We start from the raw sequence: 55,989 nt of genomic DNA on the forward strand, positions 1-55,989 counted from the left end.
TCGCGACCGAGCGTCACCGCCAGTTCGCGGCGGGCCCGGACCATCCGGTTGACCTGCTCGACCATGTGCACCGGGATGCGGATGGTGCGGGCCTGGTCGGCCATGGCACGGGTGATCGCCTGCCGGATCCACCAGGTGGCGTACGTGGAGAACTTGTAGCCCTTGGCGTAGTCGAACTTCTCCACCGCGCGGATGAGGCCGAGGTTGCCCTCCTGGATCAGGTCGAGGAAGGCCATCCCGCGCCCGGTGTAGCGCTTGGCGATGCTGACCACCAGCCGCAGGTTCGCCTCCAGCAGGTGGTCCTTGGCGGCGCGGCCCTCGGCGACGATCAGCTCCAGGTCGGCCCGCAGCTCCTCGGAGACCGGGGTGCAGGTGGCGAGCTTCTCGTCGGCGAACAGGCCGGCCTCGATCCGGCGGGCCAGGTCGACCTCCTGCGCCGCGGTGAGCAGCTTCGTCCGGCCGATCCCGTTCAGGTACGCCCGGACCAGGTCGGTGGAGATGCCGCGCTCGTCGGTGGCGTCCAGGTCGCTGAGGGCCTCGGCGGGCCCGTTGGTCTCGGTGCTGGTGGCCGGCCGCGTCCGGTGTTCCGTCATCTGCAGGACCATCTCTGTCTCTCCCCGTGTCCACGTCTGTGCCGTGTCTCCGGCCCAGTGGTGCCGGTGTGAGACACAGCTTGGCGGGCAGGGCGTGAAACGGGAGTGAGGCGATCGGGCACCCGACAGGAATCCGGCCGGATCGTTGCCGCGGTGTGTCGTCCCGGCGGTTGCGTGCGCCGCCCGACTACGTTGCGGACAGGTCGGCCACCCCGGGTCGGCGTGGTCCGACGAGGGAGGACGATGTGGTCTTCAAGCGGCTCATGAAGGCGATGGGGGTCGGTGGCCCGTCGGTCGAGACGGTGCTCGACAACCCCAACTGCCGCCCCGGCGGGCAGTTGGAGGGCCGCATCCAGGTGCTCGGTGGCGACCATCAGGTCGACATCGAGCACGTCGCGCTCGGCCTGGTCACCCGGGTCGAGGTGGAGAGCGGCGACAACGACTACGACACCACTCAGGAGTTCCACCGCCAGCGGGTCACCGGCGCGTTCCGGTTGGAGCCGGGTCAGCGCCACGATCTCCCGTTCCGCTTCGACGTGCCCTGGGAGACACCCGTCACCGAGCTGTACGGGCAGCACCTGCACGGCATGACGATGGGCCTGCGGACCGAGCTGGAGGTCGCCCGCGCCGTCGACTCGAGCGACCTGGACGCCGTGACGGTGCACCCGCTGCCCGCGCAGGAGCGGCTGCTGGAGGCGTTGCTGCGGCTGGGCTTCCGCTTCGCGCGCGCCGATGTGGAGCGTGGGCACCTCTACGGCGTACGGCAGACGTTGCCGTTCTACCAGGAGATCGAGTTCAGCCCGGCGCCGCAGTACGCCCGGTCGATCAATCAGTTGGAGGTCACCTTCATCGCCGACGCGCGACAGATGCAGGTGGTGCTGGAGGTCGACAAGCGCGGCGGCGTCTTCACCGAGGGCCGGGACGCCTTCGGCCGGTTCACTGTCGAACACGCGACCGCCGACCACACCGACTGGACAGCCGAACTGGACACCTGGCTCCGCCAGTCCCTGTCCCGCCGAGGCCTCTTCTCCTGACCCCCGGGCGCCCCACCCGGCCCTGCGCCCCACCCGGCCCTGCGCCCCACCCGGCCCTGCGCCCCACCCGGCCCCGGGCGCCCCAGGCCTCTACCCGTCGATCATGAGGTTGACCGGCCCTTCGATCTTCAGAATGCCCGCCAACCTCATGATCAACGCGGGAGAGCTGTTCGGGGTGGGGGTGGGGGTGGGGTGGGGGTGGGGTGGGGTTAGAGGTCCAGGAGGATTGTTCGGGGGGCCTATGTTGGTGCTCTCCACAAGCATGTGGGCTCGGAAGCGGCCGGTCTCGACCTTGGCGCCTCGCTCGCGGAGCGCGTCGACCACCGCCGTCACCAGCGGTTCGGCAACCTCGGCGGGGGCGGCTGCGGTCCAGCTCGGGCGGCGGCCCTTGCGGGCGTCGCCGTAGAGGGTGAACTGGCTGACCACCAGAATCGGCGCCCCGGTGTCGGCGGCGGAGCGCTCGTCGTCCAGGATGCGCAGCTCGTGCACCTTGCGGGCCATCGTCCGAGCGGTCTCCGCCGTGTCGGTGTGGGTCACCCCGAGCAGCACCAGCAGGCCGTCGGAGATCGCGCCGACCACCGCACCGTCCACGGTGACGCTGGCCCGCCCGACGGTCTGCACCACCGCCCGCATCAGCAGCCCGCCGCGAGGCTGCTCGCCGCGAGGCCGCCCGCCGCGAGGCCGCCCACCGCGAGGCCGCCCACCGCGAGGCCGCCCACCGCGAGGCCGCCCACCGCGAGGCCGCCCACCGCGAGGCCGCCGGCTGCGAGGCTGCTCGCCGCGAGGCCGCCGGCCGCTGTGCCGCCCAGCGTGTCTGCCCGCGTCACGCGGTCACCGGCTCGATGAAGCCACGCTCCACCAGGTGCGCGACGATCGGGCCGGCGGCCTCGGCCATCTCGGCGGGTTCGACGTCGTGGGCCGCCGCGAGCAGGGCGAGCTGGTCGCGCAGTGGCAGCCGGCCGTCGGCCCCACCGACAAGCGCCAGCACCAGCGGGTCGATCTCCTCGGTCCAACGCAGGCCGTGCGGCATCGCGAGCACCTGGCGGTCCACCGCCCAGCCCTCCTCGCCCATGGTGGCCTCCTGGCGCAGCTGGAGACCGTTTGCGGCCCGGTAGCGCTCGGCGAGCAGCGCCTCGGTGTCGCGTACCCGAAGGAAGTCCTGGCGGTCGAACCAGGCGCCGATCTGGTCGCCCAGCGGCGGCTGGACCTGCTGACGCAGGTCCTCCACGCGGACCACCGGATCGGCGTGCCCACCCCGGCGCAGCGACACGATGCCGAAGCCGACCCCCTCGATCTTGTGCGCGTCGAACCAGTCCAGCCACACGGCCGCCCGCTGCGGGTCGGCGCCCTGGCCGACGTCGGTGAGCCACAGGTCGACGTACGCCATCGGGTCGGCCACCTCGCGCTGGATCACCCAGGCGTCCAGGCCGGTGCCGGCGAACCAGCCGGCCACCCGCTCGTCCCACTCCTCGCCGGCGACGTGCACCCAGTTCGCCAGGTACTGCATGGTGCCGCCCTCGGTGAGCAGGCCGGGGGCGGCGGCGGCCAGTTCGGCGGCGATCGCGTCACCCACCCGCCCCGAGTCGCGGTAGACGTGCGTGGTGGTGCCCGGACCGACCACGAACGGCGGGTTGCTCACCACCAGGTCGAAGCGACGGCCGGCCACCGGTGCGACCATGTCCCCGCGCAGCAGCTCCCAGTCCTGGCCGTTGAGGGCGGCGGTGGTCGCGGCGAAGCGCAGCGCCCGCTCGGAGAGGTCCGTGGCGGTCACCGTGTCGGCGTGGGTGGCCAGGTGCAGGGCCTGGACGCCGGAGCCGGTGCCCAGGTCCAGCGCGCTGCCCACCCGCCGGCGCACTGTCGCGCCGATCAGGGTCTGGGTGGCGCCGCCGATGCCCAGCACGTGCTCGGCGTGCAGCGGGTGACCCGGCCGGGCGCTTGCCGGCACGTCGGCGAGCACCCACCAGTCGTCCCCGTACGGCTCCAGGTCGACACCGGCGCGCAGACCGTCGCCGTACCGCTCGACGAGCCCGCCGGCCAGCGCCTCCTCCAGCGCAAGGGGCGCCAGCGCGGCGGCCACCGCGGCCTCCGGCTCGGTCTGGTCGCAGATGAACACCCGGATCAGGGTGCCGAGCGGGTCGCCGTCCTCGGTGGCGCGCAGCGCGGCCCGGTAGTCGTTGCGGGCGACCGCTGCGGTCGCCTGCGCTCCCAGCCGCTCGGCGATGCCGTGGCCGGTGAACCCGGTCCGGGTGAGCGCGGTGCGCAGCGCGTCGACGCCGGCGGGGGAGAGCAGCATGTCGTGTTCGTCCACGCCCTCATCCTGCCTTTCGTGCCGTCCCGCGTCGGCAGCACCCGCCGGACGACCGCCGGAGCGTCGGTGCCGGCCCGGATCCGCGGGCCAGGCAAGATGACGGGTATGACGCTCGTGCTGCCCATCGATCCAGAGGCCAACCGGCTGCTGGAGCGCAGCCCACTGGCCCTGCTGCTCGGCATGACCCTGGACCAGCAGGTGCCGATGGAGAAGGCGTTCTCCTCGCCGTACGTGCTCACCCAGCGGCTCGGCCACGACCTGGACGCGGCGGAGCTGGCCGGCTACGACCCGGAGGCCCTGGTCGCGCTCTTCGCCCAGCCGCCCGCGCTGCACCGGTTCCCGAAGGCGATGGCGGCCCGGGTGCAGGAGGTCTGCCGGGTGCTCGTGGAGCGCTACGACGGCGACGCGGCGCTGCTCTGGGCCGACGTCGCCGACGGGCCGGAGCTGCTGCGGCGGGTCGCGGGGCTGCCCGGCTTCGGCAAGCAGAAGGCGCAGATCTTCGTGGCCCTGCTCGGCAAGCGGTTCGGGGTGACCCCGCAGGACTGGCGGACGGCGGCCGGCGGGTACGGCGATCCCGGCGCGTACCGGTCGGTGGCGGACGTCACCGACGCCGACTCGCTGCGCCGGGTGCGGGAGTACAAGCAGCAGATGAAGGCGGCAGCCAGGGCCAAGACCGCCGACGGCTGACCCGCGCGCTCAGGCGGCGGTCGGGTGGGCCAGCGAGGCCAGCGCCCGCCGGACGTCGGCGAGGGAGACGGTGGCGGAATCGTCCAGGTCGGCGAGGCCGGCCTCGATCCACTGCCGCATCAGCGTGGTGACCCCGATGCCCCGGGCGTCGGCGGCGGCGCGGACCCGCTCGTAGGTCTCCAGCGGCAGTCGCACCGATCGGCTCACCATCGGCACGTCCGTGTCGGGGGTCGGCAGGTCCACCCCCGGGCTGTCGTCGATCAGGTCGGCGAGCCGGTCGTCGCCGCTGTGGAACTGCTTGGTCGCGTCGTTACGGTGCATCGTCACGGCCTCCTCATCGGCGATCTCTCCGCACGGCCTCGTCGTAGCGCTTCGACTCGACGTCGCTCAGCTCGCGGGCGGAGAGGATGTCCCAGTCGTTGTCGGTGCCGTCGGCCTCGGCGAGCAGCACCGCCAGGCGGCGGCCGCGCCGGCCGGCGGCGTAGACCACCATCACGTCGTCACCCAGGTGGCGGATGACCCGTCGAGCGCTGTGCAGCGCCTCCCAGACTTCCCCGGGTGTGACGTCGTAGACCCTCAGGTTGGCCAACGCCTCGTCGGTGAAGCTGAACCTGCTGCCCACGTCGGGCAGCGTACCACGCCCGTAACACGCACCGGGCTGGGTCAATTTTCGCTGATCACGCCTCCGTGGTGACAGGATGGGGCGTAATCCCCTCGAGGAGGTCCATGGTGAAGCGTCAGGCGTACCAGCCGATTCTGATCACCGATGCCTCGCGCAGCCAGAATGATCAGCTCACCAGCCGTCAGCGCCGCTATGTCCTCATGATGGGCATCCGGGTGGCCTGCATCATCGTCGGCGCGATCCTGGTCGGCGCGAACGCCCCACTGCTCTGGGTCTGGCTGCCGCTGTGCGCCCTCGGCATGGTGCTCATTCCGTGGCTGGCCGTGCTGCTGGCCAACGACCGGCCGCCCAAGGAGGAGCACCGGCTGGCCAATCGGTTCCACAGCCGGCGGCAGGACGACACCCCGCCGATGAGTCTCACCGCAGAGGAGCGCCCACACAAGGTCATCGACATCGAGCCCTGACCCACGAGCGGGTCAGGGCTCGACAGTCACGGCCGCGATGGGGGTCCTGCGCCGGCCGTTACGGCTGTGGCGGTGCTCCGGCCGTTACGGCTGCGGGCGTGCGCCGGCTGTGGAGACTGCCAGCGCGCCCAGGTCGGTGGCGCGGCTCAGCGCCGCGGTCGGGCTGGCGCCGGCGAGCCACGCGGTGAGCAGACCGGCCGCGAAGGCGTCGCCCGCGCCCGTGACGTCCACCACCGCCACCCGGCGGGCCGCGGCCGCGCAGACCGGCGTGGTGCGGTCCACCCAGACCGCTCCCGCCGCGCCACGTTTGACCACCACCCGCCGGGCCGTCGCCGACAGCGCCCGCCCCTGTGCCGCCGGATCCAGCCCGCCGGCCAGCACCGTCGCCTCGTCCGCGTTGACAAGCAGCAGGTCGACGTCGCGTACCCAACCCAGGAAGGTCCGCGCGCCGACCCGCCGCAGCGGCGCCGCGGACGCCGCGTCGACGCTCGTGGTGAGCCCGCGCTCGCGGGCGGCGGCCAGCGCCCGCAACCCCGCGCCGCGCGACCCGGCGTCCAACAGGGTGTACGCGGACAGGTGCAGATGCCCCGCGTCGGGCACCGCCGCGAGGGCCTTCTCCACGTGCTCGGCGCTCAACGCGAGGTTCGCGCCCCGCGACGTGACCATGGTCCGCTCGCCGTCGGAGGCCAGCACGATCACCGTGCCGGTCGCGGCGCCCACCACCCGCTCGACGGCGCAGTCCACGCCCGCGTGGTCCAGCTCGGCCACCCGGTCGCGCCCGGCGTCGTCGTCGCCGACCGCGCCCACGAGCGTGACGGTAACCCCCTGTGCCGCGATCCAGGCGGCGGTGTTGGCCGCCTGCCCGCCGCCGCCGAAACTGATCTCGGCCCCGGTGTCCGAACCGGCCGCGAGCGGCCCGGACAGCACCGCCACCACGTCGGTGATCACGTCCCCGACGACGACCACGCGGGCCGGACGGGTCATGCCGGTACGGCGGAGGTGCGGGCGACCGCGGCGACCGCGATGCGCGCGGCCAGGTCGGCGTTGCGCAGGATGATCCGGACGTTCACCGCCAGGCTCGCGCCCTCGGTGGCCGCGTGGAAGTACGCCAGCAGGTACGGCGTGACGGCCTTGCCGGTCACCCCGTCCCGCTCCAGCCGGGCCAGGCCCTCGGCGAGGGTCCGGTCGTGCAACTCCGGGTCGAGCTGCTCGTCGACCGGCAGCGGGTTGGCGACGAGCAGACCACCGGTGTGCACGGCGTGCTCGTCCCGGGCGGCCAGCACGGCGGCGACCTGCTCCGGGGAGTCCACCGACCAGTCCAGGTCGAAGCCCGCGTCGGTGAGGTAGAAGCCGGGGAAGCGACGGGTGCGGTAGCCGATGACGGCGACCCCGAGGGTCTCCAGGCGCTCAAGCGTCGCGCCCACGTCGAGGATCGACTTGACCCCCGCGCAGACCACGGTGATCGGGGTCTGGGCCAGGGTGACCAGGTCGGCCGACTCGTCGAAGGTGTGCGCCGCCTCCCGGTGCACCCCGCCCAGGCCGCCCGTCGCGAACACCCCGATGCCGGCGGCGGCGGCCACCGCGCTGGTAGCCGCCACGGTGGTGGCGCCGTCCGCGCCGGTCGCGGCCGCCACGGCCAGGTCGCGGACCGAGAGCTTCGTCACGCCATCGACGGTGGCGAGTCGGGTCAGCTGCGCGTCGTCCAGGCCGACCACCAGCTCCCCGCCGATCATGCCGATCGTCGCCGGCACCGCCCCGGCGTCCCGGACCGCCTGCTCGATCTCCCGGGCCACCCGCAGGTTCTGCGGACGGGGCAGGCCGTGCGAGACGATGGTGCTCTCCAGGGCGACGACGGGCCGGCCGTCGCGCAGGGCGACGGCGACCTCGGTGCCGTAGCTGATGCGAAAGTCAGTCACACCGGCACGGTACGGGGTCGGACCCGGACCGGGCTCAAGTGGACCCGGCCGTGATGACCTGCCAAACTTGACGGTCGGAGGTGCAGACGTGAGCACAGAGGTTCTCGAGCGTCCGGAACTGAAGGACGCCGACACCGGTCCCGAGATGTTCCACTACGTCCGCAAGGAGAAGATCGCCGAGAGTGCCGTCATGGGCACCTTCGTCGTCGCGCTCTGCGGGGAGACCTTCCCGGTCACCAAGGCGGCCAAGCCGGGCTCGCCGGTCTGCCCCAAGTGCAAGGAGATCTACGACTCGTACCGCGAGTGAACCCCGGCCGGCGCTCCGGCCGGCGACGTAGCCTGCGGCGGTGACCACCTCCACCGCCCTGCTCCTCGCCGACCTGACCGGGGTGGCGGTCTTCGCCGCCTCCGGCGCCTCGGCGGCGGTGGCCAAACGACTCGACCTGTTCGGCGTCGCGTTCGTCGGCTTCGTGGCCGCGCTCGGCGGCGGGATCCTCCGCGACCTGGTCATCGACGAGGTGCCGCCGCTCGCCTTCGCCGACTGGCGGTACGCCGCCACCGCGGCGGTCACCGCGCTCGCCGTCTTCTGGCTCCACCCGCAGCTCGCCCGACTGCGCACCACGGTGCTGGTGCTCGACGCGGCGGGCCTCGGTCTGTTCACCGTCACCGGCACGCTCAAGGCGCTCGACGCCCGGGTGCCGGCGGTCGGCGCCTGCCTGATCGGCATGCTCACCGCGATCGGCGGCGGGCTCGGCCGGGACCTGCTGACCGCCGAGATCCCGGTGGTGCTGCGCCGGGAGATCTACGCGGTGGCCGCCCTGGCCGGATCGGTCGTGGTGGTCCTGCTGCACGTCACCGACCAGACCGGGCCGGCGCCGCTCACCGCCGCCGCCGTCGGGGTGGTCGGGCTGCGGCTCGTCGCGTTGCGCCGCCGCTGGTCCGCGCCGGTGGCGACGCTGCGGCCACCGCGGGCGAGCGGAGCCGATCCGCGCACCGACCGGGACTGGTGAGGCGGGCCGTGCCGGCGTGGTGAAGGTGGCCGTGCCGGAGTGATGCGGCCCGTTCTGCTGGGGTGGCGGATGTGACGGGCGTGGTGTCGCCTGGGCCGACGGGCCCGCGCTGGTTATGCTGAGTCGGCCTTCGCGGCAGCTTCTGCGCGGAGGCGTTTTCATGGGCGGCGGTACTCGTGGCCCTCGCCCGGTGTCCGCCCTCGTGCGGTCGGAGAGGAGCTTTCGCGTGGCAGCCCGGACGCCGGTGCTCGAGACGTTCCCGGCACTACGTGCCTGGCAGCGCAAGGCCCTGGTGGAGTACCTGCGCCGGCGTACCGAGGACTTCACCGCCGTCGCCACGCCGGGCGCCGGCAAGACCACCTTCGCCCTGCGGATCGCTGCCGAGCTGCTCGGCGACGGCACCGTCGAGGCGGTCACCGTGGTCGCACCCACCGAGCACCTGAAGAACCAGTGGGCCGAAGCCGCGGCCCGGGTGGGCATCCAGCTCGACGCCGCGTTCCGCAACGCCGACGTGCACTCGGCGGCCGACTTCCACGGCGCGGTGGTCACCTACGCCCAGGTGGGGATGGCCCCGCAGGTGCACCGGCGGCGCACCATGACCCGTCGCACCCTGGTCATCCTCGACGAGATCCACCACGCCGGCGACTCCCGCTCCTGGGGCGACGGCGTCAAGAACGCCTTCGAGCCCGCCGTACGCCGGCTGATGCTCACCGGTACGCCGTTCCGCTCCGACGACAACCCCATCCCGTTCGTCACCTACGAGCGGGGCGGTGACGGGCTGCTGCGCTCCCACGCCGACTCGGTGTACGGCTACGCCGACGCGCTGCGCGACGGCGTGGTCCGGCCGGTGCTCTTCCTGGCGTACTCGGGGGAGACCCGCTGGCGCACCAACGCGGGGGACGAGTTGGCGGCCCGCCTCGGCGAGCCGATGACCCAGGACCTGGTGGCGCAGGCGTGGCGTACCGCCCTGGACCCGGCGGGGGACTGGATGCCGCAGGTGCTGCGCGCCGCCGACGCCCGCCTCACCGTGCTGCGCAACGCCGGCATGCCCGACGCCGGTGGTCTGATCATCGCCACCGACCAGCAGACCGCCCGCTCGTACGCCAAGCTCATCGAGCAGGTGACCGGCGAGAGGGCCGCCGTGGTGCTCTCCGATGACCAGGGCGCGTCCGCGCGGATCGCGACGTTCGCGGCGTCCGACCAGCGGTGGCTGGTCGCGGTGCGGATGGTGTCCGAGGGGGTCGACATCCCCCGGCTGGCGGTCGGCGTCTACGCCACCAGCGCCAGCACCCCGCTCTACTTCGCCCAGGCGATCGGCCGGTTCGTGCGGGCCCGCCGCCCCGGCGAGACCGCCTCGGTCTTCCTGCCCAGCGTGCCGCACCTGCTCGGGCTGGCCAGCGAGATGGAGAACGAGCGGGACCACGTCCTCGGCAAACCCAAGGACTCCGACGGCCTCGACGACGACCTGCTGGAACGGGCGCAGCGCGACGACCAGGCCAGCGGGGAGTTGGAGAAGCGGTTCGCGGCGCTCTCGGCGACCGCCGAACTGGACCAGGTGATCTTCGACGGCGCGTCGTTCGGGACCGCCGCCCAGGCCGGCACCCCCGAGGAGGAGGAGTACCTCGGCCTGCCCGGTCTGCTCACCGCCGACCAGGTCTCGCTGCTGCTGACCAAGCGTCAGGCGGCGCAGCTCGCCGCCCAACGCCGTCGGACGGCCGACGGGGCCGCTCAGCCGGCCGCTGCGCCCACGGCGGCACCTCCGGCACCCCTGAGTGCCGCCCAGCGCCGTGTGGCGCTCCGGCGGCAACTGAACGCCCTGGTGGCCGCCCGGCACCATCGCACCGGCCAACCCCACGGCAAGATCCACGCCGAGCTGCGCCGGCTCTGCGGCGGCCCGCCGAGCGCCCAAGCCACCATCGAGCAGCTCGAGGAACGCATCGCGACGGTGCAGACCCTCTAGCCCGGCTGCCGCTTCCGGCAGCCCAGCCTGCGTTGATCCACTCCGCTTCGTGGAAGACGCGGTATCCGCCTCGGGTGGACACCGCGTCTTCCAGGAACCCGAGTGCGGAGACAGGAAAAAGCCCGCCGGAGGCCCCCATGGGGGCCTCCGGCGGGCTATGTCGGTCTACGGACTCAGTTCGCCATCAGATCGGCGCCACGCCAGCTGAAATCGGGCTCCGTCGCGAACCGCTCGGTGATCTTCACGAGATCCTCCGCGTACTTGTTCGCGTGGTGCCCGCAGAACACCAGCTCGCTCCCACCCACCAGAGTGATCCGGAGCTTACCGGCAGCATTGCAGCGGTCGCACCGTTCATCGGCGGCTGGGGGTGCCACCGTTTCGGGCGGCGGCGTGAGGGTCGAGTTCATCGCCTTCCTCCTCTGGTCGTCACCGATGAACAATCTCTTCGGTCGTTGCTCACCTATCGTGCAACACCCTTGCTAGGCGCTGCCTTCCCTGTGTGCCCGCGGGGGACCGAGGTCACACCTGGCAGGGACAGTGTGCCGTGCACCCAGGGTGCCACGTCAACGATCACATTCGTGCATCCGGACGATCTCCATCTGGTGTTGCACACCAGGTGGTCAAAACGACACGTTCGGTTGACGAAACCGGCTCAGTCCAGGTAATCCCGGAGAACCTGCGAGCGGGACGGGTGACGCAGCTTGGACATCGTCTTGGACTCGATCTGCCGGATCCGCTCCCGGGTCACCCCGTAGACCTGACCGATCTCGTCAAGCGTCCGCGGCTGACCGTCGGTCAGACCGAACCGCAGGCGTACCACACCCGCCTCACGCTCGGAGAGCGTCTGCAACACCTGCTGGAGCTGGTCCTGCAAGAGCGAGAACGAGACCGCGTCGACGGCGACCACAGCCTCGGAATCCTCGATGAAGTCACCGAGCTGGCTGTCGCCCTCGTCGCCGATGGTCTGGTCCAGCGAGATGGGCTCCCGGGCGTACTGCTGGATCTCCAGCACCTTCTCCGGTGTGATGTCCATCTCCTTGGCCAGCTCCTCCGGCGTGGGCTCGCGGCCCAGGTCCTGGAGCAGCTCGCGCTGTATGCGGCCGAGCTTGTTGATGACCTCGACCATGTGCACCGGGATGCGGATGGTGCGGGCCTGGTCGGCCATGGCACGGGTGATCGCCTGCCGGATCCACCAGGTGGCGTACGTGGAGAACTTGTAGCCCTTGGTGTAGTCGAACTTCTCCACCGCGCGGATGAGGCCGAGGTTGCCCTCCTGGATCAGGTCCAGGAAGGCCATGCCACGCCCCGTGTACCGCTTGGCCAGGGAGACGACCAGACGGAGGTTCGCCTCGAGGAGGTGGTTCTTGGCGCGCTCGCCGTCGCGGGAGATCCAGCCCAGGTCGCGGACCATCTCCCGGGCGAGCTTCTCCTCGCCCTCGTCGGCCGCGCGCAACTGCTCGGCGGCGTAGAGCCCGGCCTCGATCCGCTTGGCCAGCTCCACCTCCTGCTCGGCGTTGAGCAGCGGGACCTTGCCGATCTGCTTCAGGTACGCACGGACGGAGTCGGCGGAGGCGGTCAGCTCGGCGTCGCGCCGGGCCTGCTTGAGGGCCTCGGACTCCTCGTCGTCCCACTCGAAGTCGTTGTCGGTGGCCGACGCGGCGGCGTCGGTCTCGGCGGCCTGGGCCAGCTCGGCCGGCTCCTCCACCACGACGTCCTCGATGACGGCGGCGAGCTCCTCGGGGTCGATCTCCCCCTCGGCGCCCTCGCCCTTGGCCTTGCCGCCGGCCTTGACCGGCTTGGCGCCGGCGGCCGCGGCCACCGTCGCCTTGGTGGCGCGGGTGGACTTGGTCGCCTTGGCCGGGGTGGCCGCGGCGCCGGCGACGTCGGCGGCCTTGCGAGCGGCCACCTTTCGCGGAGCCGGGGTCGACGGCGCATCGTCGGAGGCGGGCGCCTGCTTCGGGGCGGGGGCGGCGGCCTTCTTGGTCGTCTTGGCGGTGGTGGCCCGGGACGCGGGGGTCGTCGAGCGGGCTGCGGCGACCCGGCGGCGGGTGCTCGCCGAGCCGTCCACCACCACGGTCACTCCCGCCTCGGAGAGCGCCCGCAGGATCTTCTTGGCCTGGGCCGGAGTCACCTCGGCGGTCTCGACGGTGCGCGCGAGCTGGGCCGACGTGAGCTGACCACCGGCGCTCTGCGCGTGGGCGATCAGGGTGTCGGTGAGCGAGCGAACGTCGGCGCCGGGCTGGCGGGGTTCTGTCACGAATGACCTTCCGGAGGCGAAGAGCGGGCACGGCCGGGTCGTCCGGCACAGCGTGGGGCAACCGGCCGGGCGATGTGGTTGAGGGACCCCCGTGTCCCGGGCCGGCCGGTGGTCGGCGGTCCGTGGCGCGTGGGCAGGGGTGAATTGTAACGCCGTCTGCGGCGATCATCCTGCGCCGCACGGCGTAACGGCGGCGGGACCGCCGATTCGGCGCAGATGTGGACTTTGTAAGGATGATACTCGCGCACGGCCCGGAACGCCCCGGTCGTACGGGAAGGGGACCCTGGAATGGACCGTTCGGCGCCGCCACCGCGGGAACTGTTGGCAATCGCGCTCGACGTGGCTCGGGACGCCGCGGCCACCGCGTACCGGATGCGGGTCGAGGGCGTCTCCGTGGCGGCGACCAAGAGCACCGTCACCGACGTGGTCACGGCTGCGGACCGGGCGGTGGAGCGGCAGGTCCTCGACGCGCTGCACGCGCTGCGGCCGGGGGACGCGGTCCTCGGCGAGGAGTACGGCACCCAGGACACCGGCCCCGCCGAGCCGGGTGGCGTGCGGTGGATCGTCGACCCGATCGACGGCACCGTGAACTACCTCTACGGGTTGCCGTACAGCGCCGTGTCGCTGGCCGCCGAGGTGGACGGGGTGGTGGTCGCCGGCGTGGTGCGCAACGTGAACACCGGCGAGGAGTGGACCGCCACCGCCGGTGGTGGCGCGTGGCGCGACGGTGTCCGGCTGCGCTGTTCCGGCGAGTCGGACCTGGGGCAGGCGTTGGTCGGCACCGGCTTCGGCTACGACGCCGGCCGGCGGGCGCACCAGGCGTCGGTGGTGGCCGGGCTGATCGCGTCGGTGCGGGACATCCGCCGCCTCGGCGCCGCCGCCCTGGACCTCTGCCTGGTGGCGGAGGGGCGACTGGACGCGTACTTCGAGAAGGGCCTGGCCGCCTGGGACCTGGCCGCCGGCGGGCTGGTGGCCGCCGAGGCGGGCGCGCGGGTCGCCGGCCTGGCCGGGCGCCCGCCCGGCCCGGACCTGGTGATCGCGGCCCCGCCGACCCTCTTCGCCGACCTGCACGACCGGCTGGCCGCCCTGGACGCCTCCGGCGGCCCCTGACGACGTCCCTGGCGCGTCGGGAGCGCCCGGGCGTGCCGGGGTGACGGAGGGCGGATCCGGGCGGCTACGGCGTCACTTCTTGGCGGCGGGGGACGGGCAGGAGCCCGCGGGCGCCACCGGCGGGCCCAGGTCGCCGAGGGACTGGTTGACCTCGGTGGTGGTGGCGAGCTGCTGGAAGCCGTTGCCCAGCACCACGTCGACGACGTCGTCCGTGCGCTTCTCGTCGTAGACCGGCTCGGCGTTGTTGAGGAAGTACGCCTTGAGCAGGTGGGCGGAGCTGACGCCCTTGGGGCCGAACTTCAGCACGGCGACGTCGTCGATGCCCTTCGGCGCGTTGCCGACCTTCTTGACCTGGAACTTGCGGTTGCGGAAGTCGTCGGCGACGGCGCCGGCGCGGCCCGGCTCGTCGGTCGCGTTCAGGACGTTGATCTTGACGTCCTTGGTCTCGTGCAGGGTGACGTCGGCAAGCGGCCAACCGTCCGGGCAACCGCCCGCCGCGCCGGCGTCGCCCTGGCTGTCCCGGACGATCGCGGTGATCACGAACGCCAGGGCCAGGACCCCCAGCAGGCCGACGACGACGAGTGCTCGCACTCGCGCAAAACTCATCTGGGCGCTCCCGGGACCTCAGGTGGGTGGCGGCGGCCGCCAACGATCGCACTGACCGCCGGCCGTCGAATACGCCGCTGAGGTTAACGGTTGTCCGGCCGTCGCGTGGAAACAGTCCGACATGCCGGCGCGCCGACCGTGAACCGGGTACTACTACCCCTATCTTCGTGTCGCCTGAATCACATTGGGAACAACTTCGCGTGCGGGGGCGTACATCTCAGCCGCAAGGGCGGTATACATGCCTCGCCCAAGGGGGGGTAAGGTTCCGCGCTCGCAGGGGAGTGGCCCCAGCGGTCCCGACCCGTACGGTCCCCGGGTCGGGTGCCCGACACAAGTGGTCGTCGGCCAGCGGAACCGAAACAGCGTCGTCCGGCGTTACAACCGGGAAGCGACAACATCGATATGGGAGAGTGACAACCGATGGCCACCGACTACGACGCCCCGCGTCGCGACGAGGTCGACCTCGGCGAGGACAGCCTGGAAGAGCTCAAGGCACGGCGCGTCGACTCACAGTCGGGCGCGGTGGACGTCGACGAGGCCGAGGTCGCCGAGAGCTTCGAGCTGCCCGGTGCCGACCTGGCCGACGAGGAGCTCACTGTCAAGGTGCTACCGATGCAGCAGGACGAGTTCCGGTGCGCCCGCTGCTTCCTGGTCCACCATCGCAGCCAGCTGGCGGTCGAGCGCAACGGCGAGCTGATCTGCCGAGAGTGCGTCTGACACTCACGACACCGGCGGCGGCCTCCTGATCGGGGCCGCCGCTACCGGTGTAGGCATGCGTCGCCGGTGGGTACCTGCTTGACTCGTAGCGGGTAGCCACAGCACCGGGAGGTCCGACCCATGAGCGATCGAGGCGACACCACCGACGGCGGCGCGGACGACCTCGGCGCCACCGTCGCGGCGTTGACCGCGGACGACATCGCGCCGGCCCGGCGGCGCCAACTGCTCACCCGAATGGTGAGCCAGGCCCGCAGCCGGGGCATTTCCGACCTGTTCAAGCCACGCGCCGCCGTGCGCTGGATGACCGACACGGTGGCCGAGATCGCCCCGCACGTACCGGTGCGGGACCTGGCCACCCTGCGGCGACACTTTCCCGGCCTGGACGACGCGGCCCTGGCCGAACGACTGATCCGCAACGCGTCCCGCGCCACGGCCGGGATCGGCGCGGCCGGCGGGGGAGTCGCCGCCGTCGAGTGGACCGTCGCACCCACGCTGCTGTCCGCGCCCGTGCTGCTCGCCGCCGAGACCGTCGCCGTCGTGGCGGTGGAGCTGAAACTGATCGGTGAGCTGCACGAGATCCACGGCGTGGCGCTGCCCGGCGCCGGCGGTCAACGGGCGGTGGCGCTGGTGCACTCCTGGGCCACCCAGCGCGGGGTCAACCCGATGGTGCCCGGCGTGGGCGTGGGCGCGGTGCTCGGCACGGCCGCCCGCAAGGAGATGCGAGACATGCTGCTGCGCCGCTTCGGGCGCAACCTCACCACGCTCGGGCCGTTCCTGACCGGCGCGGCGGTGGCCAGCTTTCTCAACCGCCGGGCCACGCGCCAGATGGCCGACCAGCTCCAGGTGGACCTGCGCCGTCAGGGCATCGCCCGGTCAGCGCCACCGCAGGCCCTGCCCGGCCCGCCGACGGGCACCTGAGCGGAGCGGCCGGCGTCGGTCAGCCCGGCTCGCCGGCCGTACGGTCGGCGGGCCGGCGGACGTCCCGCGCGGCAAGCACCGCCTCGGCCAGCTCGACCGGCCGCCTGGTGCTCACCACCCAGAACGGGGTCGGGTCGGCCGGGTCGTCGAGGACCACCTGCACGGCGCCGCCGATCCACGGCCGCTGCACCACGAAGGCGAGCGGGTCCGCGCCCACCCCGAGCACCTCGCGACGGCCGGCCACGTCCAACGGGATCACGTCGGCCACGAAACGCACCGGCAGCCGGGCGTCGTCCACCCGCAGCTCGGAGTCGACGACCGCGACGCGGATCCGGCCCAGCCACCACAGCCCGGCGGCGGTGACCGGCAGCAGCACCGCGAAGGGCAGCCAGGCGCGGACGCCGGAGCCGCCCATCCAGATCTCGACGGCCAGCAGCGCGGCGGCCACCAGCCCGGTCAGCCACAGCCACCAGGGCAGGTCCAGCCGTTCGGCGTACGCCGGACGGGCCGGGACCGGCGGCCGATCGGCGGACGGGGAGGGCGACATGCTCACTCCTGCGAGGGTACGGCGCACGGCGGGCCGGCCAACCGGCAGGATGGCAGGGTCACCGGAGACAACCGGACGAAGAGGGGACCCGTGACCGACGTCGTACCCGTGCCCGTACGGCTGCTCGATGCCGAGCTGCCGCTGCCCACGTACGCCCATCCCGGCGACGCCGGGGCCGACCTGGTGGCCGCCGCGGACGTGGAGCTGCCGCCCGGCGGTCGGGCCCTGGTGCCCACCGGCGTGGCCGTCGCCCTGCCGGAGGGGTACGTGGGCCTGGTCCATCCGCGGTCCGGTCTGGCGGCCAGGCTCGGCGTGACGGTGCTCAACGCGCCCGGTACGGTCGACGCCGGCTACCGGGGTGAGATCATGGTCAACCTGATCAACCATGATCGGGACACGCCCGCGAAGATCTCCCGTGGCGACCGGATCGCCCAGCTCGTCATCCAGCGGGTCGCGCGGGCGCGGTTCGAGCCGGTGGCCGAGCTGCCCGGGTCCTCGCGTGGGACCGGCGGGCACGGCTCGACCGGCGGACACGCCGGGCTGGTGCCGGCACCGGTCGGCCAGGAATGGCCCGACCAGCGGCGGGCCGAGCCGGGCCACGGGCAGACGGAAGAGGTGGCAGGGTGATCGTGAACAGCGGAGGGTGGGCGCAGTGATCTTCTCCCGAAAGCGGGCCGATGCCGGGCGGCACACCCGCGACGAGCGGACCACCGAGGTCCTCGACGAAGGCGCCGGGGCGTCGGGGCCGGCGCTCATGCGCGGGCCGTACGACATCTCCGAGGTCGACGACGAGGTGCAGCGACTCGATCTCGGCAGCCTGCACATCCCGGCGGTGGCCGAGGTGGAGGTGCGGGTGCAGGCCGACCCGCAGGGCGTGATCCAGCAGGTGGTGCTGGTGCACGGGGACAACGCGCTGCAGCTCGGCGTCTTCGCCGCCCCCCGGTCCGAGGGGATCTGGGACGAGGTGCGCGAGGAGATCCGGCAGTCGCTGTTGCAGGACGGCGCCGCCGCGCAGGAGGTCGAGGGCGAGTACGGCCCGGAGCTGCACGCCCAGGTGCGCACCCCGGACGGCCCGACGAACCTGCGGTTCGTCGGCGTCGACGGGCCGCGCTGGATGGTCCGCGGCGTCTTCCAGGGCCCGGTGGCCACCGACCCGGCCAGCGCCGGGCCGCTCGCCGAGTGCCTGGACGGCCTGGTCGTCGACCGTGGCCAGGAGGCGAAGCCGGTCCGTGAGCCGCTGCCGCTGCGACTGCCCCGCGAGATCGCCGACCAGGCCGGCGCCGAGGGCGGGGACGAGTCCGCCGCCTCCGAGCCCCGCCAGGTCTGACCGACCGAACACCGGCCCGCCGGAACCGGGCCCGTCGGCGTACGCTGGCGGGACGGTTCCGGCGTCGCCGGAGCCGGGCCGGAGCCGGCCTGCGCCGGCGAGCGTGGAGAGGGTGACGCGGAGGTCATGACGACCGACGAGAGCCGGGTGTCGCTGCGGCGCATCCTGCAACGGTTCACCGCCAGCGAGGCCGAGATCGACGCGCAGGAGCTGCGTCAGGAGAGCGCCGAGTGCGGTGGCGTCCTGGCCCAGCAGTGCTCCCGGGGCCAGGTGGTCTCGGTCGCCGGTCGGCTGCGCACCGTGGTCTACACGCCGCGCACCAACCTGCCCACCCTCGAGGCCGACCTGTACGACGGCAGCGACGTCGTCACCCTGGTCTGGCTGGGTCGGCGGCACATCTCCGGGATCGAGCCGGGGCGGCACCTGACCGCACGCGGCCGGGTGGCCATGCGCGACGAACGCAAGGTCATCTACAACCCGTACTACGAGCTGGACTCGCCGAAGTGACGGCACCGCGGACGGAAGGCCGGGCATGACGACGGGACAGCACCGGGCAGCACAGCCGGAGACCGATCCTCCCGAGGAGGACGAGCCACTGCCCACGATCGCCGAGCAGATGGCCGACCAGCTCGGCGGCTGGCGGGGGCTTGTCGAGTCGAGCATCCCGGTGGTCGTCTTCGTGCTCGCCAACATCATCAGCGACCTGCGGCCCGCCGTGATCGCCTCGATGGGCGTCGCGCTGCTGATCGCCGTGCTGCGGCTGGCTCAGCGCCGGCCGATCCGGCACGCGGTCAACGGGCTGTTCGGTGTGGGCATCGGCGCCGCCATCGCCTGGCGCACCGGCGACGAGCGGGATTTCTACCTACCCGGCATCCTCTACGGCATCGGCTACGGCATCGCCCTGCTGATCTCGGCGGCCGTCCGGCAGCCCCTCGTCGGGTGGATCTGGTCGGTGCTCGTCGCCAAGGGCCGCTCGGAGTGGCGGGCCGACCCGAAGCTGGTCCGCACCTTCACCCGGCTGACGGTGCTCTGGGGCGTGGTGTGGCTCGCCAAGGTGGGCGTGCAGGCCGGGCTCTACCTGGCCCACCAGGACACCGCGCTGGGCGTGGCCCGGCTGGCGCTGGGCTACCCGCCGTACGCGCTGCTGCTGCTCATCACCGTCTGGACGGTGCGCCGGGTCACCCGGGAGCCGCAACCCACCCCGCTGCCCGGCGCCTGAGCGACCCCCCCAGCCGCGCCCGACGCGGTTCAGCGTGAGCCGCGGGTCCGCTCGACGCTGTCCGGGCCGAGGATGACCGCGCGGACCTCGTCCTCCACCTCGGCGGTGCAGACGAAGATCAGCTCGTCGCCGGCCTCGATGGGGTCGTCCGGGCTGGGCACCAGGACGCGCTTGCCGCGCAGGATCGCCACCAGTGCGGAGTCGCGGGGCAGCGGCACCGCGTGGATGGGCTGCCCGACGTAGGGCGCGGTCGGCGGCAGGGTGATCTCGACGAGGTTCGCCTCGCCCTGCCGGAAGGTCATCAGGCGGACCAGGTCGCCGACCGTGACCGCCTCCTCGACCAGCGCGGCCATGACCCGCGGCTTGCTCACCGCGACGTCCACGCCCCACTGCTCGGTGAAGAGCCACTCGTTCTCGGCCCGGTTGACGCGGGCCACCACCCGGGGCACCGCGAACTCGGTCTTGGCCAGCAGCGACAGCACCAGGTTGGTCTTGTCGTCACCGGTGGCCGCGACCACCACGTCGCAGCCGGCGACGTTGGCCTCCTCCAGGCTGGCCACCTCGCACGCGTCGGCGAGCACCCACTCGGCGGCCGGAACCCGGTCCGGTCGGAGCATCTTCGGCTGCCGTTCGATGAGCATCACCTGGTGGCCGTTCTCGATCAGCTCCTGGGCGATCGAGCGGCCCACGTTGCCGGCGCCCGCGATGGCGATCCGCATGGCTCAGTGCCCCCCTTCCGGCGGCGTCGACGCCACCGACGTGACAGTCGTCACGATGTCGTCGCTGACCAGCATGAACACCTGGTCGCCCTCCTGCACGACTGTGGACGCGGTGGGCAGCGTGCCGATGCCGAAGCGGATCAGGTAGGCCACCCGCGCGCCGGCCGCCTCCTCCAGGACGCGTACCGGCCGGCCGATCCACTCCTTGTGCACCGGGACCTCGACGATCGACACGGTGCTCGTCGGGTCGCGGAAGATCTCCACGTTGCCCTCCGGCACGAGGTGCCGCAGCATCCGGTCGGCGGTCCAGCGCACCGTGGCCACCGTGGGGATGCCCAGCCGCTCGTAGACCTGGGCGCGGCGCTGGTCGTAGATGCGGGCCGCGACCCGGGACACGCCGAACGTCTCACGGGCCAACCGCGCCGAGATGATGTTGGAGTTGTCGCCGCTGGAGACGGCCGCGAAGGCGTCCGCGCGCTCGATGCCCGCCTGGCGCAGCACCTCGCCGTCGAAGCCCGCCCCGGTCACCGTGATCCCGGCGAAGTCGGGGCCGAGCCGCCGGAAGGCGTCGGCGTCCTGGTCGATCACCGCCACCGAGTGCCCCCGGGACTCCAGGCTGTGGGCGAGGGTCGACCCGACCCGACCACATCCCATGATCACGACGTGCACGCTGTCCCTCCCAAGGTGCGTACCGCTCCCACTGCCGGGGGTCCTTCGAGTGCGAGCCTGCCACGTCCCGGCGGCCAGCGGGGACCGACCGTACCCCGTCGTGGTGAGCAGCGACGATCGCCCACCCCCGTGCTCCCGCGATGATGGTCGTACCCTTGGCGTTCGTGGCCAGTCCCACCTCGCTGCTGAAGCGACTGCTTCTCGGTCGACCGTTCCGGTCCGACCGCCTGCAGCACACCCTCCTGCCGAAGCGCATCGCGCTGCCCGTGTTCGCCTCCGACGCGCTGTCCAGCGTCGCGTACGCGCCCGACGAGATCCTCCTGACCCTGTCCATCGCCGGCGCCTCGGCGCTCCTGTTCTCCCCGTGGATCGCCCTCGCGGTGGTCGTGGTGATGCTCACGGTGGTGGCCAGCTACCGGCAGAACGTGCACGCCTACCCCTCCGGCGGCGGCGACTACGAGGTGGCCACGGTCAACCTCGGCCCGAAGTTCGGGGTCGGGGTGGCAAGCGCCCTGCTCGTCGACTACGTGCTCACCGTGGCCGTGTCGGTCTCCTCCGGCGTGGCCAACCTCGGCTCGGTGGTGCCGTTCGTGGCCACCCACAAGGTCATGATCGCGGTGATCGCGGTGGTGCTGCTCACGGCGGTCAACCTGCGTGGCCTGCGCGAGTCGGGCACGGCCTTCGCCATCCCCACCTACGGCTTCGTGATCGTGATGGGCGGGATGCTGCTGACCGGGCTGTTCCGCGTCTTCGTACTGGGCGACGACCTCCGTGCGCCAAGTGCCGACCTGGTCATCCAGGCCGAGCACAGCGTGACCGGTTTCGCCCTGGTCTTCCTGCTGCTGCGCACGTTCAGCTCGGGCGCCGCCGCGCTCACCGGCGTGGAGGCGATCTCCAACGGCGTGCCCGCGTTCAAGGCGCCGAAGAGCCGCAACGCCGCCACCACGCTGCTGCTGCTGGGCGCGATCGCGGTGAGCCTGCTCGTCGGGATCATCTGGCTGGCCCGGCTGACCCACCTGCAGTTCGTCGAGGACCCGGCCCTGCAGATCGTCTCGGGCCCGGACGGGTACGTGCAGAAGACCGTCACCACCCAGCTCGGCGAGACGGTCTTCGGCTCCGGATCGTTCCTGCTCTACGTGGTGGCCGGGATGACCGCGCTCATCCTCTTCCTGGCCGCGAACACCGCGTTCAACGGCTTCCCGGTGCTCGGCTCGATCCTCGCCCAGGACCGCTACCTGCCCCGCCAGTTCCACACCCGGGGCGACCGGCTGGCCTTCTCCAACGGCATCACCTTCCTGGCCCTCTTCGCGATCGTGTTGATCGTCGGGTTCCAGGCCGAGGTGACCCGACTCATCCAGCTCTACATCGTCGGCGTCTTCGTCTCGTTCACCGTCTCCCAGGCCGGCATGATCCGGCACTGGAACCGGCGCCTGCGCACCGAGCGGGATCCGGAGGCGCGTCGCCGGATGCTGCGGTCCCGGGCCATCAACACCTTCGGCATGGGTCTGACCGGCACGGTGCTGGTGATCGTCCTGATCACCAAGTTCCTGCTCGGCGCCTGGATCGCCATCGCCGCGATGGCCGTGATCTACGTGCTGATGCTGGGCATCCGCCGGCACTACGACCGGGTCGCCACCGAGCTGACCCCGCCGGATGAGGGCCGGGCCGTGCTGCCCGCCCGCAACCACGCGATCGTGCTGGTCAGCAAGCTGCACCAGCCGACGCTGCGGGCCATCGCGTACGCCCGGGCGACCCGGCCGGACACGCTGACCGCGGTGACCGTCAACGTGGACGAGAAGGACACCCGCGACCTGCAGGCCGACTGGGAGCGGCGGGAGATGGCGATCCCGCTCACCGTCGTCGACTCGCCGTACCGGGAGATCACCCGCCCGATCCTGGATTTCGTCGCCTCGACCCGCCGTACGTCACCGCGCGACGTGGTCACCGTCTTCATCCCGGAGTACGTGGTGGGGCGCTGGTGGGAGAACCTGCTGCACAACCAGAGCGCGCTGCGCCTCAAGGGCCGGCTGCTCTTCGAACCGGGGGTGATGGTGGTGAGCGTTCCCTGGCAGCTCGCCTCGACCGCGAGCAAGAACCTGGACCGGCTGGACGCCACACTCTCCCGTACCCCGGCGCGCGGGCCCCGGGGCACCGTGCCACCGGCGGTCACCGCACCGCCGCCGGACGAGCCCGGCCCGGTCGGCAGCGAGACGGTCGGGAACGGCCGTGACTGAGCGGACCGCGCCACCCCCGGCGGCCGAGCGTGGCCCGACCGAGGCGGAGCGTGGCCTCGCGGAGGCGGAGCGTGGCCTCGCCGAGGCGGAGCGTGGCCTCGCGGAGGCGGAACGGGTCGAGCTGACCGTCGACGCGGTGGCCCCCGGCGGGCACTGCGTGGCCCGGGTGGACGGGCAGGTGGTGTTCGTCCGGCACGCCCTGCCCGGCGAGCGGGTGATCGCCGAGGTCACCGAGGTGCACAGGGGATTCGTCCGGGCCGACGCCGTGACCGTGCTGGACCCCTCGCCGGACCGGGTGGAGCCACCCTGCCCGTACGCGAAGCCGGGCGCCTGCGGGGGCTGCGACCTGCAACACGTCGCCCCGGACGCGCAGCTGGCCTGGAAGACCGCTGTGGTGCGCGAGCAGCTGGTCCGCCTCGGTGGGCTCACCGACGCCGCGCTGGACGGGCTCGGCGTCCGGGTCGAGGCGCTGCCGGGCGGGCTGCTGGGCTGGCGCTCCCGGGTCCGCTACGCGGTCGACGCCGCGGACCGCGCCGGCCTGCTCAAGCACCGCTCGCACGAGGTCGTGCCGATCGACCGCTGCCGGATCGCCCACCCGGCCATCCAGCAGCTGCCGGTGCTCACCCCGACCGGGACGCGCTGGCCGGCGGCCGAGGCGGTGGAGACCGTCGCCAGCACCGGCGGAGACGTGAGCGTCGCCGAGGTCCGCGACGGGGTGGCCAGGCCGGTCAGCGGGCCCACCGAGGTCCGCGAGGTGGCCGCCGGGCGGGACTGGGCGCTGCCCGCGTCCGCCTTCTGGCAGGTGCACCCGGCGGCCGCGGACACCCTGTCCACGGCCGTCCTGGAGCTGCTCGACCCGCGCCCGGGAGAGGTGGCCTGGGACCTCTACGGCGGCGCCGGGCTGTTCGCCGCCGGGCTGGCCGCCCGCGTCGGCGCGTCCGGCCGGGTGACAGTGGTGGAGGCTGCCGCGCAGGGCGTCGCCGCAGCCCGGGAGAACCTGGCCGACCTGCCCCGCGTGGAGGTGGTGGCCGCCCGGGTGGAGACCGCGCTGGCCCGCCGCCGGATCACCGGCCCGGTCGACGTGGTGGTGCTCGACCCGCCGCGCTCGGGCGCCGGCGCCCCGGTGGTACGCGCGCTGACCGCCGCCCGCCCACGGGCGGTCGCGTACGTGGCCTGCGACCCGGCGGCCTTCGCCCGGGACGTGCGCACCTTCGCCGAGCGGGGCTGGCGGCTGGCGGCGCTGCGCGGGTTCGACCTCTTCCCGATGACCCAGCACGTCGAGCTGGTGGGCCTCCTGCTCCCGGTCGACGCGCCCGCTGTGGATCGGCCCTGAGCAGGCGCTCAGCGGCCCGCTGTGGTGCGCGCGGCTCGGGCCAGGCTGCGGAGTGTCGGACGGCCGATAGACTCTCCGGTCATGAGTGTTGAAGAGGACACGGCCAACCACGGCCGGCTGCTGGGGACGGTACGCGGTCCGCAGGACGTCAAGCGGATGTCGGGCGAGGAGCTGGATGTGCTCGCCGCCGAGATCCGGGACTTCCTGATCGCCAAGGTCTCCCGCACCGGCGGGCACGTCGGACCCAACCTCGGTGTGGTCGAGCTGACGCTGGCCATGCACCGCGTCTTCGACTCCCCCCGGGACCGGCTCCTGTTCGACACCGGCCACCAGGCGTACGTGCACAAGATCCTCACCGGGCGTCAGGCCGGCTTCGACAAGCTCCGCCAGCGCGGTGGCCTCTCCGGCTACCCCAGCCAGGCGGAGAGCGAGCACGACCTCATCGAGAACTCGCACGCCTCCACCGCGCTCTCCTACGCCGACGGCCTGGCCAAGGCGTACGCCCTGCGGGGTGAGGCGCGCAGCGTCGTGGCCGTGGTCGGCGACGGCGCGCTGACCGGCGGGATGTGCTGGGAGGCGCTGAACAACATCGCCACCGCCGGCAACTCCCTCGTCATCGTGGTGAACGACAACGGCCGGTCCTACTCGCCGACCATCGGCGGCCTCGCCGACCACCTCTCCTCGCTGCGGCTCAACCCCGGCTACGAGAAGGTCCTCGACACGGTCAAGGACGCCCTCGGCTCCACGCCGCTGGTCGGCAAGCCGATGTACGAGGTGCTGCACGCGGTCAAGAAGGGCATCAAGGACGCCGTCGCGCCGCAGGCCATGTTCGAGGACCTCGGCATCAAGTACGTCGGCCCGGTGGACGGGCACGACGTGGCGGCCGTCGAGTCGGCGCTGCGCGCGGCGAAGAACTTCGGCGGCCCGGTGATCGTGCACGCCGTCACCCGCAAGGGGTACGGCTACCGCCCGGCCGAGGAGGACGAGGCGGACTGCCTGCACGGCCCCGGCAGCGCCTTCGACGTGGAGACCGGCGCGCTGCTGGCCGCCCCCTCGGTGAAGTGGACGCACGTCTTCGCCGACGAGCTGCTGGCCATCGCCGACGAGCGGCCGGACGTGGTGGGCATCACCGCCGCCATGGCCGAGCCGACAGGCATCGCCAAGCTGGCCCGCAAGTACCCCGAGCGGGTGTACGACGTGGGCATCGCCGAACAGCACGCCGCCACCTCGGCGGCCGGCCTGGCGCTCGGCGGCCTGCACCCGGTGGTCGCGGTCTACGCCACCTTCCTCAACCGCGCCTTCGACCAGGTCCTGCTGGACGTGGCGATGCACAAGCTGCCGGTGACCTTCGTGCTGGACCGGGCGGGCATCACCGGCCCGGACGGCCCCAGCCACTACGGCATCTGGGACATGTCCGTCTTCGGGGTGGTTCCCGGCCTGCGGATCGCCGCTCCCCGGGACGCCGCCACGCTGCGCGAGGAGCTGCGGGAGGCGCTGGCCACCGACGACGGCCCGACTGTCGTGCGGTTCCCCACCGGCGCGGTCGCCGCGGACCTGCCGGCGCTGCGTCGGGTCGGCCCGGTCGACGTGCTGGCCGAGTCGGCGCGTACCGACGTGCTGCTGGTCGCCGTCGGCTCCTTCGGCCAGCTGGGCATGGAGGTCGCCGCCCGGGTCGCCGAGCAGGGCTACGGCGTCACGGTCGTCGACCCCCGCTGGGTCCGTCCGGTCCCGGCCGAGCTGGTCGAGCTGGCCGCCAGTCACCGGCTCGTGGTCAGCGTCGAGGACGGCGTCCGCGTCGGCGGCGTCGGCGACGCCCTCGGCCAGGCCCTGCGCGACGCCGACGTCCGGGTGCCGCTCAAGGATCTGGGCGTACCTGCCGACTGGCACCCGCACGGCACCCGCGCGCAGATCCTCGCCGACCTGGGCCTGACCGCCCAGGACGTGGCGCGCGACGTCACCGGCTGGATCTCCCGCCTGGACGCCACCCCGGACCGGCTGACCCCCACGAACACCCCGGCCCAGAACTGACCCACCCCGTATCCGCCGACGGCGGGCGGCCCCGCAAGGGGCCGCCCGCCGTCGGCGTTTCGCACCCCCACGAGGGCTCAGCGGGAGCGGGGCGTCACCGAGCGGTAGTGGGTCTTGTCGGTGTTGGCCAGGCTGTAGGTCTGGGTGCGGGCCGGCTCGGGGACGACCACCAGGCCGGGGCGCTCCACCAGCAGCGGGGTGCCGGGCGGCACCGAGAGGGAGCTGTCCCGGGTGGCCCGCCAGCTGAGCACCACCAGCGGCTGGCCGGGCACCGGCAGCTGGTACGTCTGCAACGGCGTGGCCCGGTCGGCCGGCGACACCACAGGCGTGCTCCCGTCCGCCGGCCGGTAGACGACGGCGGTCATCGTGCCGGCGTCGGTGTCCCAGCTGAGCTGCTGCAACTCGGCCGGCTCGCCGCCGCCGAGGGCCACCTCGCCGAGCGAGCGGACCGAGAGCTTCGCCATCGGCCAGGACGTGGGCACCGACTTCGGCGCGTCCCGGTCGCCGATCCGGCGCGGGATGCTGCCGAACGGCCCCCGCTCGCCGGCCAGCACGCAGGTGTCCAGCCCGGTGAGCGCGCGCCGGCCCGCGCCGGACTCGTCACGGACCAGCGGATAGCGCGGGTCGGTGGTGCCGGTGCCCAGGTCGAGCAGCCGGTCGGCGGCCCGCCCGCGAGGCAGCGACTCGGTGGCCCGCAGGGTCGCCGTCACGGCGACCGCGGTGCAGGCCGGCACGTCGACCGGGGCGCTGAGGCCGTCCGCGACGGTGAGCGCCCGGCCCTGCGGCCCGAGCAGCTGCTGCACCCGGGCGGAGACCAGGTAGCGCCGACCGCCTGCCGTCTGCACCGGCAGCACGTCGGAGTAGACCAGGTAGCCCGGATCGGTGTACTCGGTGGCCCGGGCGATCGCGTACCGGCCGCCGTCACCGGTGAGTTGCAGCAGCCAGGACGCGCTCTCGCCGGGCACGTCGGCCGCGACCAGTGCCACCGGCGCCCCGTCGACCCGGCCGGAGAAGAGGATGCCGGACGAGGGCAGGTGCGCCCGGTCGTCGGCCGGCGAGCGCCAGTCGCGGACGGCCCTGGTGACGGCCGCCGTCGCCGCCGCGTCACCGGCCAGGTCGCCCCGGGGCGGCCACACCGCAAGCGTGCCGTCGAGGCTGTCGTACCCCACCCGCAGGTCGCGGGGTGCGCGTTCGGCGACGGGACCGCACGCGGTGGCGGTCAACAGCGCGGTCAGCAGGACGGTGAGCACCCTGCCGTGCCGGCGGCCCGGAGTCACCTGATCCGCCCCCGATCGCCTCGCCGTCGTTGTGGGAAAGCGCCATAGTACGAGATGTCCGGCGCGACGCCGCCGTTGGCCGTCCCCGCACCCACCACAATGGACGCCACCGGGGCTTTAGTGCCTTTTCGCCGCTCGGGTAGACTCCGCCGACTGTGACGCCTGCCGAGTCCCGCGCCCTGTCCGCGCCGCACCCGGACGCGGCCGGCCCCGACGAGACAGTGAGCCACCACACTCGCACCGCGTCCCGGACCAGGGCCGTCGGCGCTCCCGGCGGCTCCGCCGCCCCGGCCGCCCGTGTCGGCGCCGGCGTGCGGACCGCGGAGCCCAAGACCGAGCCCAGGACCGAGCCCGAGCCCAGGACCGAGCCCGAGCGCAGAACCGAGCCCGAGCGCAGAACCGAGACCGAGAACGAGACCGCGCGCGGGACCGCGACCGCGTCGACGGCGGTCGCCGCCGCGCCGGCCGAAGCCCCGCCGGCAGCGCCGGCCGAGTCCCCGACAGCGCCGCCGGCCGAAGCCACGCCGGCCGGCGTACCCGTCGAGGCCGCGCCGGGTGGCGTACCCCTCGAAGCCACCCCGGGTGCCGTACCCGTCGAAGCCGCGCCGGCCGGCGTACCGGCGGAAGGTGACGGCGACGACGCCGAGGGGGACGGCGCACCGCGCCCACGTCGGTGGGCCCGCTGGATCCGGTGGCGGCAGCACCTGGCGGTCGGCGCGCTGTTCCTGCTCGCCGCGCTCTGGGTGACCAGCCGGATCTGGCTGGACCCGGCCGGCCGGGTGGCGTCGCTCTACACCGGAGACCCGGCCCAGGTGCAGTTCTTCCTCGCCCACTCGGTGCGGGTGGTGCTGCACGGCGAGTACCCGTTCTACACCGAGCAGTTCAACTATCCCGACGGCGTCAACCTGATGGCCAACACCGCCGTGCTGGCGCTGGGCATTCCGATGGTGCCGGTGACCCTGCTGTTCGGGCCGGCGGTGTCCTTCGTGGTGCTGGTGACGCTCGGCCTCGCCGGCACCGCCATGGCCTGGTACCTGGTGCTCCGCCGCCACGTCGTGCGTACGCCGCTCGCGGCCGCGGCCGGCGGCTGGTTCTGCGGTTTCTCGCCGGCGATGCTCTCGCACGCCAGTTGGCACCCGAACATCATCAGCCAGTTCCTGCTGCCGTTCATCGTGTGGCGGGTGCTGGTGCTCACCCGCTCGCGCCGGCCGGTCCGCGACGGCGCCCTGCTCGCCCTGCTCGTCACCGCGCAGGCGTTCATCAACGAGGAGATCCTGCTCTTCACGGCGCTGGCCTGCGGGATCTTCCTGCTCGCGGTGGTGGCCCAGGAGCCGGTCCGCTGGCGGGCGGCGTGGCGACCGCTGGCCGTCGGTCTCGCCGCCTGCGCGCTGCTGGCCGGTGCGCTGCTGGCGTATCCGCTGTACGTGCAGTTCGCCGGGCCGATGGCGTACCACGGGCTCAGTGACGCCGTGCAGGACTACGGCAACGACATCGCCGCCTTCTTCGCCCCCGGCTCGGCCACCCTCGGCGGCAACCAGCGGGCCAACGTCAACCTGGCCCCGAACTACTCCGAGGAGAACGCCTTCTTCGGCTGGAGCCTGTCGCTGCTCGCCGTCGGCGTCGTGGTGTGGCTGCGTCGGGAGATGGTCGTGCGGGCGCTCGCCGCGACCGGTGGCTTCTTTGCCCTGCTCTCCCTGGGCGAGCGAATCTCCTGGTGGGACCGGGAGCTGATCACCGGGCCGTGGGAGCTGCTGGTGCACCTGCCCCTGCTGGACGCGGTGGTCCCGACCCGGTTTGGCCTGATCACCACGGTGATCATCGGCCTGCTGCTCGCGCTCGCCGTCGAGCGGGCCTGGGAGCTGCGCCCTGCCGACAGGCGTACCGTCCGGACGCTCACCGCCGCCGGCCTGGCGTTCGCGCTGTTGCCGATCGCGCCGATGCCGCTGCGGATGGTCTCCCGGCCGCCGGTGCCGGAGTTCATCACCGCCGACCGCTGGCGGGCGTACGTCGGCCCGGACCAGACGCTCGTGCCGATCCCGGTGCCCAGCATGGGCAACACGCACGGCATGCGCTGGGCGGCGGCCACCAACCTCGACTTCAAGATCCCGGGTGGCTACTTCCTCGCCCCCCGCAACGGCAACACCGGCGACCCCGGTCGTTTCGGCGGCCGACCCAGCGGGGTGGGCCAGCTGCTGGAGGAGGTGGCCACCACCGGCCGGACTCCCAAGCTGGACGACCGGCAGCGTCGGCGCTTCACCGACGAGCTGCGGCACTGGCACGCGGCGATCCTGGTGCTGCCGGTGCGTCAGCAGCATGTCGAACCGCTGCGGCGTACCGTCGAGGAGCTGGTCGGCCCCGGTCGGCAGGAGTTGGACGTCTGGGTGTGGGACGTTCGGACGCTCACCGACCGCTCGGTCTGATGACGAGAGCGACGGCGTCGGCGGCGGAGACGACGTCGGAGACGACGTCGGCGACGGAGGTGCCGGCGGCGGTCGGTCCGTCGACCGCGCGTCGACCCCGGCCGGCGTGGCTGCCGGACGCGCTTGTCATCGTCGGCTATCTGGGGTTGGCGATGTTGCTGACCAGCGCCCAGTGGGGCCACCCCGGGCGGCTGTTCCACCAGGCCGGTGACCAGGTGCTCTTCGAGTGGATGCTCGGCCACGCGGCGCACGCCGTCGTCGCGGGGGAGAACCCGCTGTTCAGCACCGCCCTGAACGCGCCGGACGGGGTCAACCTGATGGCGAACACCTCGGTGCTCGGCCTCGGTGTCCCACTGGCCCCGGTCACGCTGCTGTTCGGCTCGCAGGTGGCGTTCTGCGTGGCGGTGGTCTGCTGCCTCGCCGGCACCGCCACGGCCTGGTACGCGCTGCTGCGCCGTCGACTGGTCACCGCCCGCTCGGCGGCGGCGCTCGGCGGGCTGGTCTGTGGCTTCGCCCCCGGCATGATCGCGCAGGCCGGGGCGCATCTGCACGTGGCCGCCCAGTTCCTGCTGCCGGCGATCCTCGCCCTGGTGTTCCGTCCCGGGTCGGGCCCGCGCGGGGTGTGGCGACCCGGTGTGGGCCTCGGGCTGCTGCTCGTCTGGCAGGTGTTCATCGGCGAGGAGGTGCTCGTCTTCCTGGCGCTCGCCGCCGGGGTGTTCGCGCTGGGCTACGCCCTCGCCGACCGGGCCGCGGCCCGCCGCCTCGCGCCGTCGCTTCTCGGCCGGCTCGCGGTGGCGGCCGTGGTGGCGGTGACGCTGCTGGCGTACCCGCTGTGGTTCCAGTTCCACGGGCCGCAGCACTACACCGGGATGGCCTTCGCCGCGCACGGCTTCCAGCTCGACGCCGCGTCGTTCACCGCGTCGGCCCGGCAGACGGTGCTCGGTGACGACTGGCTGCCGGGGCTGCTCGCGCCGAACCCGACCGAGGAGAACTCGTTCTTCGGCCCCGGGCTGCTGGTGCTCGCCGTGGTCACCGTGAGCTGGCTGTGGCGACGGCCGCTGGTCCGCGCGCTGGCCGGCTGCGGTGTCGTCTTCGCCCTGCTGTCGCTCGGCACCGACCTGCGGGTGGACGGCACCGCCACCGGCATCGCGGGCCCGTACCGGCTGGTCGCCGGGCTGCCGCTGCTCGACCTCGCGGTGCCGGCCCGGTTCGCGCTGGTCTGCGTGCCGGTGCTGGGCGTCCTGGTGGCGCTCTTCGTCGACCGGGTCCGGGCGGCTCGCCGGTCACCTGCCGTGCCGGGACTGCCGCTACGACTGCTGGGGGCCGGCGCGGTGGCCGCGGCGCTGCTGCCCCTGACGCCGACACCGATCCGGGCGGTGCCGGTCGCGCCGGTGCCGGGGTTCGTCGCCGACGGCGGGTGGCGGACGCTGGTGCCCGCGGGCCGGACCGTGGTGGCGGTGCCCCCGGTGACCGGCGCCGCGCTGAGCCCGGTGATGCTCTGGTCCGCCCGCACCGGGCTGGCGTTCCGCGCCCCGGGCGGGTACTTCATCGGGCCGAGCGGCCCGGACGACCCGGCGGCCCGCTGGGGCGCCCCGGACCGGCCCACAGCCGTGCTGCTGCGTCGGGTCGTCGAGACCGGCGCGGTGCCGGTGCTCACCGAGACCGACCGCCGCCAGGCCGTGGACGACCTACGGCACTGGCGGGCCGCCGTGGTGGTGCTCGGCCGGCTGACGCACGACGAGCCCGTCCGCCGGACCGTGGAGGAACTGCTCGGCCCCGGCCGCCCGGTCGACGGCGGCTGGATGTGGGACGTGCGCGCGCTGGTCGGCCAGCCCTTGTGAAACAGGCCCCTAACGCTGATCCACCAGCGCGCGGACGTCCCAGACCCAGACGTCGTCGACCCGCTGCGGCGGCCCGATCAGTGCGGTGACCAGCTCACGCAGCACCGCCTCGCGCGGATGCGCGCCGAGCACCACCACCGACGCCCGCCAGAACCGCAGGTCCTCGACGGCCTGGCGGCGGTTCTCGTCGGTGAGCACCGGGACCGCGTTCTTGTCCATCGTGGAGTAGACGAGGGTGCTGGTGGGCCGGTTCGGCGCGCCGAAGACGCCCTCGCCCAGCTCGTTCGGGCCGATGAAGTAGCCGCCCGGGACGGGGAACTCCTGCCCGGTCAGGGCGCTCCAGCGCAGCGTGGGCAGGCCGTGCACGTTGCTCGGGATCGGCACCGGCACGAGGGTGCGGCCCTCCGGCACGTACGGTCGCCAGCCGCCGGCGGTGATGAAGTGCGGCGGCGGGTCGATCTGCTGGGCGGGCAGCGGCCGGGGGAAGAGCGGTAGCAGGGCGAGAGTGACAGCCGCGTACCCCAGCGGGCGCAGCCACCGGCGGCGCGGCGCGACCGGCGCGGTCGCCGCCTGGTCGTCGGACGTCGCCGGCTCCCCGGCGGTCGCCGGTTCCCCGGCGCGCGGGGCCGGCACGCGGCCCGGCGCGGCCACCGCACGGCCCTGCCGGGCCGCCGCGTCCCAGGTCAGCGCCAGGAGTACGCCCACCGCGGCGGCGACCACAAGGGTCAACCGGGTCGGCATCATCATCTCGACGAGCGGAAGGTCGTCCGGCACGTACGACCAGGGGCCGCGCACCCCGGTCTCCACGCCGTCGAAGCGCACCCGTGGCCCGATCGAGGCCACGGTGAAGACCACGATCAGCACCGCGACGATCCGGGCTGGCAGCGACCGGCGTACCAGCAGCACGAGGGCCACCACCGACAGCAGCACCAGCGGCCAACCGAACCAGGTGTTCTGCTCGGTCATGCCGATCGTCTGCTCCACCGCCGGGTCGCCCGCCCAGGTGTCCCGGGCGAAGGTCACGAAGGCGACCAGGTCCTCGCCCCAGTTGTGGAACACGCCACCCTGCAGGCCGCGGTAGGACTGCGGGCCGTTGAACTGGAACCAGATGGGGTACGCCGCCAGCAGCAGGGCCAGCCCGCCGGCGACGCCCAGCCCGGCCAGGAACGGCCCGGCCGCGGCGCGCGCCGCCCGTGGCCGCTGCACCGCGTACGCCAGCACGACGACCAGGCAGGCCAGCGCGGTGAGCAGCAGCATCTCCTCGTTGATGAAGATCTGGTACGCCACCAGCACCCCGAGCACCAGCCCGTTGCGTCGCCACCGGCCCGGCTCGCCCATCCGCAGCACCCGCACCACGATCAACGGCAGGAGGTAGTTGGACACGAAGTTGGGCTGGCCGTTGGCGTGGTGGATGATGCCCGGCGCGAAGCCGAGGAACGCTCCGCCGACGAAGGCCGCCGCCCGGGACCGCACCAGGTGCCGCGAGAGCATCCAGTAGGCGGTGCCGGCGGTGGCCGCCAGCGCCCCACCCAGGTAGAGCGCGTACGTGACCTGCGGACCGAACAGCATCGTCAGTGGCGACAGCGGCAGGGTCACCCCGAGCAGCGAGGTGTTGGCCATCATGTTCACCCCGTCCGGGGCGTTCTGCCGGGCCGTGAACAGCGGGTTCTCCAGGTGCCGCACCGAGTACGCGCCGTGCGCGAACAGCCACTCGAACCAGCTGTGGTCGGTGGGCAGATGCGACGAGACCCGACCGGTCACGTCCCCCCAATAGTGGAGGCAGACGAAGACCCCCAGCACCACATAGGCTCCGAGGGCCAACAGGTCCGCTCGGGCCGGGCGGCGTCGAGGCCGCCGTGTCGGCGCGACCTCGGCCGGCTCGGCGTCGGTCACGGGATTCAACGAGGGGTCTACCACCGGCACAGCCACGACGCGCCATCGTACAGGCGAGGATGCGTCGCTTTTGCCGGGCCGGTACGCCCACGGCCGGTTTGCCGGGGCCGCCACCGGCCGACCCCACCGGCGATGGAGGGACGGTCGTTGTCGATCATCGAGCTGGGCGAGGTCCGGGACGAGCCCGAGTCGCCGCCCTCGGCCCGCCGCCCACGCGCCGCCGACCGCCGGCTGCGGGCGGGAGCGGTGCTGCTGCTGGCCCTCGTCGTGCTGGCCGCGGCGGCTCCGCTGCCACGGCGGGCGATGACATCGGTGCCCACCGCGCCGGGCGCCTCGGCGTACCTCACCGAGGCCGGCGTCGTCGTGGTCGACGCGACGACACCCTCCGGGGACCGCTACCTGAGCGCCTACGCCCTGCCCACGGCGAACGACGAGAGCGCCGTGCGGCGTCGGTGGCGGACGCCGCTGGCGCGCACCGGTGACTACCTCGCCGTGTGGGCGCGACGCGGCCTGCTGCTCGCCGTCGGCACCAGCAGCACGAACGGCACGCTCGAGACGACCGCCTTCGACGCCGGGACGGGTCGGCAGCTCTGGCGTCACCCCGGGGTCGCCCGGTGGACGGCCGACGGGGGCCTGCTCCTCCTGGACGACATGACCGAGGGGTCGGCCGCGGTGCGCAAGGTGACGCCCGACACCGGCGCCGTCCAGTGGACGGTCTCGGTGCCGGTCGCGGGCAGCCCCGAACTCCACGGTCCACCCGACCGGGTCGACCAGCTCGTGCTCGTCCAGCCGACCGGCGAGGTCCAGGTGTACGACGCCGGTTCCGGTCGCCTGCTGCGTGGCGTCGACACACTGGCCGGTGCCCGGTCGGCGTTCCAGCGGGTGCAGGTCGTGGGTGACCTGGTGCTGCTCGTCCCACCCGGCAGCACCGGGCTGGTCGCGTACGGCCTGCCCGGGCTCGATCCGGTGTGGACGTCCCCGGTGCCGCTGGTGTCCTGGGCGACCACCTGCGGAGAGCTGGTCTGCGCGGTCCAGCAGACCGGCGGCGTCCAGGCCGTCGACCCGGCCACCGGCACGGTCCGCTGGGCCGACCCCGGCCCGGACATGCTCGTCGACATCCGGGGAGACCGGCTGCTGGTGACCGGGCCCGACCAGCGGTACGCGGTCCGCGACGCGGCGACCGGGCAGGAGCGCACCGAGCTGGGCGAGTGGCAGATGGTGGGTCAGGTGCGGCCCGGCGACGAGCTGCTCGGCGTGCGGACGGCCGGCAGCGACCTCGTGGTCGCCGCGCTGGACCTGGGCACCGGAGAGGCGCGCATCCTGGACGTGCTGCCGGATGTGGCGGGTGGGTGCCAGGCGGCGCTTCCCGTCCTGCTCTGCCGACGCGTCGACGGCTCGACCGGGCTGTGGCGGTTGTCCCGGTGACCGGCGGCGTGATCGACCTCGGGGAGCTGCGGCACGGGTCGGACGTCGAGCCGCTGCCCCGCCCGTCGGTGGCCCGGGGGCGGCCCCTGCGGTGCGCGCTCGTCCTGGTGCTGCTGCTGGTCGGCCTCGCCGCTTCGGGGCCGTCCCGGACACGCGAGGTCCTGACGCTGCCGGCCGATCCCGGCGCCGACGCGCTGGTCTCCGACGACCTCTTCGTCCTCGTCGAGCCGCTCGGCCGGACGGGGCAGCGGCGGATCACCGCCACCCGGCTGCCCGGCGGCGAGCCGGCCTGGCAGGTGCCGTTGCCGGCCGAGGGTCGGTACTGGGGAGTCGCGCAGCAGGGCGAGACGCTGCTGGTCACCGGCCACGAGGTCGGTCCGGACAGTCAGGGGACGCTCACGATGGCGCTGGACCGCCGGACCGGGGCGTACCGCTGGCAGCAGCCCGGCAACCCCGCCGCGCTTCCCGACGGCAACATCCTCATGTGGTCCCAGATCAGCGACGACCAGCCCGGCACCCTGCGCGGTGTGGACCCGTGCTGCGGCACGGTGCGCTGGCAGGTGCCGATCAGCCCCGGCGGTGAGTTCGTCTTCCGCGACGGCGAGCACGGGGTGGACCGCCTGGTGGTCGCCCGCCGGAGTGGCCCGACCGAGGTCCGCGACGCGACCAGCGGCGTGGTGCTGGCCCGCGCCGACCTGGGCACCCCCGCAGGCGGGTCCGACCTGTCCGTGCAACTGGTGGACGGTCTGCTGCTCACCATCGGTGGCCCGTCGCCCACGACCACCGCGTACGGGCTCGACGATCTGCGTCAGCGCTGGCGCGTGCCCGTCGACGGTGCGATGTACGCGTCGGACTGCGGCGTCGTCATCTGCGTGCAGACCCGCTCCGGCGGGATGCGGGCGCTCGACGCCGCGACCGGTCGTGAGCTGTGGGGCGACGACCGCTGGGGGTGGGTCTGGCCGTACGCCGGTCGGCTGGTGGCCACCACGGTGAGCAGCGCCGGGCCCGGCGCGGAGGACCTGGTCGTGCTCGACCCACCGACCGGCCGGGTGCTGGCCGAGCTGGGTCGGTGGGAGCTGGCCGGGTTCGCCCAGGGCGGCCCGCTGATCGGCGTACGCCGCCTTTCCAGCGGGGGTCTGCTCATCGCCGAGCTGGACGTCAGCGCCGGCCGGGCCCGGTCGCTCGACGTGCTGCGGGACGCGTCCGGCGACTGTCAGGCCCTCCCCGGGCGACTGCTCTGCCGGCGCCGCGACAGCGCGTACGGGCTGTGGCCGTTGCCCCGCTGACCACCCGTGGGTCGGTGCGGGCGGCGAGGGAGGATTGTTGCCCGCCGGCGCTAGGTTGTCGGTGGTCAGCAGCGAGGAGGCCGGGATGCGGGTACTGGTGGTGGAGGACGAACGCAACCTCGCCGACGCGATCGCGCGCGGGTTGCGCAAACGGGGCATGGCGGTGGACGTGGCGTACGACGGTGACGCCGGCCACGAGGCGGCGTTCGTCACCCGGTACGACGTGGTGGTGCTCGACCGCGACCTGCCCGGCGTGCACGGCGACCAGATCTGCGCCGACCTCGCCGCCTCCGGGGCGTTGACCCGGGTGCTGATGCTGACCGCGAGCGGCACCGTTGCCGACCGGGTGGAGGGGTTGCAGCTCGGGGCGGACGACTACCTGCCCAAGCCGTTCGCGTTCGACGAGCTGGTCGCCCGGGTGCAGGCGCTGGGCCGGCGGGCCACCCCGGCCGCGCCGCCGGTTCTCGAACTGGCGGACCTGGTGCTGGACCCGGCCCGCCGGGTCGCCACCCGCGCCGGTGTGCCCATGGACCTGACGAACAAGGAGTTCGGCGTGCTGAGCGAGCTGCTCAAGGCCCGTGGCGCGGTGGTGTCAAGCGAGGAGCTGCTGGAGCGGGTGTGGGACGCCAACACCGACCCGTTCACCACAATCGTCCGGGTCACGGTCATGACGCTGCGCCGGAAACTGGGCGACCCACCGTTGATCGAGACGGTGGTGGGGGCGGGTTACCGCACGGCCGAGGTCCTGCCGTGAGCAGGCGGGGGCGGCTGCGACCCACCCTGCGGTTGCGGCTGACGCTGCTCAACGGGGTGCTGCTGGTCGGCGCGGGCGCGATCCTGGTGCTGCTGGCCTGGCTGCTGGTCCGTGACGCGCTGCGGCCCACCGACGAGCTGCTGCCCGGCACGACTGTGCTGCTCTCCGACGGTGGCCGGATGGACGCCGCGCAGTGGCAGCGTGAGCTTGTCGACGCCGCCTCCGGGGAGTTGCTGGCCAAGGGCCTGGTCGCGCTGTTGGCGATAAGCGTGGTCGGGGTGGCCGGCGCGTACGCCGTGGCCGGGCGCGCGCTGCGACCCCTGCACCAGGTCACCGCGACCGCCCAGCGGCTCGGCGAGGCGACGCTGGACCAGCGGATCGGCTACTCGGGCGCGGACGACGAGGTGGCCGAGCTGGCCAAGACGTTCGACGCGATGCTGGACCGGATCGCGTCGGCGTTCGAGGCGCAGAAGCGCTTCGTTGCCAACGCCTCGCACGAGCTGCGGACCCCGCTCGCCGTGATGCGGACCGAGATCGACGTGACGCTCAGCGACGACGACGCGGACGCCGCCGAGTACCGCCGGATGGCGACAGTCGTCCGGGACGCCTCGGAGCGGGCGAACAGCCTGGTCGACGCGCTGCTGGTGCTGGCCCGCAGCGAGGCCCAGACCGGGCGGCGACTGGGCCGGCGCACCGAGTGCGACCTCGCGACGGGCACCGCCAACGCGCTGTCGGCGATGCGCCGCGAGGTCGAACGGATCGGCCTGCGCGTGCAGACGTCGCTGGAATCCGCGCCGGTGGTCGGCGATCCGGGATTGCTCGACCGGCTGGCCGGCAACCTGATCGAGAACGCCGTCCGCTACAACCACCTGCACGGTCGGCTCTGGGTGCGTACCGGCACCGACGGCGAGCGCTCGTGGCTGGTGGTGGGCAACACCGGTTTCGAGGTGGACCAGGCCGACGTGCCGGGGCTGTTCGAGCCGTTCCGGCGCGGTGGCCGGGAACGTACCGGGGCGCGCGGGTCGGGGCTGGGGCTGTCCATCGTCCGGGCGGTCTGCCAGGCGCACGGTGGCACCGTCCGGGTGGTCGCCCAGCCCGGCGGCGGCCTGGAGGTGACGGTCACCCTGCCGACAGCGGACGCCCCGGCGGTGACCGGCCCGGTGCCCGCGGGAGGCTGAAACGGGGTTGCGCGCGGGGCTTGGCCGCTGGCACGATCACCCGCGTCAGCTCGACAGCGAGAGGGGGTGCGGCGATGTCCACCAACCACGATTCCGCACCCCGGGTCTTCGCCGGCTGACCCCGGGCAGCGGAGCGTCCCATCCCGCCATGGAGGGACCACCCGTGTATCCACGGATCCGCAACATCAGTTTCGACTGCCACGACACGTACTCCCTGGCCGGCTTCTGGTCGGCCGTGCTCGGCTACGCCCGGCACAGCGAGGACGTCCCCGGTGACCCGGAGGCGGCCCTGCTGCCGCAGGACGAGACCATGCCGAACCTGTTCTTCCAACAGGTGCCGGAGGACAAGGTGACCAAGAACCGGCAGCACATCTGCCTGGAACCTGTCGACCGGACCCGGGACGACGAGATCGAGCGGGTGCTCGACCTCGGCGCCACGATGGTCGTCGACCGACGGCGCGCCGACGGAACGGGGTGGGCGGTGCTGGCCGACCCGGAGGGCAACGAGTTCTGCGTGGTCCGCAGCGCCGGGGAACGTGTCGCCACCACTCTGGAGGACCAACCGTGAGTTCGACGATCCACAACATCAGCTTCGACTGCCGCGACACGTACGCCCTTGCCGGTTTCTGGTCGCAGGTCTTCGAGTGCCCCCGGCATCCCGACGACTTCCCGGGCGACCCGGAGGCGATGCTCCTGCCGCCGGGCGGACCGGAGGTGCTGTTCATCGCCGTGCCCGAGGGCAAGGCGGTGAAGAACCGACTGCACCTGGACCTGGAACCGGCCGACCGGTCCCGGGCCGACGAGGTCGAACGGCTGCTCGGCATCGGCGCGACACTCGTCGCCGATCAGGTCGGCCCGACCGGCGGCGGTTGGGTGGTGCTCGCCGACCCGGAGGGCAACGAGTTCTGCGTGCTCGGCAACGCCGCCGAGCGAGCGGCGGCAGCGGCGGCGCGGGCCGCGGCGACGGGTACGGGCGAGCCGGTCTAGGCACTGCCGCCTCGGATCCCGTCCCGCCGCCCCATGATCGACGGGGCGGCGGGACGGGTTGCCGTCGTGTTAGATGAGCGGCCACAGCAGCCAGAAGAAGAATGTGTGGGCAGACATGGACACGACGGCGACCGAGCCGGTGCGGGCGTACCTCACCGCTACCGGTGAGCGGCTTCGGGCCGACGGCTGCGAGGTGCGCACCGAGGACTGGGGCGGCGTACCGGTGCTGATCGGCCACCGGGGCGACTTCCGGATGCGGTGGATGGCGACCAAGCTGCACCTGTTCACGGTCGCGGCGCCGACGACGCTTGTCACGGCGGACGCCCTGCAGAGGTTCACCGCCACGGCGATGGACTACGTGTTGGCCCGCAAGGGGCAGCTGCGGGGCTTCCAGAACGGCGTGGCCGTGTTCCCCGCCCTGGTCGGCACCCAGGTCGACCCGGCGGCCTCGGCGTGGGCGCAGGGGAGCCAGCAGGTGAAGTTCGCCGCGGTGGCCCGACCGGTGGCGGTGGAGGCCGGCAGCGGCACGGCCAGCGCGTACCGCGGCAACCCGGCGCTCGGCTTCATCTACGCGGCCCACCTGCGGAGCAAGCTGAACGCGTACTTTCCGACGGCCTGAGCCGGAGCGACCGTGGCGTACGGCGAGGCCCCGGTCACCCTGAAGGGTGGCCGGGGCCTCGGTCGTGCACGGGTCAGGAGCGCTGCTCGACCTGGCCCCGGATGGTGACGAACTCGGCCTTCGTCTCCTCGGCCGACTTGAAGTACATGACCACCAGGCCCACGCTGCCCCGGTCGGCCCAGACGCAGACGCCGAGCGGCACTCCGTCGGTCTTGCCGTCGCCGCAGCGCGCGTCGCCGCCCAGCGGGCCGGCCTCGACCGCCGCCATGTTGGTCACCGTCAGCTCGCTGGAGAGCCCGGTCACGGCCTCGTCCAGCTCCTTCTTCGGGTCGGCCATCACGCCGGAGACCGCCGCGATCATGATGAGGTCCTGCTTGGTCGGGTCGCCGTAGAAGGCGCCGACCGCGCTGGTCTCGTTCTGCACCTCGGCCTTCATCTCGGTGACCATCTGGTCGGCGGCCTTCTGCAACTGCGGGTCGGTGTTCTTCGCCCGACCGGCGAGGGTGGCCGGCGCGACCACCCGGGTCTTGGTGGCGTCGACGACGTCGCCCACCTCGTCCTTGACCGCGAACCAGGTGATCGCCGCGCCGCCGAGGCAGAGCACGAGCACCACTGCCAGCACGATCAGGATGATCTTGCCGACGTTCGACTTCTTCGCCGGCGGCGGGCCGCCGAACTGGTTCGGGGCTCCGTACGGCTGGCCCGGCTGCGCCGGCGGGAAACCCTGCTGCTGCGGCGGCGGCCAACCGCCGGGCTGCTGCGGCTGGCCCTGCTGCGGCTGGCCCTGCTGCGGCGGCGACCAGCCACCGGGCTGCTGCGGCGCTGCCGGCTGGCCGGGCTGCTGCGGGGGAGGGGAATCGTGCGGCGGGCCGAAGGGGTTGGCCGGCGGCTGGGACATCAGTCAGCTCCAGGATCGGGGTGCGAAGCGCGTGATCCTAACCCGGTGACCGCTCCGACGCCGTCCCCGCCCAGGTCCCGCCCGTCAGAAACGACGCGGTGGTCGGCACGTCCTTTCTGGACGGCCGACCACCGCGACGGTGGCGCTGCGATCTTTGTCAGGCGGGCAGGCTCGCCGCCCCGCGCGGCAGGAACCGCTTGCCGGTGACCCGCTCGCTGGTGCCGGACCGGTCCAGGTACGGCGTGACACCGCCCAGGTGGAACGGCCAACCGGCGCCCAGGATCATGCACAGGTCGATGTCCTGCGCCTCGGCGACCACACCCTCGTCAAGCATCAGCCGGATCTCCTGCGCGAGCGCGTCGAGCGCGTTCTGGCGGACCTGCTCGGCGGTCAGCGGCTGGTCACCGACGACGAGCAGCGTGGCCACCTCGTCGTTGACCTGGTCGTCGACCACGATCGGCTTACCCGAGTCGGCGATCCGCTTGAGGTTCTCGCTGACACCGAACCGGTCCGGGTACGCGGTGTGCAGGGTGCCGCCCACGTGGTACGCGACGGCCGGCCCGACGAGCTGGAGCAGGGCGAGCGGACGCATCGGCAGGCCCAGCGGGTCCAGTGCGCTGTTCGCCACGTCCAGCGGGGTGCCGGCGTCGACGGCGGCGAAGACGGTGCCCAGGAAGCGGGTGAGCAGCCGGTTCACCACGAACGCCGGAGCGTCCTTGACCAGCACGCTCGACTTCTTGAGCTGCTTGCCGACCGCGAACGCGGTCGCCAGGGTGGCGTCGTCGGTGCGCTCGCCCCGGACGATCTCCAGCAACGGCAGCACGGCCACCGGGTTGAAGAAGTGGAAGCCGACCACCCGCTCCGGGTGCTCCAGCTCGGCGGCCATCTCGGTGATGGACAGCGAGCTGGTGTTGGTGGCGAGCACCGCCTCCGGGGAGACGATCTTCTCCAGCTCGGCCCAGACCTGCTTCTTGACGCCCAGGTCCTCGAAGACCGCCTCGATGACGAAGTCGGCGTCCGCGAAGGCGCTCTTGTCGACGGTGCCGCTGACCAGGCCGTACAGCTTGGCGGCGGTGCCCTTGTCCATCCGGCCCTTGGTGACGGCCTTCTCGATCTGGGTGTGCACGTAGCCGACGCCCTTGTCCACCCGGGACTGGTCCAGGTCGGTCATGACGACCGGCACCTGGAGGCGGCGGGCGAACAGCAGCGCCAACTGGCTGGCCATCAGGCCGGCGCCGACGATGCCGACCTTGGTGACCGGGCGGGCCAGGCCCTTGTCCGGTGCGCCGGCCGGCCGCTTGGCCCGCCGCTGCACCAGGTCGAACGCGTACAGGCCGCTGCGCAGCTCCTCGGAGAAGACCAGGTCCGCGAGGGCCTCGTCCTCGGCGGCGGTGCCGGCGGCGAAGTCGCCGTCCTTCGCCGTCTCCAGCAGGTCGAGCGCCTTGTACGCGGCCGGGACCGCGCCGTGCAGCCGCTGGTTCAGCGTCTCGCGGGCGAAGTAGAGCACACCCGCCCACATGTCCTTGTCGACCTCGGGCCGGGTCACGGTGACCTGACCGCGGACGACCCCGGCGGCCCACTCCAGGGACCGCTCCAGGAAGTCGGCCGGCTCCAGCAGCACGTCCGCGATGCCCATCTCGGCAGCCTGCTTCGGCTTGAGCATCTTGTTCTGCATGAGCGGGTTCTGGATGATCACCTGAGTGGCGGCGGGGATGCCGATCAGGTTCGGCAGGAGCTGCGTGCCGCCCCAGCCGGGCACCAGACCGAGCGACACCTCGGGCAGGGCGAGCGCCGCCGCGCCACCGGAGAGCGTCCGGTAGTGGCAGTGCAGCGCCAACTCCAGGCCGCCGCCCATGGCCGCGCCGTTGACGAACGCGAACGTGGGCACGGTGCTCTCCCTGAGCCGGGCGAAGACCCGGTGGCCGAGCCGGCCGATCTCCAGCGCCTGAGCGCGGTCGGCGAGCTGCGGCAGGCCCACGATGTCCGCGCCGACGCAGAAGATGTACGGCTTGCCGGTGACCGCGATGAACGCCGGGTCGGCGGCGAGCGCGGCCGTGATGGCCTCGTCCAGGCTGGTCAGACCGGCGGGACCGAAGGTGTTCGGCTTGGTGTGGTCGAAGCCGTTGTCCAGGGTGATCAGGGCGGCGGGGCGGTCCAGCCCCGGCACGGTCACCGAGCGCAGCAGCGCCCGGGTGACGACCTCGTTCGGTGCGGCGAGCGCGCTCACTTAGCTCCCTCCCAGTGCGGGTTCTCCCAGATGACCGTGCCGCCCATGCCGATGCCGATGCACATCGCTGTCACGCCGTAGCGGACCTCGGGGTGCTCGGCGAACTGGCGGGCCAGCTGGGTCATCAGCCGTACGCCCGACGACGCGAGGGGGTGTCCGATGGCGATCGCGCCGCCCCACGGGTTGACCCGCGGGTCGTCGTCGGCGATGCCGAAGTGGTCGAGGAAGGCGAGCACCTGCACGGCGAACGCCTCGTTCAGCTCGAACAGGCCGATGTCGTCGATGCTGAGCCCGGCCAGGCGCAGGGCCTTCTCCGTCGACGGGATCGGGCCGACGCCCATCACCTCCGGCTCCACCCCGACGAAACCGAACGACACCAACCGCATGGCGATCGGCAGGCCCAGTTCGCGGGCGGTGGCCTCGTCGGCGAGCAGGCTCGCGGTGGCGCCGTCGTTCAGGCCCGCCGCGTTGCCCGCGGTGACCTTGCCGTGCGGGCGGAACGGGGTCTTCAGGGTGGCCAGCTTCTCCAGCGACGTGTCGCGGGGCGCCTCGTCCACTCCGGCCAGTCCCCAGCCACCCTCGGCGTCGCGGATGGCCACCGGCACCAGGTCGTCCTGAAGCTTGCCGTTGGCGTACGCCTTCGCCGTCTTCTGCTGCGAGGCGAGCGCGAACGCGTCGGTGCGCGCCTTGGTGATGTGCGGGACCAGGTCGTGCAGGTTCTCCGCGGTGGCGCCCATGACCAGCGCCGACGGGTCCACCAGCTTCTCCGCGATGATGCGCGGGTTGGGGTCGACGCCCTCACCCATCGGGTGGCGGCCCATGTGCTCGACGCCGCCGGCGATGGCGACGTCGTACGCGCCCATGGCGATGCCGCTGGCCACGGTGGTCACGGCGGTCATCGCGCCGGCGCACATGCGGTCGATGGCGAAGCCGGGAACGGTCTTGGGCAGACCGGCCAGCAGCGCGGCGGTACGGCCGATGGTGAGGCCCTGGTCACCGATCTGGGTGGTGGCCGCGATGGCGACCTCCTCGACCCGCTCCGGCGGCAGCTGCGGGTTGCGGCGCAGCAGCTCACGGATGCAGCGGATCACCAGGTCGTCGGCGCGGGTGTTGGCGTACATGCCACCCGCCTTGCCGAACGGGGTACGGACGCCGTCGACGAAGACGACATCCCGAACTTCACGGGGCACTTGAGCCTCCTAGCCGGACGGGCACGTTACCCCGGATGCTACTCGCCAGTAACCAACCTGCCGCCCGCCCCCCGCTGTGGCACACCCCACACCGGAGAGCGGGGCGGGTCAGGGGATGGGGTTGGGGGACAGGGCCTGGGTCAGCTCGGGAGTCAGCAGGGCGATCTGCCACTCGCGGGCGTTGAAGCCGCGCAGGGTCTCCGCCACCGCGTCCTCGGTGACCTCCTCCGGCGGGCTCCACGCCAGACGACGTACCGAATCCGGGGTGATCAGATTTTCCGGGGGCAGGTTGTGCTCGCCCGCGATGCGGACCACCACCTCCCGGCAGCGGGCCAGGCGACCGGCCGCCACCGGGTCCCGCTCGGCCCACCGGTGCGGTGGTGGTGGGCCCTCCACCGCCGGGGTGGCCGGAAGCGCGTCGTCCGGCAGCTCCCGGGCGTCGTCGAGCGCGGCCAGCCAGGTGCGGGCCAGCCGGCGGACCGAGCGCCCCCCGAAGCCGGGCAGCGTCAGCAGCGTCTTCTCGTCCTTCGGGTCCAGCTCGGCCGCGGCGACGATGGCCGAGTCGGGCAGCACCCGGCCGGGCGCGGCGTCCCGCCGGGCCGCGATCTGGTCCCGGGCGTACCACAACGAACGGACCCGGGCCTGGGCCCGCGCCCCGCGCACCCGGTGGATGCCCGACGTGCGCCGCCAGGGCTCCGCGCGGACCCGGGGCGGCCGGGCGCCGGTCCGGACCAGCGCGGCGAACTCCTCCGCGGCCCAGGCCGACTTGCCCTGCCGGGTCAGCTCGGCGTCGAGCGCGTCGCGGAGGTCGGTGAGCATCTCCACGTCGAGCGCGGCGTAGGTCAGCCACGACTCGGGCAGCGGTCGACTCGACCAGTCGGCCGCCGAGTGGTGCTTCTCCAGGGTGAATCCGAGTAGCTGCTCGGTCAGCGCGGCCAGGCCGACCCGCTCGAACCCGGCCAGCCGAGCGGCCAGTTCCGTGTCGAACAACCGGCGCGGGCGCAGCCCCACCTCGGCGAGGCAGGCCAGATCCTGACTGGCCGCGTGGAGCACCCACTCGGCCTCGCCGATCACCGCGTCCAGCGTGCTGAGATCGGGCAGCGGCAGCGGGTCGATGAGTGCTGTGCCGGCGCCCGCGCGGCGCAGCTGCACCAGGTACGCGCGCTGGCTGTAGCGGTACCCCGAAGCGCGCTCGGCATCCAGGGCGACCGGGCCGGTGCCCGCCGCGAACCGGGCCACGACCTCGGCAAGCTCGGCCGAGGTGGTCACCGGATCAGGGGTGCCGTCGCGGGGGGCGGTCAGCGGAACGGGCCCACCGTCGGTCGGGTCGGGCCCCTCGCCCGCCGGCTGCGGCTGGGCCGACGGCGGCTGCTGGGGTGCGTTTCCCGGGAGTTCTTCGGTGGGCCGACGGCGCAGGGGTGGTTCGTCGGTCACCTGCCAACCCTAGTGCGCGCCAGGATCCGGCGTGTGCAGCCGGTCCGGCGTGTGTCGGTCAGGTGTCCGTAAGGCGTCCTTTCGGATGCCGGACATCGGGGGAGACAAAGCCCTTTCGCGCAGGTACGGTCCATCGAGCCGCCGACCCCGCTCGGGTGATCCTGGGTCGTGGCCGCAAGCGAAAGACCACGGGGAAAGGCAAGATGATCATGACGGCTGGCTTCGGTGCGGGGGACGCACGGCCAACGGGCGCCGAGCCTGACGACGTGAGCGGGCGGGCCGCCGAACGACCGGGCCCGCTGCCGCCGCGCATCGAACCGCACCCGGAGGTCGGCGCCACCTGGCCCGGCGCACCGGGCCAGAGCGCCGAGCCCTCCGCCGCCGTCCCGGCGCCCCGTACCGGCTGGGTGGCCCCACCCAACGCAGGCCAGTGGGGCGCCGCGCCCCAGGGGCCCCTGCCCGCCGGCCCGCACGCCACGACCGCAGCACCGGGCACGGCCGCCGCGCACGGCACCGCCGCACCCGGCATGCCCGCCGCACACGGCACGGCCGCGCCGTACGCGACGGGGCCGGCGCCGTACGGCCCCGGGACGTACAACCCGGGCACTCCCACGTCCTACGGCGCTGGCGGCTACCCGCCCGCCGGTGACCTGGCCAGCGCGCCGCCGTTCGCCACCGCGGGTCACCCGGGCCAGCCCGGCAACCCCGGCCAGCCCGGCTGGCCGGGCGTCACCCCGCCCGCGCGACCCACCCGACGCCGGTGGCCGAGGGCGCTCGCCGTGCTGCTCGTCGTCGCGCTTGCCGCCGTGGCCGGACTGCAGGCGTACCAGCTCAACCGGCTCGACGACCGGCTCGCCGCCACCGACCGCAGGCTGGCCCAGGCCCAGGACGGCGACGGCACCCGCCTCGACGGCCTGGAACAGCGCGCGGACGCGCTGGAGAAGCAGGCCGGGGCCGCGTTCAACCCCGAGGCGGTGGCAAGCGCCGTGCTGCCAAGCGTCTTCCGGGTGCGGGCCGGTCAGTTCACCGGCACCGCGTTCGCGGTCGGCAAGCCGGCGGCCGGTGGCGGCACCAACCTGTTCACCAACTTCCACGTGGTCGAGTCGGTCTGGGAGAGCGGCGGCCGGCAGGTCTTCCTGGAGCGCACGGACCAGCGCTTCCCGGCCACCATCGTCAAGGTCGACAAGGCCAACGACGTGGCGCACCTGCGGGCGACGGGCAAGTTCACCGGCCTGGTCACCGCGCCCACCGCAGTGAAGTCCGGGCAGCAGATCATCGTCGTCGGTGCGCCGCTCGGCCTGGAGGACAGCGTCACGACCGGTGTGGTGAGCGCGTTGCGCGCCGCTCAGGGCGGCTCCGGCCCCGCCATCCAGTTCGACGCCCCGATCAACCCCGGCAACTCCGGCGGCCCGGTGATCAACGGCAGCAAGCAGGTGGTCGGCATCGCCACCGCCAAGGCTCGCGACGCCGAGGGCATCGGGCTCGCCATCCCGATCAAGGTCGCCTGCGACGGGTTCAAGATCTGCTGACCCGCGGCCCCGGCCGCTCGCGCCACCCGCGGCCCTCCCGGCCGCTCGCGCCACCGACGGCCTTTCCGGCCGTCCCCGAACCGTCCGGGTCCTCGGCCCCGGACGACCCCGTCGCTGCATCCGGTCCGTCGCGCCTACCGGCGGAGGACCTGCTCACCTGGAGGAAGAACATGTCCCAGCCACCGACCGGGCCGGAGGGTTTCCCGCCCGCCACCCCGACGCCGCCGGCCGGCTCGCCCGACCCCGACCCGACCGTGCAGCACGCGGCCGGCGCCGACCCGACCGTGCAGCACGCGGCCGGCGCCGACCCGACCGTGCGGTACCCGGCCGGGCAGCCCGCGCCGCAGCAGTACGCGCCGGGCCACGCCGCGCCGCAGTACGGCGCTGCGCCCGAGCAGCCGCAGTACGGCGGCGTCGCGCCCGCGCAGCCGCAGTACGGCGCCCCGCAGACGCCGGGCTACCCGGCCAGTGCTCCGCCGTACGCCGGCCAGCCGATGTCGGCCCCGCCGGTCTCCGGCGCGGCGTACGGGCAGCCGATGTCCGCCCCGCCGGTGTCCGGTCCGGCGTACGGGCAGCCGATGTCCGCCCCGCCGGTCTCGGGGGCGGCGTACGGGCAGCCCATGTCGGGTCCGCCCGGGATGGCGCCGTACGGTGCCGCCCCGGCCCCGCGGCGTGGTCGCGCGGTGCTGGTGCTGGCCCTGGTGGCCGCGCTGCTCTTCGTGGTCAGCGGGGTGATGACCGGGCTGTTCGTGACCAAGAACAACGAGCTGAACCGGACCGAGAAGCGCCTCACCAGTCAGGTCAGCCAGCGTGACGGGACGATCTCGGCCAACACCACCGAGATCGCGAAGCTCAAGACCGATCTGCAGGCCATGCAGGACAAGCTCGACAACACCGAGCAGGACCTGACGGGCACCCGCAACGACCGCGACGAGCAGGCCCGGCAGAAGAAGGTCATCGCGAGTTGCCTGGACAAGCTGACCACCGCGCTGGGTGCGGCGGCGGCCGGGAACAGGAGCGCGTACAACACGGCGATGAAGGGCCTCGACAAGGTGTGCGACGAGGCGGAGAACTACCTCTGACCCGCTAGCGACCGTGCCGGCCGCCGCCGAGGTGTCAGGCGGTGGCGGCCGGGCGGCGGTCGGCCAGGGCGGTGACCCCGGGTGGGGGGAGGCCGGCCGTCGAGGCGAGCAGGGCGCACCAGCCGAGCAGGTGGGGGGCGAGGTCGTCGTCGACGGGTGTCCAGGAGGCGCGGATCTCGATGTCGCCGGCCGTCGGTGGGCCGGCCAGGTCGCCGAACCGGGTCGACATGGTCTGGGTGACCGTCCCGCCGATCGCCCGGTGACCCGCGTCCTGGGCGTCCAGGGCGTCGGTCAGCCACGTCCACCCCACGCCGGGGAGCAGTGGGTCGGCGGCGAGGTCGACCTCCAACTCGGCCGTCACGTAGGTGACCAGTCGCAGCGTGCCCTGCCAGGCTTCGTGCCCGGCCGGGTCGTGCAGCAGGATCAGCCGGCCGGTGGCCACCTCGTCGCCGTCGCGCAGCACCGTCGCGGAGAGCGCGAACGTGAACGGCGCGAGCCGCTGGGGGGCGCCGACCTCCTCGAGGGTGATCTCCGGTCGGGGCGCCGGTGACCGCAACCCGGCGACCGCGCGGGCGAAGGTCTCCGGGAGCGCGATCGGGGGGGCCATGTCGGCAGCCTATGCCGCCGTCGGCCCACAGGCTTCGACGGCGCGCCGACACGTACCCCGACCGCCCCGCCACGCGACGGACGTTAGGTGCGTCCCCTTCCGTTCACCCCCGGCGGCCTGGGGTCGGGCGGCGTGGCACGATTGCGGCGATGACCACGGACACCACGGGCACTGCCGCCCGAGACGGACACCCGCGCCCCGGCGGCCCGGCCGACTCGCCCTTCATCCGGGCCTGTCGGCGTCGGCCCGGCCCGCACACCCCGGTCTGGTTCATGCGCCAGGCTGGCCGCTCACTGCCGGAGTACCGGGAGATCAGGGCCAGCGTGCCGATGCTGGAGTCCTGCCGTCGCCCGGAGCTGGTCACCGAGATCACCCTCCAGCCGGTGCGCCGGCACGGGGTAGACGCGGCCATCCTGTTCAGCGACATCGTGGTGCCGGTCGCCGCGGCCGGGATCGACCTGGACATCGTGCCGGGCACCGGCCCGGTCGTGGCCGAGCCGATCCGTGCCGCCGCCGACGTCGAGCGGATCCGCCCGATCGGCCGCGACGACGTCCCGTACGTGGACGAGGCCGTCCGCCAGCTGGTGGTCGAGCTGGGCGACACCCCGCTGATCGGCTTCGCCGGCGCACCGTTCACCCTGGCCAGCTACCTGGTCGAGGGTGGCCCGTCGCGGACCCACGCGAAGACCAAGGCGCTCATGTACGGCGATCCGGAGCTGTGGCACGCGCTCTGCGGCCGGCTGGCCGAGGTGACGCTTGCCTTCCTGCGGGTGCAGATCGAGGCCGGCGTGTCCGCCGTGCAGCTGTTCGACTCATGGGCCGGTGCGCTCTCCGAGGCCGACTACCGCCGCTACGTGCTGCCGCACTCGACTGCCGTGCTCAGCGGGCTGTCGGACGCCGGCGTGCCGCGCATCCACTTCGGGGTGGGCACCGCCGAGCTGCTCGGCGCGATGGGCGAGGCCGGCGCGGACGTGGTCGGCGTCGACTGGCGTACGCCGCTGGACGTGGCCACGCACCGGATCGGCCCGGACAAGGCGGTGCAGGGCAACCTGGACCCGGCCGTGCTGCTCGCGCCGTGGCCGGTGGTGGAGGCCGAGGTGCGCCGGATCCTGGCCCAGGGGCGGGCGGCTCCCGGGCACGTGTTCAACCTCGGCCACGGTGTGCTGCCGGAGACCGATCCGGACGTGCTGACCCGGGTGGTCGCGCTTGTGCACGAGGTCTCCAGCCGCCGGGCCGACCAGGGCTGACACGGCGATGCGGCAGCCCTGGCGGGTGGCGGTGGTCGGCGGCGGGATCGCCGGGCTGGCCGCCGCGGTCCGGCTGCGCGACCGCGCGCCGGAGGGCACCGAGATCACGGTGTACGAGCAGTCCGGCGCGGTGGGCGGCAAGCTGCGTACCGGGACGTTGGCCGGCGCGCCGGTGGAGTTCGGCGCCGAGTCGTTCCTGATGCGCGACCCGACCGGGGCGCAGAGCGCGGCGGTGGCGTTGGCGCACCGGCTCGGCCTGGCCGACCGGATCGTGCACCCCAGCGTCGGGCAGGCCGCGCTCGTCGTCGACGGGGGGCTGCGCCCCGTCCCGGGCGGGACCCTGGTGGGCGTACCCGGGGATCTGGAGCGGGTGGCCTCCGTCGCGCGCCCGGCCGCGGACGCCGACACCGACGACGGCCGGCCGCTGGTCGGGCCGGACGCGGACGTCTCGGTGGGCGCGCTGGTCCGGTCCCGGTTCGGCGACGAGGTGGTCGACCGGCTGGTCGACCCCATGCTGGGCGGCGTGTACGCGGGCCGTGCCGACGACCTGTCCCTGGTCACCACGATGCCGGCGCTGGCCCGCACGGCACGCGTGGAGCACACCCTGGTCGGCGCGGTCCGGGCGGCGCAGGCCGCCGCGCCGCGCGCGCCGGGCGCCCCGGTCTTCGGCACCATGGTTGGCGGGCTGAGCACCCTGGTCGAGGCGGCGGTGACGGCCAGCGGCGCGACGGTACGACGGGACGCCGCCGTGCGCGAGTTGACCCCGACCGGCACCGGTTGGCGGCTCACGGTCGGCCCGACCCGCGATCCGGAACTGGTCGACGTGGACGCCGTGGTGCTGGCCGTGCCGGCCCGGCCGGCCGCCCGGCTGCTCGCCGGTCCGGCCCCGGTGGCGGCCGCGGCCGTCGGCGAGCTGGACTACGCGAGCGTCGCCCTGGTCACCCTGGCGTTGCCGCAGCCGCTGCTGCCCGAGCTGTCCGGCTTCCTGGTGCCGAGCACCGAGGGGCTGCTGATCAAGGCGGCCACGTTCTTCACCACGAAGTGGGGGCACCTGCGTCGGCCGGACGGGCTGGCGCTGGTGCGTGCCTCGGTGGGCCGCTACGGCGAGGAGGCGCACCTCCAGCGGCCGGACGCGGACCTGGCCGCGACTGTGCACCGGGAGCTGTCGGCGGTGCTCGGCGCTCCGCTGCCCGCCCCGGTCGACGGGCACGTGCAGCGGTGGGGCGGCGCGCTGCCCCAGTACGCCCCGGGGCACGCCGACCGGGTGAGTGGCGCGCGCACGGCGTTGCGGGCCGTGCATCCCACACTGGTCCTGGCCGGCGCCGGCTACGACGGTGTCGGCATACCGGTCTGCGTCCGCTCCGGCGAGACGGCGGCCGACGAGATCATCACAGCACTGGGAGGACCGGCGAGATGACCGAGCAGACCAACGCGGCCCGGTTGCGGGAGCTGAACGACAGCATCCGCTACACGATGTGGTCGGTGTTCCGGGCGAGCGCCCCACTGCCGTCGTTGCGGGACAACGTCACAGGTGAGGTCGAGTCGCTCTTCGAGGAGCTGGCCGGCAAGGACGTGGTGATCCGGGGCGTGTACGACGTGTCCGGGCTGCGCGCCGACGCGGACGTGATGATCTGGTGGCATTCCGCGTCCAGCGACGCGCTTCAGGACGCGTACCTGCGGTTCCGCCGCACCACGCTGGGCCGGGCGCTGACCCCGGTCTGGTCGCAGATGGCGCTGCACCGGCCGGCGGAGTTCAACAAGAGCCACATCCCGGCGTTCCTGGCCGGCGAGGAGGCCCGCCCCTACCTGTGCGTCTACCCGTTCGTGCGGTCCTACGAGTGGTATCTGCTGCCCGACGCCGAGCGGCGCGAGATGCTCGCCGAGCACGGCAAGATGGCCCGCGGCTACCCCGACGTACGGGCCAACACGGTGGCCTCGTTCGCGCTTGGCGACTACGAGTGGATGCTCGCGTTCGAGGCCGACGAGCTGCACCGGATCGTCGACCTGATGCGGGACCTGCGCGCCTCCGGCGCCCGGCGGCACGTCCGCGAGGAGGTCCCGTTCTACACGGGCCGCCGCCGCTCGGTCGCCGAGATCGTCAACTGCCTGGTCTGATCCCCGCCGGCCGGCTGATCCCCGCCGGCCGGCGCCGCGCCCCCGCCCGGGTGCGGCGCCGGACGGGGATCAACTGGTCTTCGTACAGGAGACCAGGGGAACGGGGTTGCTACCGGTCCACGAGCCGAGGAAGCCGAACGTGGTGCTCGCTCCGCCGGCCAGGGCGCCGTTGTAGTTCACGTTGCGTGCGGTGACAAGCGTGCCGTTGGTGGTGAGATCGGCGCTCCACGCGGACGCGACCTTCTGACCGTTGTTGTAGTTCCAACTCACCGACCAGCTCTGGGTCGGCGAGTTGGCGCCCGCGGTCACCTTCACCTCGGCCTGGAAGCCGCCGGCCCACTGGCCGGTGATCTGGTACGTCGCGGAGCAGGCGCCGGCCGGCACGGGAGTGCTCGGCGGAGGCGTGCTCGGCGGCGGGGTGGTGGGCGGGGGAGTGGTGGGCGGCGGCGTCGTCGGGGGCGGCGTGGTCGGAGGCGGGGTCGTCGGCGGCGGCGTGGTGGGCGGCGGGGTGCTCGTGCCGCCGGAGAAGTCCACGTCACTGCACAGGTAGTACGACTGGTCCAGGTGGCTGGCCTGCCACACGGTGTAGACGATGTGCCGCCCGGTGCGGCCCGGCGCGCTCACCGGGATCTGGATGGAGACGCCACCGGTGTCCCGGTCCCACTGCGACGCAGGGGTGTTGCCGATCTGGCCGGCCAGCTCCAGGTCGTCCCAGCCAAGCGCCTCGGTCGACGAGTTGAAGCCCTGCTTGGTCACGTACACCCGGATGTAGTCGGCGCCGTGGCTGGCCTGGTCAAAGAAGCGCAGCCGGAAGTTGTTCGACACCGGGGTGGCCTTCCACGCGCCGATGGTGTCCAGCGCGTTGTAGCGACCGTTCTGGGTGTGCCCGCCGCTGCACAGCTGGCCGTTGGGGACGGCGGCCTGGTGGTTGCCGGCCACGCCCTCGCGGAACAGGCCGTTCCAGTTCCACATGGCCTGCGGGTCGGCCTGCCAGGCCTGCCAGCACATCGGGTCCTCGGTGGCCATCCGGGGATTCTGGAATTCGCTGCCCCAGCGTTGCCAGCAGCTGTAGTTGCGCGAGGCCGGGTCGACGACCGAGCCGTGCGCGGAGGCGGGCTGGACCAGCGCGACGCTCAGCGCGGTGGTCAGCAGGAGCGTGGCGGCCGCCGCGATGGCGAGTGGCCGGCGCACGCGTGGTGATCGGGCGAGAGTGGACATGGAGCCCCCGGGGGGATGAGGTCGGACGACGACACCCGGACGGCCGGGAGTTGCCCGCTCCCGTGCCTACTGCGTTGCTCTCGCGCTGGCTCCACCCGGCACGATGCCAGGCCGATCGTCAGACGTCAATGGTCGGCGTCGTCGGCGCGGGTCCCGCGGTGCGACGCATCGGGGTGTGCGGGATGCCGTCCTCGACGTACTCGGGGCCGCTCGCCGTGAAGCCGTGCCGGGCGTAGAAACCGACGAGGTGCGACTGGGCCTCCAGCACGCAGGGCCGGTCGCCGACCAGGTCCAACGCGGCCGTCATCAGCCGACCGGCCTGCCCGCCGCCGCGCGCCGCCGGGGCCACCACCACCCGACCGATCCGGGCGACGCCGTCGGGGTCGGCCAGGATCCGCAGGTACGCAAGCGGCGCGCCGCCGTCGGTCAACCAGAGGTGGCGGGTGCCCGGCTCCACGTCCCGCCCGTCGAGTTCGGGGTAGGGGCAGTGCTGCTCCACCACGAACACGTCGATGCGCAGCTTGAGCAGGTCGTGGAAGGTGCGAGCGTCCAGGTCGGCGAACCCGGCCGTCCGGACCTCGGTGGTCTGCTGGGGCACGGCACCGATCGTAGGCCGGGGGGTTCAGGCGGTGTCCGCGCCCTGCCGGACCAGGTGGTCGGTTGCCCGGTCGGGTGCGAGGTAGGTGGCGGCCACGGCGGTGAGCAGCAACGCGCCGCCGACGAGCACCGGCAGTGGCAGCGGTTCGTGCAGCAGCGCCACGGCCAGGGCGGCCGCCGTCAGCGGTTCGAGCAGGGTCAGCACGGCCGCGACGCTGCCGGCGGTCGTCCGCAGCCCGGCGTAGAACAGCGCGTACGCCACGGCGGTGGTGACGACGCCGAGGTGCAGCAGCAGGGCCAGGGTGTCGAGGCGTACGTCGACGGCGACGCCGGACACCACTGCCATCGGCGCCAGGGTCAGCGCGCCGACCACCGTGGAGATCGTGGTCAGTGTCATCGGCGCGGTGTGCTGCGACACCTGGCGGCTGATCAGGGTCGTCACCGCGTACCCGAGGCCGGACCCGGCGGCCGCGAGCAGACCCAGCAGCGGAGCCGGAGCGGCAGTCGTGGGCTCGGCGGTGGCCCCGGTGATCAGGGCGAGCCCGGCCACTGCGGTGACCAGGGTGCCGAGGCGCACCGGGTCGGGGAGCCGGCGGGCCCGCAGTGACTCCCAGGTCGTGGCGAGCACCGGGGCCAGGCCCAGGCTCACGACGGTGGCCACGCTGACCCCGGCGAGCGCCACGGCGGCGAAGTAGAGCGCCTGGTAGAGCCCGAGGCCGACGCCGGTGAACAGCAGCGGTACGGGTGCGGCGCGCAGGGCGGCCAGGAGCGCGCCCAGCCGGCCGACGGTGCACGCCAGCAGGACGAGCGCGGCGATCGCCAGGCGGTGGAAGCCGATGCTGACCGGGCTGAGCCCGGTGCTCTCGCGCAGCAGTTGCACCGCCACGCCTGTGGTGCCCCACAGGACTCCGGTGACGCTGATCTGGATAAGGCCCGTGCGGGCCCGGCGGACGGCCGGCCCGGAAGCGGCCGGGCGCAAGGTACGAGAGGTGGACACGGATGCGCTCCGAAGGGTGAGCCGTTGACGGGGGCGACGTCGACGGAGCGCATACGACAAGGTGGCCGAGCGGGGTCAGGTCACCCGGTCGGCGAGACGCGCGGCGCTCCGTTCAGGAGCGCGGCGGGGGCAGGACGCCCAGGAACGGCCGCATGGCGACGACCGTACCCCAGTTTGGTGGTCCGGCTGGGCCCGCGGCCGGGCTGGCGCGGTCAGGCGGGGCGCGCGCCCACGGCGTCGCGGATCTCGGCGCCCTCGGCGCCCTCGACCGCGCGGGCGCAGTGCCCGCAGCAGAAGAACCGGCCGTTGACCTCCACGCCGTGCCCGACGATCTTGATCTGACAGTGTTCGCAGATGGGTGCCATGCGGTGGATCGCGCACTCGAAGGAGTCGAAGGTGTGCACATCGCCGCTGACGGTGTGCACCTCGAACGCCATCCAGTAGTCGTTGCCGCAGACCTCGCAGGTTGCCACGAAACCCCCCGTATCAGGACATGTGCCACCAGGTTGCCCGAGGTTGGGGCGGTGGTGGGCGAATTACCGCCAGTCGGCCGCGCTTGGCGGCGTGTCGGCTCCGGCGTGTCGTCCGTTAGGCCGGATGAACCGCCGTGACCCCGGAGGATCGCCATGATCAAACGCAACAAGCTCTTCGGCAGCCAGACCCGGGTGACCTTCTGCCTCCCCCGGGACGCGCCGCCCGGTCCGGTGAGCGTGGTGGGCTCCTTCAACGACTGGGAGCCAGGCCGGCACGAGCTGGTGGCCCGCCGCGACGGCACCCGGACGGTAACCGTGAAGCTCGGCCCGGGGGAGTACCGGTTCCGCTATCTCGCCAGCGGCGGAGTGTGGCTCGACGACGAGACGGCCGACGACGTCGACGACGGCGGCAGCCTG

At 73.4% G+C, this 55,989-nt stretch carries 55 protein-coding genes and 1 pseudogene (2 of these 56 running past the window's edge); 31 read left to right on the forward strand and 25 right to left on the reverse strand.

The window, feature by feature from the left end; translation table 11 throughout:
• Positions 1 to 605: the 5' portion of an RNA polymerase sigma factor SigB gene (gene sigB / locus MILUP08_RS09145; protein WP_007456891.1), read on the reverse strand. The gene continues 412 nt to the left of window position 1, outside the view; the window shows 605 of its 1,017 coding nt (coding positions 1-605); the start codon lies at positions 603 to 605; the stop codon falls past the left edge of the window.
• Positions 606 to 838: 233 nt separating this feature from the next.
• On the opposite strand from sigB, the gene MILUP08_RS09150 reads away from it, so the two are divergent.
• Positions 839 to 1,627, forward strand: coding sequence for a sporulation protein (locus tag MILUP08_RS09150; protein ID WP_007456893.1), 789 nt, complete (start codon positions 839 to 841; stop codon positions 1,625 to 1,627).
• A 209-nt stretch (positions 1,628 to 1,836) separates the two neighbouring features.
• Here MILUP08_RS09150 and dtd read toward each other — a convergent pair.
• The 3 genes and pseudogenes from dtd to MILUP08_RS09165 form a co-directional block, all read right to left on the reverse strand.
• A pseudogene (gene dtd, locus MILUP08_RS09155) lies at positions 1,837 to 2,260 on the reverse strand (D-aminoacyl-tRNA deacylase).
• Positions 2,260 to 2,454: a hypothetical protein gene (locus MILUP08_RS09160; RefSeq protein WP_039905678.1), complete on the reverse strand. Its 195-nt coding sequence runs from the start codon at positions 2,452 to 2,454 to the stop codon at positions 2,260 to 2,262. Before MILUP08_RS09160 ends, dtd begins: the two are co-directional and overlap by 1 nt.
• Positions 2,451 to 3,935, reverse strand: coding sequence for a DUF7782 domain-containing protein (locus MILUP08_RS09165; RefSeq protein ID WP_007456898.1), 1,485 nt, complete (start codon positions 3,933 to 3,935; stop codon positions 2,451 to 2,453). Before MILUP08_RS09165 ends, MILUP08_RS09160 begins: the two co-directional genes overlap by 4 nt.
• Before the next feature lie 96 nt (positions 3,936 to 4,031).
• Here MILUP08_RS09165 and MILUP08_RS09170 point away from each other — a divergent pair, with 96 nt between their 5' ends.
• Complete coding sequence (locus tag MILUP08_RS09170) at positions 4,032 to 4,622, forward strand: HhH-GPD-type base excision DNA repair protein (RefSeq protein ID WP_039907533.1); 591 nt, start codon at positions 4,032 to 4,034, stop codon at positions 4,620 to 4,622.
• 9 nt (positions 4,623 to 4,631) lie between these two features.
• Here MILUP08_RS09170 and MILUP08_RS09175 read toward each other — a convergent pair whose 3' ends face one another.
• Complete coding sequence (locus MILUP08_RS09175) at positions 4,632 to 4,943, reverse strand: hypothetical protein (RefSeq protein ID WP_007456902.1); 312 nt, start codon at positions 4,941 to 4,943, stop codon at positions 4,632 to 4,634.
• Positions 4,944 to 4,956: 13 nt separating this feature from the next.
• Positions 4,957 to 5,244 carry a hypothetical protein gene (locus MILUP08_RS09180; RefSeq protein ID WP_007456905.1) on the reverse strand — a complete coding sequence of 96 codons (288 nt, stop codon included), beginning with the start codon at positions 5,242 to 5,244 and terminating at the stop codon, positions 4,957 to 4,959.
• A gap of 104 nt (positions 5,245 to 5,348) precedes the next feature.
• On the opposite strand from MILUP08_RS09180, the gene MILUP08_RS09185 reads away from it, so the two are divergent.
• The gene (locus MILUP08_RS09185; RefSeq protein WP_007456907.1) at positions 5,349 to 5,708 is read left to right on the forward strand and encodes a DUF3099 domain-containing protein; all 360 of its coding nucleotides are present in this window, start codon (positions 5,349 to 5,351) and stop codon (positions 5,706 to 5,708) included.
• A gap of 84 nt (positions 5,709 to 5,792) precedes the next feature.
• Here MILUP08_RS09185 and MILUP08_RS09190 read toward each other — a convergent pair whose 3' ends face one another.
• Both MILUP08_RS09190 and MILUP08_RS09195 read right to left on the reverse strand, forming a co-directional pair.
• Entirely contained in the window at positions 5,793 to 6,692 is a 900-nt protein-coding gene (locus MILUP08_RS09190) for a carbohydrate kinase family protein (protein ID WP_007456909.1), read from the reverse strand.
• The gene (locus tag MILUP08_RS09195; RefSeq protein ID WP_007456910.1) at positions 6,689 to 7,624 is read right to left on the reverse strand and encodes a pseudouridine-5'-phosphate glycosidase; all 936 of its coding nucleotides are present in this window, start codon (positions 7,622 to 7,624) and stop codon (positions 6,689 to 6,691) included. The genes MILUP08_RS09190 and MILUP08_RS09195 overlap by 4 nt, the downstream gene beginning before the upstream one ends.
• 88 nt (positions 7,625 to 7,712) lie before the next feature.
• On the opposite strand from MILUP08_RS09195, the gene MILUP08_RS09200 reads away from it, so the two are divergent.
• From MILUP08_RS09200 to MILUP08_RS09210, 3 genes are all read left to right on the forward strand, one after another.
• Positions 7,713 to 7,931, forward strand: coding sequence for a DUF3039 domain-containing protein (locus tag MILUP08_RS09200; RefSeq protein WP_007456912.1), 219 nt, complete (start codon positions 7,713 to 7,715; stop codon positions 7,929 to 7,931).
• A 40-nt stretch (positions 7,932 to 7,971) separates the two neighbouring features.
• Positions 7,972 to 8,634 (forward strand): trimeric intracellular cation channel family protein, encoded by a 663-nt coding sequence (locus tag MILUP08_RS09205; protein WP_007456914.1) that lies wholly within the window; start codon positions 7,972 to 7,974, stop codon positions 8,632 to 8,634.
• Between the two features lie 226 nt (positions 8,635 to 8,860).
• Positions 8,861 to 10,594: a DEAD/DEAH box helicase gene (locus tag MILUP08_RS09210; protein ID WP_039905682.1), complete on the forward strand. Its 1,734-nt coding sequence runs from the start codon at positions 8,861 to 8,863 to the stop codon at positions 10,592 to 10,594.
• 173 nt (positions 10,595 to 10,767) lie between these two features.
• Here MILUP08_RS09210 and MILUP08_RS09215 read toward each other — a convergent pair whose 3' ends face one another.
• Together MILUP08_RS09215 and MILUP08_RS09220 are read right to left on the reverse strand one after the other, a co-directional pair.
• Positions 10,768 to 11,001, reverse strand: coding sequence for a DUF7455 domain-containing protein (locus MILUP08_RS09215; protein ID WP_007456919.1), 234 nt, complete (start codon positions 10,999 to 11,001; stop codon positions 10,768 to 10,770).
• A gap of 245 nt (positions 11,002 to 11,246) precedes the next feature.
• The gene (locus tag MILUP08_RS09220; RefSeq protein ID WP_007456922.1) at positions 11,247 to 12,851 is read right to left on the reverse strand and encodes an RNA polymerase sigma factor; all 1,605 of its coding nucleotides are present in this window, start codon (positions 12,849 to 12,851) and stop codon (positions 11,247 to 11,249) included.
• 288 nt (positions 12,852 to 13,139) lie between these two features.
• Between MILUP08_RS09220 and MILUP08_RS09225 the strand changes: the two genes are divergently transcribed.
• Positions 13,140 to 13,961 (forward strand): inositol monophosphatase family protein, encoded by an 822-nt coding sequence (locus MILUP08_RS09225; RefSeq protein WP_007456923.1) that lies wholly within the window; start codon positions 13,140 to 13,142, stop codon positions 13,959 to 13,961.
• Between the two features lie 72 nt (positions 13,962 to 14,033).
• Here MILUP08_RS09225 and MILUP08_RS09230 read toward each other — a convergent pair whose 3' ends face one another.
• The gene (locus MILUP08_RS09230) at positions 14,034 to 14,552 is read right to left on the reverse strand and encodes a LytR C-terminal domain-containing protein (RefSeq protein ID WP_193376614.1); all 519 of its coding nucleotides are present in this window, start codon (positions 14,550 to 14,552) and stop codon (positions 14,034 to 14,036) included.
• Between the two features lie 435 nt (positions 14,553 to 14,987).
• On the opposite strand from MILUP08_RS09230, the gene MILUP08_RS09235 reads away from it, so the two are divergent.
• Together MILUP08_RS09235 and MILUP08_RS09240 are read left to right on the forward strand one after the other, a co-directional pair.
• Positions 14,988 to 15,284 (forward strand): DUF4193 domain-containing protein, encoded by a 297-nt coding sequence (locus MILUP08_RS09235; protein ID WP_007075406.1) that lies wholly within the window; start codon positions 14,988 to 14,990, stop codon positions 15,282 to 15,284.
• 120 nt (positions 15,285 to 15,404) lie between these two features.
• Positions 15,405 to 16,202, forward strand: coding sequence for a hypothetical protein (locus MILUP08_RS09240; protein ID WP_007456933.1), 798 nt, complete (start codon positions 15,405 to 15,407; stop codon positions 16,200 to 16,202).
• A gap of 19 nt (positions 16,203 to 16,221) precedes the next feature.
• Here MILUP08_RS09240 and MILUP08_RS09245 read toward each other — a convergent pair whose 3' ends face one another.
• A complete protein-coding gene (locus MILUP08_RS09245; RefSeq protein WP_167626035.1) occupies positions 16,222 to 16,755 on the reverse strand; it encodes a DUF3093 domain-containing protein in 534 nt (177 codons plus the stop codon).
• Between the two features lie 84 nt (positions 16,756 to 16,839).
• Here MILUP08_RS09245 and dut point away from each other — a divergent pair, with 84 nt between their 5' ends.
• The 4 genes from dut to MILUP08_RS09265 all read left to right on the forward strand — a co-directional run bounded on the left by dut (position 16,840) and on the right by MILUP08_RS09265 (position 19,295).
• Positions 16,840 to 17,376 (forward strand): dUTP diphosphatase, encoded by a 537-nt coding sequence (gene dut / locus MILUP08_RS09250; RefSeq protein ID WP_007456935.1) that lies wholly within the window; start codon positions 16,840 to 16,842, stop codon positions 17,374 to 17,376.
• 25 nt (positions 17,377 to 17,401) lie between these two features.
• Positions 17,402 to 18,076, forward strand: a complete 675-nt coding sequence (locus tag MILUP08_RS09255) for a DUF3710 domain-containing protein (RefSeq protein WP_007456936.1) — start codon at positions 17,402 to 17,404, stop codon at positions 18,074 to 18,076.
• A gap of 126 nt (positions 18,077 to 18,202) precedes the next feature.
• Positions 18,203 to 18,583, forward strand: a complete 381-nt coding sequence (locus MILUP08_RS09260) for an OB-fold nucleic acid binding domain-containing protein (protein ID WP_007456937.1) — start codon at positions 18,203 to 18,205, stop codon at positions 18,581 to 18,583.
• 25 nt (positions 18,584 to 18,608) lie between these two features.
• Positions 18,609 to 19,295: a DUF3159 domain-containing protein gene (locus MILUP08_RS09265; RefSeq protein ID WP_007456938.1), complete on the forward strand. Its 687-nt coding sequence runs from the start codon at positions 18,609 to 18,611 to the stop codon at positions 19,293 to 19,295.
• Positions 19,296 to 19,324: 29 nt separating this feature from the next.
• Here MILUP08_RS09265 and MILUP08_RS09270 read toward each other — a convergent pair whose 3' ends face one another.
• Both MILUP08_RS09270 and MILUP08_RS09275 read right to left on the reverse strand, forming a co-directional pair.
• Positions 19,325 to 20,014 (reverse strand): potassium channel family protein, encoded by a 690-nt coding sequence (locus tag MILUP08_RS09270; RefSeq protein WP_007456939.1) that lies wholly within the window; start codon positions 20,012 to 20,014, stop codon positions 19,325 to 19,327.
• A gap of 3 nt (positions 20,015 to 20,017) precedes the next feature.
• Positions 20,018 to 20,683 carry a potassium channel family protein gene (locus MILUP08_RS09275; RefSeq protein WP_007456941.1) on the reverse strand — a complete coding sequence of 222 codons (666 nt, stop codon included), beginning with the start codon at positions 20,681 to 20,683 and terminating at the stop codon, positions 20,018 to 20,020.
• A gap of 164 nt (positions 20,684 to 20,847) precedes the next feature.
• Between MILUP08_RS09275 and MILUP08_RS09280 the strand changes: the two genes are divergently transcribed.
• The 3 genes from MILUP08_RS09280 to dxs all read left to right on the forward strand — a co-directional run bounded on the left by MILUP08_RS09280 (position 20,848) and on the right by dxs (position 26,278).
• Positions 20,848 to 22,917: an APC family permease gene (locus MILUP08_RS09280; RefSeq protein ID WP_039907538.1), complete on the forward strand. Its 2,070-nt coding sequence runs from the start codon at positions 20,848 to 20,850 to the stop codon at positions 22,915 to 22,917.
• A gap of 121 nt (positions 22,918 to 23,038) precedes the next feature.
• Positions 23,039 to 24,250: a class I SAM-dependent RNA methyltransferase gene (locus MILUP08_RS09285; RefSeq protein ID WP_051065907.1), complete on the forward strand. Its 1,212-nt coding sequence runs from the start codon at positions 23,039 to 23,041 to the stop codon at positions 24,248 to 24,250.
• An 81-nt stretch (positions 24,251 to 24,331) separates the two neighbouring features.
• Complete coding sequence (dxs, locus tag MILUP08_RS09290) at positions 24,332 to 26,278, forward strand: 1-deoxy-D-xylulose-5-phosphate synthase (protein WP_007456947.1); 1,947 nt, start codon at positions 24,332 to 24,334, stop codon at positions 26,276 to 26,278.
• A 77-nt stretch (positions 26,279 to 26,355) separates the two neighbouring features.
• Here dxs and MILUP08_RS09295 read toward each other — a convergent pair whose 3' ends face one another.
• Positions 26,356 to 27,555, reverse strand: coding sequence for a hypothetical protein (locus tag MILUP08_RS09295; RefSeq protein WP_007456948.1), 1,200 nt, complete (start codon positions 27,553 to 27,555; stop codon positions 26,356 to 26,358).
• A gap of 686 nt (positions 27,556 to 28,241) precedes the next feature.
• On the opposite strand from MILUP08_RS09295, the gene MILUP08_RS09300 reads away from it, so the two are divergent.
• Together MILUP08_RS09300 and MILUP08_RS09305 are read left to right on the forward strand one after the other, a co-directional pair.
• The gene (locus MILUP08_RS09300; protein ID WP_051065909.1) at positions 28,242 to 29,975 is read left to right on the forward strand and encodes a DUF6311 domain-containing protein; all 1,734 of its coding nucleotides are present in this window, start codon (positions 28,242 to 28,244) and stop codon (positions 29,973 to 29,975) included.
• A complete protein-coding gene (locus MILUP08_RS09305; RefSeq protein ID WP_007456952.1) occupies positions 29,975 to 31,816 on the forward strand; it encodes a DUF6311 domain-containing protein in 1,842 nt (613 codons plus the stop codon). Before MILUP08_RS09300 ends, MILUP08_RS09305 begins: the two co-directional genes overlap by 1 nt.
• Positions 31,817 to 31,825: 9 nt before the next feature.
• On the opposite strand, the gene MILUP08_RS09310 is transcribed toward MILUP08_RS09305, so the two are convergent.
• On the reverse strand, positions 31,826 to 33,745 hold the full coding sequence (locus MILUP08_RS09310) for a DUF6311 domain-containing protein (protein ID WP_007456954.1): 1,920 nt from the start codon (positions 33,743 to 33,745) through the stop codon (positions 31,826 to 31,828).
• Positions 33,746 to 33,856: 111 nt separating this feature from the next.
• Between MILUP08_RS09310 and MILUP08_RS33680 the strand changes: the two genes are divergently transcribed.
• From MILUP08_RS33680 to MILUP08_RS09345, 7 genes are all read left to right on the forward strand, one after another.
• Positions 33,857 to 35,134: an outer membrane protein assembly factor BamB family protein gene (locus MILUP08_RS33680; protein WP_007456956.1), complete on the forward strand. Its 1,278-nt coding sequence runs from the start codon at positions 33,857 to 33,859 to the stop codon at positions 35,132 to 35,134.
• Complete coding sequence (locus MILUP08_RS09320; RefSeq protein WP_007456958.1) at positions 35,131 to 36,420, forward strand: outer membrane protein assembly factor BamB family protein; 1,290 nt, start codon at positions 35,131 to 35,133, stop codon at positions 36,418 to 36,420. Before MILUP08_RS33680 ends, MILUP08_RS09320 begins: the two co-directional genes overlap by 4 nt.
• Positions 36,421 to 36,505: 85 nt before the next feature.
• Positions 36,506 to 37,174: a response regulator transcription factor gene (locus MILUP08_RS09325; RefSeq protein WP_039907546.1), complete on the forward strand. Its 669-nt coding sequence runs from the start codon at positions 36,506 to 36,508 to the stop codon at positions 37,172 to 37,174.
• The gene (locus tag MILUP08_RS09330) at positions 37,171 to 38,352 is read left to right on the forward strand and encodes a sensor histidine kinase (RefSeq protein ID WP_007456962.1); all 1,182 of its coding nucleotides are present in this window, start codon (positions 37,171 to 37,173) and stop codon (positions 38,350 to 38,352) included. The genes MILUP08_RS09325 and MILUP08_RS09330 overlap by 4 nt, the downstream gene beginning before the upstream one ends.
• A gap of 163 nt (positions 38,353 to 38,515) precedes the next feature.
• The gene (locus MILUP08_RS09335; RefSeq protein ID WP_007456964.1) at positions 38,516 to 38,920 is read left to right on the forward strand and encodes a VOC family protein; all 405 of its coding nucleotides are present in this window, start codon (positions 38,516 to 38,518) and stop codon (positions 38,918 to 38,920) included.
• Entirely contained in the window at positions 38,917 to 39,339 is a 423-nt protein-coding gene (locus MILUP08_RS09340) for a VOC family protein (RefSeq protein ID WP_007456966.1), read from the forward strand. The genes MILUP08_RS09335 and MILUP08_RS09340 overlap by 4 nt, the downstream gene beginning before the upstream one ends.
• Before the next feature lie 73 nt (positions 39,340 to 39,412).
• On the forward strand, positions 39,413 to 39,958 hold the full coding sequence (locus MILUP08_RS09345) for a hypothetical protein (protein WP_007456968.1): 546 nt from the start codon (positions 39,413 to 39,415) through the stop codon (positions 39,956 to 39,958).
• A gap of 73 nt (positions 39,959 to 40,031) precedes the next feature.
• Here MILUP08_RS09345 and MILUP08_RS09350 read toward each other — a convergent pair whose 3' ends face one another.
• The 4 genes from MILUP08_RS09350 to MILUP08_RS09365 form a co-directional block, all read right to left on the reverse strand.
• On the reverse strand, positions 40,032 to 40,856 hold the full coding sequence (locus tag MILUP08_RS09350; RefSeq protein ID WP_007456970.1) for a hypothetical protein: 825 nt from the start codon (positions 40,854 to 40,856) through the stop codon (positions 40,032 to 40,034).
• 157 nt (positions 40,857 to 41,013) lie between these two features.
• Positions 41,014 to 43,083 carry a 3-hydroxyacyl-CoA dehydrogenase NAD-binding domain-containing protein gene (locus MILUP08_RS09355; RefSeq protein WP_007456972.1) on the reverse strand — a complete coding sequence of 690 codons (2,070 nt, stop codon included), beginning with the start codon at positions 43,081 to 43,083 and terminating at the stop codon, positions 41,014 to 41,016.
• Entirely contained in the window at positions 43,080 to 44,273 is a 1,194-nt protein-coding gene (locus MILUP08_RS09360; RefSeq protein WP_007456973.1) for a thiolase family protein, read from the reverse strand. Before MILUP08_RS09360 ends, MILUP08_RS09355 begins: the two co-directional genes overlap by 4 nt.
• Positions 44,274 to 44,381: 108 nt before the next feature.
• Positions 44,382 to 45,707, reverse strand: coding sequence for a ribonuclease D (locus tag MILUP08_RS09365; protein WP_007456974.1), 1,326 nt, complete (start codon positions 45,705 to 45,707; stop codon positions 44,382 to 44,384).
• Between the two features lie 203 nt (positions 45,708 to 45,910).
• Between MILUP08_RS09365 and MILUP08_RS09370 the strand changes: the two genes are divergently transcribed.
• Positions 45,911 to 47,236 carry a S1C family serine protease gene (locus tag MILUP08_RS09370; protein WP_007456976.1) on the forward strand — a complete coding sequence of 442 codons (1,326 nt, stop codon included), beginning with the start codon at positions 45,911 to 45,913 and terminating at the stop codon, positions 47,234 to 47,236.
• A 170-nt stretch (positions 47,237 to 47,406) separates the two neighbouring features.
• Complete coding sequence (locus MILUP08_RS36600; RefSeq protein ID WP_007456977.1) at positions 47,407 to 48,318, forward strand: hypothetical protein; 912 nt, start codon at positions 47,407 to 47,409, stop codon at positions 48,316 to 48,318.
• A 34-nt stretch (positions 48,319 to 48,352) separates the two neighbouring features.
• Here MILUP08_RS36600 and MILUP08_RS09380 read toward each other — a convergent pair whose 3' ends face one another.
• Positions 48,353 to 48,925 carry a DUF3000 domain-containing protein gene (locus tag MILUP08_RS09380; protein WP_007456978.1) on the reverse strand — a complete coding sequence of 191 codons (573 nt, stop codon included), beginning with the start codon at positions 48,923 to 48,925 and terminating at the stop codon, positions 48,353 to 48,355.
• A gap of 149 nt (positions 48,926 to 49,074) precedes the next feature.
• Between MILUP08_RS09380 and hemE the strand changes: the two genes are divergently transcribed.
• Genes hemE through hemQ form a run of 3 tightly spaced genes read left to right on the forward strand, consistent with a single transcriptional unit; the run spans position 49,075 to position 52,287 of the window.
• Complete coding sequence (gene hemE / locus MILUP08_RS09385) at positions 49,075 to 50,172, forward strand: uroporphyrinogen decarboxylase (RefSeq protein WP_007456980.1); 1,098 nt, start codon at positions 49,075 to 49,077, stop codon at positions 50,170 to 50,172.
• Positions 50,173 to 50,179: 7 nt separating this feature from the next.
• Positions 50,180 to 51,589, forward strand: coding sequence for a protoporphyrinogen oxidase (hemG, locus tag MILUP08_RS09390; RefSeq protein ID WP_007456982.1), 1,410 nt, complete (start codon positions 50,180 to 50,182; stop codon positions 51,587 to 51,589).
• Positions 51,586 to 52,287 (forward strand): hydrogen peroxide-dependent heme synthase, encoded by a 702-nt coding sequence (hemQ, locus tag MILUP08_RS09395; protein ID WP_007456984.1) that lies wholly within the window; start codon positions 51,586 to 51,588, stop codon positions 52,285 to 52,287. The genes hemG and hemQ overlap by 4 nt, the downstream gene beginning before the upstream one ends.
• A gap of 69 nt (positions 52,288 to 52,356) precedes the next feature.
• Here hemQ and MILUP08_RS09400 read toward each other — a convergent pair whose 3' ends face one another.
• From MILUP08_RS09400 to MILUP08_RS09415, 4 genes are all read right to left on the reverse strand, one after another.
• The gene (locus MILUP08_RS09400) at positions 52,357 to 53,505 is read right to left on the reverse strand and encodes a lytic polysaccharide monooxygenase auxiliary activity family 9 protein (RefSeq protein WP_007456986.1); all 1,149 of its coding nucleotides are present in this window, start codon (positions 53,503 to 53,505) and stop codon (positions 52,357 to 52,359) included.
• Positions 53,506 to 53,623: 118 nt separating this feature from the next.
• On the reverse strand, positions 53,624 to 54,103 hold the full coding sequence (locus MILUP08_RS09405; protein WP_007456988.1) for a GNAT family N-acetyltransferase: 480 nt from the start codon (positions 54,101 to 54,103) through the stop codon (positions 53,624 to 53,626).
• Between the two features lie 24 nt (positions 54,104 to 54,127).
• The gene (locus MILUP08_RS09410; RefSeq protein ID WP_007456990.1) at positions 54,128 to 55,099 is read right to left on the reverse strand and encodes a DMT family transporter; all 972 of its coding nucleotides are present in this window, start codon (positions 55,097 to 55,099) and stop codon (positions 54,128 to 54,130) included.
• A gap of 212 nt (positions 55,100 to 55,311) precedes the next feature.
• The gene (locus MILUP08_RS09415; protein ID WP_007456992.1) at positions 55,312 to 55,572 is read right to left on the reverse strand and encodes a hypothetical protein; all 261 of its coding nucleotides are present in this window, start codon (positions 55,570 to 55,572) and stop codon (positions 55,312 to 55,314) included.
• 153 nt (positions 55,573 to 55,725) lie between these two features.
• On the opposite strand from MILUP08_RS09415, the gene MILUP08_RS09420 reads away from it, so the two are divergent.
• On the forward strand, positions 55,726 to 55,989 hold the 5' portion of the coding sequence (locus MILUP08_RS09420; protein WP_007456994.1) for an early set domain-containing protein. The gene runs 12 nt beyond the window's last position; 264 of the gene's 276 nt are visible here — the first part of the coding sequence; the start codon lies at positions 55,726 to 55,728; its stop codon lies off the right edge, out of view.

This window comes from Micromonospora lupini str. Lupac 08, assembly GCF_000297395.2.
Lineage (GTDB): Bacteria > Actinomycetota > Actinomycetes > Mycobacteriales > Micromonosporaceae > Micromonospora > Micromonospora lupini.

Excerpts from the sequence above, each read along its gene's own strand:
- MILUP08_RS09170 (WP_039907533.1), top strand. The coding sequence starts at position 4,032 with ATGACGGGTATGACGCTCGTGCTGCCCATCGATCCAGAGGCCAACCGG.
- MILUP08_RS09175 (WP_007456902.1), bottom strand. The coding sequence starts at position 4,943 with ATGCACCGTAACGACGCGACCAAGCAGTTCCACAGCGGCGACGACCGG.
- MILUP08_RS09185 (WP_007456907.1), top strand. The coding sequence starts at position 5,349 with ATGGTGAAGCGTCAGGCGTACCAGCCGATTCTGATCACCGATGCCTCG.
- MILUP08_RS09190 (WP_007456909.1), bottom strand. The coding sequence starts at position 6,692 with ATGACCCGTCCGGCCCGCGTGGTCGTCGTCGGGGACGTGATCACCGAC.
- MILUP08_RS09215 (WP_007456919.1), bottom strand. The coding sequence starts at position 11,001 with ATGAACTCGACCCTCACGCCGCCGCCCGAAACGGTGGCACCCCCAGCC.
- MILUP08_RS09225 (WP_007456923.1), top strand. The coding sequence starts at position 13,140 with ATGGACCGTTCGGCGCCGCCACCGCGGGAACTGTTGGCAATCGCGCTC.
- MILUP08_RS09235 (WP_007075406.1), top strand. The coding sequence starts at position 14,988 with ATGGCCACCGACTACGACGCCCCGCGTCGCGACGAGGTCGACCTCGGC.
- MILUP08_RS09240 (WP_007456933.1), top strand. The coding sequence starts at position 15,405 with ATGAGCGATCGAGGCGACACCACCGACGGCGGCGCGGACGACCTCGGC.
- MILUP08_RS09260 (WP_007456937.1), top strand. The coding sequence starts at position 18,203 with ATGACGACCGACGAGAGCCGGGTGTCGCTGCGGCGCATCCTGCAACGG.
- MILUP08_RS09265 (WP_007456938.1), top strand. The coding sequence starts at position 18,609 with ATGACGACGGGACAGCACCGGGCAGCACAGCCGGAGACCGATCCTCCC.
- MILUP08_RS09270 (WP_007456939.1), bottom strand. The coding sequence starts at position 20,014 with ATGCGGATCGCCATCGCGGGCGCCGGCAACGTGGGCCGCTCGATCGCC.
- dxs (WP_007456947.1), top strand. The coding sequence starts at position 24,332 with ATGAGTGTTGAAGAGGACACGGCCAACCACGGCCGGCTGCTGGGGACG.
- MILUP08_RS09305 (WP_007456952.1), top strand. The coding sequence starts at position 29,975 with ATGACGAGAGCGACGGCGTCGGCGGCGGAGACGACGTCGGAGACGACG.
- MILUP08_RS09325 (WP_039907546.1), top strand. The coding sequence starts at position 36,506 with ATGCGGGTACTGGTGGTGGAGGACGAACGCAACCTCGCCGACGCGATC.
- MILUP08_RS09345 (WP_007456968.1), top strand. The coding sequence starts at position 39,413 with ATGAGCGGCCACAGCAGCCAGAAGAAGAATGTGTGGGCAGACATGGAC.
- MILUP08_RS09350 (WP_007456970.1), bottom strand. The coding sequence starts at position 40,856 with ATGTCCCAGCCGCCGGCCAACCCCTTCGGCCCGCCGCACGATTCCCCT.
- MILUP08_RS09370 (WP_007456976.1), top strand. The coding sequence starts at position 45,911 with ATGATCATGACGGCTGGCTTCGGTGCGGGGGACGCACGGCCAACGGGC.
- MILUP08_RS36600 (WP_007456977.1), top strand. The coding sequence starts at position 47,407 with ATGTCCCAGCCACCGACCGGGCCGGAGGGTTTCCCGCCCGCCACCCCG.
- MILUP08_RS09380 (WP_007456978.1), bottom strand. The coding sequence starts at position 48,925 with ATGGCCCCCCCGATCGCGCTCCCGGAGACCTTCGCCCGCGCGGTCGCC.
- hemE (WP_007456980.1), top strand. The coding sequence starts at position 49,075 with ATGACCACGGACACCACGGGCACTGCCGCCCGAGACGGACACCCGCGC.
- hemG (WP_007456982.1), top strand. The coding sequence starts at position 50,180 with ATGCGGCAGCCCTGGCGGGTGGCGGTGGTCGGCGGCGGGATCGCCGGG.
- hemQ (WP_007456984.1), top strand. The coding sequence starts at position 51,586 with ATGACCGAGCAGACCAACGCGGCCCGGTTGCGGGAGCTGAACGACAGC.
- MILUP08_RS09400 (WP_007456986.1), bottom strand. The coding sequence starts at position 53,505 with ATGTCCACTCTCGCCCGATCACCACGCGTGCGCCGGCCACTCGCCATC.